This window comes from Haloarchaeobius amylolyticus, assembly GCF_026616195.1.
Lineage (GTDB): Archaea > Halobacteriota > Halobacteria > Halobacteriales > Natrialbaceae > Haloarchaeobius > Haloarchaeobius amylolyticus.
This window is the reverse complement of the sequence record NZ_JANHDH010000001.1, coordinates 1,988,299-2,042,759: the sequence shown is the minus strand read 5'-3', so window position 1 is coordinate 2,042,759 and position 54,461 is coordinate 1,988,299. Positions and strand designations below refer to the sequence as shown.

58 protein-coding genes and 1 tRNA gene (2 of these 59 only partly in view) are annotated in these 54,461 nt (G+C 69.0%); 26 read left to right on the top strand and 33 right to left on the bottom strand.

The window, feature by feature from the left end; translation table 11 throughout:
* Positions 1-35 carry the end of a hypothetical protein gene (locus tag NOV86_RS10535; protein ID WP_267641343.1) on the top strand. It extends 151 nt beyond the left edge of the window, so 35 of the gene's 186 nt are visible here — the last part of the coding sequence; its start codon lies off the left edge, out of view; its stop codon occupies positions 33-35.
* Between the two features lie 166 nt (positions 36-201).
* Positions 202-963: a beta clamp domain-containing protein gene (locus tag NOV86_RS10530; RefSeq protein ID WP_267641342.1), complete on the top strand. Its 762-nt coding sequence runs from the start codon at positions 202-204 to the stop codon at positions 961-963.
* A 4-nt stretch (positions 964-967) separates the two neighbouring features.
* On the opposite strand, the gene NOV86_RS10525 is transcribed toward NOV86_RS10530, so the two are convergent.
* From NOV86_RS10525 to NOV86_RS10510, 4 genes are all read right to left on the bottom strand, one after another.
* Positions 968-1,342 (bottom strand): hypothetical protein, encoded by a 375-nt coding sequence (locus tag NOV86_RS10525; RefSeq protein ID WP_267641341.1) that lies wholly within the window; start codon positions 1,340-1,342, stop codon positions 968-970.
* Positions 1,343-1,350: 8 nt separating this feature from the next.
* A complete protein-coding gene (locus NOV86_RS10520; protein WP_267641340.1) occupies positions 1,351-1,521 on the bottom strand; it encodes a hypothetical protein in 171 nt (56 codons plus the stop codon).
* 38 nt (positions 1,522-1,559) lie between these two features.
* Positions 1,560-1,748, bottom strand: coding sequence for a hypothetical protein (locus NOV86_RS10515; protein ID WP_267641339.1), 189 nt, complete (start codon positions 1,746-1,748; stop codon positions 1,560-1,562).
* Positions 1,749-1,886: 138 nt separating this feature from the next.
* Entirely contained in the window at positions 1,887-2,030 is a 144-nt protein-coding gene (locus NOV86_RS10510) for a hypothetical protein (RefSeq protein WP_267641338.1), read from the bottom strand.
* Between the two features lie 131 nt (positions 2,031-2,161).
* Between NOV86_RS10510 and NOV86_RS10505 the strand changes: the two genes are divergently transcribed.
* Complete coding sequence (locus NOV86_RS10505; protein ID WP_267641337.1) at positions 2,162-2,347, top strand: hypothetical protein; 186 nt, start codon at positions 2,162-2,164, stop codon at positions 2,345-2,347.
* A gap of 46 nt (positions 2,348-2,393) precedes the next feature.
* Here NOV86_RS10505 and NOV86_RS10500 read toward each other — a convergent pair whose 3' ends face one another.
* Entirely contained in the window at positions 2,394-2,606 is a 213-nt protein-coding gene (locus NOV86_RS10500) for a hypothetical protein (RefSeq protein ID WP_267641336.1), read from the bottom strand.
* A gap of 156 nt (positions 2,607-2,762) precedes the next feature.
* Between NOV86_RS10500 and NOV86_RS10495 the strand changes: the two genes are divergently transcribed.
* From NOV86_RS10495 to NOV86_RS10485, 3 genes are all read left to right on the top strand, one after another.
* On the top strand, positions 2,763-3,278 hold the full coding sequence (locus NOV86_RS10495) for a hypothetical protein (RefSeq protein WP_267641335.1): 516 nt from the start codon (positions 2,763-2,765) through the stop codon (positions 3,276-3,278).
* A complete protein-coding gene (locus NOV86_RS10490) occupies positions 3,275-3,610 on the top strand; it encodes a hypothetical protein (RefSeq protein ID WP_267641334.1) in 336 nt (111 codons plus the stop codon). The genes NOV86_RS10495 and NOV86_RS10490 overlap by 4 nt, the downstream gene beginning before the upstream one ends.
* 430 nt (positions 3,611-4,040) lie before the next feature.
* Positions 4,041-5,168 carry a methyltransferase gene (locus tag NOV86_RS10485; protein ID WP_267641333.1) on the top strand — a complete coding sequence of 376 codons (1,128 nt, stop codon included), beginning with the start codon at positions 4,041-4,043 and terminating at the stop codon, positions 5,166-5,168.
* A 28-nt stretch (positions 5,169-5,196) separates the two neighbouring features.
* Here NOV86_RS10485 and NOV86_RS10480 read toward each other — a convergent pair whose 3' ends face one another.
* Positions 5,197-5,862 (bottom strand): helix-turn-helix domain-containing protein, encoded by a 666-nt coding sequence (locus tag NOV86_RS10480; protein ID WP_267641332.1) that lies wholly within the window; start codon positions 5,860-5,862, stop codon positions 5,197-5,199.
* 88 nt (positions 5,863-5,950) lie between these two features.
* Between NOV86_RS10480 and NOV86_RS10475 the strand changes: the two genes are divergently transcribed.
* The 8 genes from NOV86_RS10475 to NOV86_RS10440 all read left to right on the top strand — a co-directional run bounded on the left by NOV86_RS10475 (position 5,951) and on the right by NOV86_RS10440 (position 12,180).
* The gene (locus NOV86_RS10475; RefSeq protein WP_267641331.1) at positions 5,951-6,919 is read left to right on the top strand and encodes an NAD-dependent epimerase/dehydratase family protein; all 969 of its coding nucleotides are present in this window, start codon (positions 5,951-5,953) and stop codon (positions 6,917-6,919) included.
* Positions 6,919-7,302, top strand: coding sequence for a hypothetical protein (locus NOV86_RS10470; protein ID WP_267641330.1), 384 nt, complete (start codon positions 6,919-6,921; stop codon positions 7,300-7,302). The genes NOV86_RS10475 and NOV86_RS10470 overlap by 1 nt, the downstream gene beginning before the upstream one ends.
* Positions 7,303-7,397: 95 nt before the next feature.
* Positions 7,398-8,570, top strand: a complete 1,173-nt coding sequence (locus NOV86_RS10465) for an outer membrane protein assembly factor BamB family protein (protein ID WP_267641329.1) — start codon at positions 7,398-7,400, stop codon at positions 8,568-8,570.
* Complete coding sequence (locus NOV86_RS10460) at positions 8,560-9,777, top strand: outer membrane protein assembly factor BamB family protein (protein ID WP_267641328.1); 1,218 nt, start codon at positions 8,560-8,562, stop codon at positions 9,775-9,777. Before NOV86_RS10465 ends, NOV86_RS10460 begins: the two co-directional genes overlap by 11 nt.
* Positions 9,778-9,860: 83 nt before the next feature.
* A complete protein-coding gene (locus NOV86_RS10455; RefSeq protein WP_267641327.1) occupies positions 9,861-10,397 on the top strand; it encodes a hypothetical protein in 537 nt (178 codons plus the stop codon).
* Between the two features lie 95 nt (positions 10,398-10,492).
* Positions 10,493-11,101 carry a PH domain-containing protein gene (locus NOV86_RS10450; RefSeq protein WP_267641326.1) on the top strand — a complete coding sequence of 203 codons (609 nt, stop codon included), beginning with the start codon at positions 10,493-10,495 and terminating at the stop codon, positions 11,099-11,101.
* A gap of 155 nt (positions 11,102-11,256) precedes the next feature.
* A tRNA-Gln gene (locus tag NOV86_RS10445) sits at positions 11,257-11,329 on the top strand.
* A 122-nt stretch (positions 11,330-11,451) separates the two neighbouring features.
* The gene (locus NOV86_RS10440) at positions 11,452-12,180 is read left to right on the top strand and encodes a rhodanese-like domain-containing protein (protein ID WP_267641325.1); all 729 of its coding nucleotides are present in this window, start codon (positions 11,452-11,454) and stop codon (positions 12,178-12,180) included.
* Between the two features lie 19 nt (positions 12,181-12,199).
* Here the strand turns inward: NOV86_RS10440 and NOV86_RS10435 are convergent, their stop codons facing one another.
* From NOV86_RS10435 to NOV86_RS10415, 5 genes are all read right to left on the bottom strand, one after another.
* Positions 12,200-13,558: a restriction endonuclease gene (locus tag NOV86_RS10435; RefSeq protein WP_267641324.1), complete on the bottom strand. Its 1,359-nt coding sequence runs from the start codon at positions 13,556-13,558 to the stop codon at positions 12,200-12,202.
* A gap of 125 nt (positions 13,559-13,683) precedes the next feature.
* Entirely contained in the window at positions 13,684-16,035 is a 2,352-nt protein-coding gene (locus NOV86_RS10430) for a PAS domain-containing protein (protein ID WP_267641322.1), read from the bottom strand.
* A gap of 137 nt (positions 16,036-16,172) precedes the next feature.
* A complete protein-coding gene (locus NOV86_RS10425) occupies positions 16,173-17,564 on the bottom strand; it encodes a cytochrome P450 (RefSeq protein WP_267641321.1) in 1,392 nt (463 codons plus the stop codon).
* Positions 17,565-17,666: 102 nt separating this feature from the next.
* Positions 17,667-17,945 carry a hypothetical protein gene (locus NOV86_RS10420; RefSeq protein WP_267641320.1) on the bottom strand — a complete coding sequence of 93 codons (279 nt, stop codon included), beginning with the start codon at positions 17,943-17,945 and terminating at the stop codon, positions 17,667-17,669.
* 83 nt (positions 17,946-18,028) lie between these two features.
* Complete coding sequence (locus NOV86_RS10415; protein ID WP_267641319.1) at positions 18,029-19,726, bottom strand: formate--tetrahydrofolate ligase; 1,698 nt, start codon at positions 19,724-19,726, stop codon at positions 18,029-18,031.
* 294 nt (positions 19,727-20,020) lie between these two features.
* On the opposite strand from NOV86_RS10415, the gene NOV86_RS10410 reads away from it, so the two are divergent.
* Both NOV86_RS10410 and NOV86_RS10405 read left to right on the top strand, forming a co-directional pair.
* Positions 20,021-21,025 (top strand): transcription initiation factor IIB, encoded by a 1,005-nt coding sequence (locus NOV86_RS10410; protein ID WP_267641318.1) that lies wholly within the window; start codon positions 20,021-20,023, stop codon positions 21,023-21,025.
* Entirely contained in the window at positions 21,015-21,362 is a 348-nt protein-coding gene (locus tag NOV86_RS10405) for a hypothetical protein (protein WP_267641317.1), read from the top strand. Before NOV86_RS10410 ends, NOV86_RS10405 begins: the two co-directional genes overlap by 11 nt.
* 33 nt (positions 21,363-21,395) lie before the next feature.
* Here NOV86_RS10405 and NOV86_RS10400 read toward each other — a convergent pair whose 3' ends face one another.
* Together NOV86_RS10400 and NOV86_RS10395 are read right to left on the bottom strand one after the other, a co-directional pair.
* Entirely contained in the window at positions 21,396-21,563 is a 168-nt protein-coding gene (locus tag NOV86_RS10400) for a hypothetical protein (RefSeq protein ID WP_267641316.1), read from the bottom strand.
* 63 nt (positions 21,564-21,626) lie between these two features.
* Positions 21,627-22,394 carry a helix-turn-helix domain-containing protein gene (locus NOV86_RS10395; protein WP_267641315.1) on the bottom strand — a complete coding sequence of 256 codons (768 nt, stop codon included), beginning with the start codon at positions 22,392-22,394 and terminating at the stop codon, positions 21,627-21,629.
* A gap of 450 nt (positions 22,395-22,844) precedes the next feature.
* Between NOV86_RS10395 and NOV86_RS10390 the strand changes: the two genes are divergently transcribed.
* The 3 genes from NOV86_RS10390 to NOV86_RS10380 all read left to right on the top strand — a co-directional run bounded on the left by NOV86_RS10390 (position 22,845) and on the right by NOV86_RS10380 (position 27,359).
* Positions 22,845-24,569 carry an L-lactate permease gene (locus NOV86_RS10390; RefSeq protein WP_267641314.1) on the top strand — a complete coding sequence of 575 codons (1,725 nt, stop codon included), beginning with the start codon at positions 22,845-22,847 and terminating at the stop codon, positions 24,567-24,569.
* Between the two features lie 73 nt (positions 24,570-24,642).
* A complete protein-coding gene (locus tag NOV86_RS10385; protein ID WP_267641313.1) occupies positions 24,643-25,152 on the top strand; it encodes a LutC/YkgG family protein in 510 nt (169 codons plus the stop codon).
* A complete protein-coding gene (locus NOV86_RS10380; protein WP_267641312.1) occupies positions 25,149-27,359 on the top strand; it encodes an LUD domain-containing protein in 2,211 nt (736 codons plus the stop codon). The genes NOV86_RS10385 and NOV86_RS10380 overlap by 4 nt, the downstream gene beginning before the upstream one ends.
* 24 nt (positions 27,360-27,383) lie before the next feature.
* Here NOV86_RS10380 and NOV86_RS10375 read toward each other — a convergent pair whose 3' ends face one another.
* From NOV86_RS10375 to NOV86_RS10325, 11 genes are all read right to left on the bottom strand, one after another.
* A complete protein-coding gene (locus NOV86_RS10375) occupies positions 27,384-27,809 on the bottom strand; it encodes a hypothetical protein (RefSeq protein ID WP_267641311.1) in 426 nt (141 codons plus the stop codon).
* A gap of 53 nt (positions 27,810-27,862) precedes the next feature.
* Entirely contained in the window at positions 27,863-30,037 is a 2,175-nt protein-coding gene (locus tag NOV86_RS10370; protein ID WP_267641310.1) for an alkaline phosphatase PhoX, read from the bottom strand.
* A 298-nt stretch (positions 30,038-30,335) separates the two neighbouring features.
* Positions 30,336-30,488 (bottom strand): hypothetical protein, encoded by a 153-nt coding sequence (locus NOV86_RS10365; protein WP_267641309.1) that lies wholly within the window; start codon positions 30,486-30,488, stop codon positions 30,336-30,338.
* 128 nt (positions 30,489-30,616) lie between these two features.
* Complete coding sequence (locus NOV86_RS10360) at positions 30,617-31,918, bottom strand: oxidoreductase (RefSeq protein WP_267641308.1); 1,302 nt, start codon at positions 31,916-31,918, stop codon at positions 30,617-30,619.
* 34 nt (positions 31,919-31,952) lie between these two features.
* Positions 31,953-32,537: a class I SAM-dependent methyltransferase gene (locus NOV86_RS10355; protein ID WP_267641307.1), complete on the bottom strand. Its 585-nt coding sequence runs from the start codon at positions 32,535-32,537 to the stop codon at positions 31,953-31,955.
* An 84-nt stretch (positions 32,538-32,621) separates the two neighbouring features.
* Positions 32,622-32,954, bottom strand: coding sequence for a 2Fe-2S iron-sulfur cluster-binding protein (locus NOV86_RS10350; RefSeq protein WP_303647497.1), 333 nt, complete (start codon positions 32,952-32,954; stop codon positions 32,622-32,624).
* Complete coding sequence (locus NOV86_RS10345) at positions 32,945-34,432, bottom strand: selenium-binding protein SBP56-related protein (RefSeq protein ID WP_267641304.1); 1,488 nt, start codon at positions 34,430-34,432, stop codon at positions 32,945-32,947. Before NOV86_RS10345 ends, NOV86_RS10350 begins: the two co-directional genes overlap by 10 nt.
* A 207-nt stretch (positions 34,433-34,639) precedes the next feature.
* Positions 34,640-35,161 (bottom strand): KEOPS complex subunit Cgi121, encoded by a 522-nt coding sequence (gene cgi121 / locus NOV86_RS10340; protein ID WP_267641303.1) that lies wholly within the window; start codon positions 35,159-35,161, stop codon positions 34,640-34,642.
* Positions 35,161-37,578, bottom strand: coding sequence for an ATP-dependent DNA helicase (locus tag NOV86_RS10335; protein ID WP_267641302.1), 2,418 nt, complete (start codon positions 37,576-37,578; stop codon positions 35,161-35,163). The genes cgi121 and NOV86_RS10335 overlap by 1 nt, the downstream gene beginning before the upstream one ends.
* A gap of 26 nt (positions 37,579-37,604) precedes the next feature.
* Complete coding sequence (locus tag NOV86_RS10330; RefSeq protein ID WP_267641301.1) at positions 37,605-38,060, bottom strand: DUF6653 family protein; 456 nt, start codon at positions 38,058-38,060, stop codon at positions 37,605-37,607.
* 76 nt (positions 38,061-38,136) lie between these two features.
* Complete coding sequence (locus NOV86_RS10325; protein ID WP_267641300.1) at positions 38,137-39,354, bottom strand: ABC transporter substrate-binding protein; 1,218 nt, start codon at positions 39,352-39,354, stop codon at positions 38,137-38,139.
* A 320-nt stretch (positions 39,355-39,674) separates the two neighbouring features.
* Here NOV86_RS10325 and NOV86_RS10320 point away from each other — a divergent pair, with 320 nt between their 5' ends.
* The 6 genes from NOV86_RS10320 (at position 39,675) to NOV86_RS10295 (ending at position 44,862) form a co-directional block, all read left to right on the top strand.
* Positions 39,675-39,923, top strand: a complete 249-nt coding sequence (locus NOV86_RS10320) for a ferredoxin (RefSeq protein WP_267641299.1) — start codon at positions 39,675-39,677, stop codon at positions 39,921-39,923.
* 85 nt (positions 39,924-40,008) lie between these two features.
* Positions 40,009-41,982 carry a bacterio-opsin activator domain-containing protein gene (locus tag NOV86_RS10315; RefSeq protein WP_267641298.1) on the top strand — a complete coding sequence of 658 codons (1,974 nt, stop codon included), beginning with the start codon at positions 40,009-40,011 and terminating at the stop codon, positions 41,980-41,982.
* Between the two features lie 91 nt (positions 41,983-42,073).
* Positions 42,074-42,793, top strand: a complete 720-nt coding sequence (locus NOV86_RS10310) for a bacteriorhodopsin (protein WP_267641297.1) — start codon at positions 42,074-42,076, stop codon at positions 42,791-42,793.
* Positions 42,794-42,925: 132 nt separating this feature from the next.
* On the top strand, positions 42,926-43,651 hold the full coding sequence (locus NOV86_RS10305; protein WP_267641296.1) for a lycopene cyclase domain-containing protein: 726 nt from the start codon (positions 42,926-42,928) through the stop codon (positions 43,649-43,651).
* Positions 43,642-44,658: a Brp/Blh family beta-carotene 15,15'-dioxygenase gene (locus tag NOV86_RS10300; RefSeq protein WP_267641295.1), complete on the top strand. Its 1,017-nt coding sequence runs from the start codon at positions 43,642-43,644 to the stop codon at positions 44,656-44,658. The genes NOV86_RS10305 and NOV86_RS10300 overlap by 10 nt, the downstream gene beginning before the upstream one ends.
* Positions 44,659-44,727: 69 nt before the next feature.
* Entirely contained in the window at positions 44,728-44,862 is a 135-nt protein-coding gene (locus tag NOV86_RS10295) for a hypothetical protein (RefSeq protein WP_267641294.1), read from the top strand.
* Between the two features lie 10 nt (positions 44,863-44,872).
* Here the strand turns inward: NOV86_RS10295 and mdh are convergent, their stop codons facing one another.
* Positions 44,873-45,787 (bottom strand): malate dehydrogenase, encoded by a 915-nt coding sequence (gene mdh, locus NOV86_RS10290; RefSeq protein WP_267641293.1) that lies wholly within the window; start codon positions 45,785-45,787, stop codon positions 44,873-44,875.
* Between the two features lie 257 nt (positions 45,788-46,044).
* Between mdh and NOV86_RS10285 the strand changes: the two genes are divergently transcribed.
* Positions 46,045-46,701 carry an Sjogren's syndrome/scleroderma autoantigen 1 family protein gene (locus tag NOV86_RS10285; protein WP_267641292.1) on the top strand — a complete coding sequence of 219 codons (657 nt, stop codon included), beginning with the start codon at positions 46,045-46,047 and terminating at the stop codon, positions 46,699-46,701.
* Position 46,702: 1 nt separating this feature from the next.
* Here the strand turns inward: NOV86_RS10285 and NOV86_RS10280 are convergent, their stop codons facing one another.
* From NOV86_RS10280 to NOV86_RS10245, 8 genes are all read right to left on the bottom strand, one after another.
* Positions 46,703-46,897, bottom strand: coding sequence for a hypothetical protein (locus NOV86_RS10280; protein WP_267641291.1), 195 nt, complete (start codon positions 46,895-46,897; stop codon positions 46,703-46,705).
* Positions 46,894-49,401 (bottom strand): DEAD/DEAH box helicase, encoded by a 2,508-nt coding sequence (locus tag NOV86_RS10275; RefSeq protein ID WP_267641290.1) that lies wholly within the window; start codon positions 49,399-49,401, stop codon positions 46,894-46,896. The genes NOV86_RS10280 and NOV86_RS10275 overlap by 4 nt, the downstream gene beginning before the upstream one ends.
* A gap of 559 nt (positions 49,402-49,960) precedes the next feature.
* Positions 49,961-50,557, bottom strand: a complete 597-nt coding sequence (locus tag NOV86_RS10270) for a diacylglycerol/polyprenol kinase family protein (protein ID WP_267641289.1) — start codon at positions 50,555-50,557, stop codon at positions 49,961-49,963.
* Between the two features lies 1 nt (position 50,558).
* Positions 50,559-52,289 carry a glycine--tRNA ligase gene (gene glyS, locus NOV86_RS10265; RefSeq protein WP_267641288.1) on the bottom strand — a complete coding sequence of 577 codons (1,731 nt, stop codon included), beginning with the start codon at positions 52,287-52,289 and terminating at the stop codon, positions 50,559-50,561.
* Entirely contained in the window at positions 52,282-53,133 is an 852-nt protein-coding gene (locus NOV86_RS10260; protein WP_267641287.1) for a CBS domain-containing protein, read from the bottom strand. The genes glyS and NOV86_RS10260 overlap by 8 nt, the downstream gene beginning before the upstream one ends.
* Before the next feature lie 149 nt (positions 53,134-53,282).
* On the bottom strand, positions 53,283-53,867 hold the full coding sequence (locus tag NOV86_RS10255) for a DUF7529 family protein (protein WP_267641286.1): 585 nt from the start codon (positions 53,865-53,867) through the stop codon (positions 53,283-53,285).
* A gap of 53 nt (positions 53,868-53,920) precedes the next feature.
* Positions 53,921-54,403 (bottom strand): DUF7555 family protein, encoded by a 483-nt coding sequence (locus NOV86_RS10250; RefSeq protein ID WP_267641285.1) that lies wholly within the window; start codon positions 54,401-54,403, stop codon positions 53,921-53,923.
* Positions 54,404-54,405: 2 nt separating this feature from the next.
* Positions 54,406-54,461, bottom strand: partial view of an ABC transporter ATP-binding protein gene (locus tag NOV86_RS10245; protein ID WP_267641284.1) — the end only. Its footprint extends 1,609 nt past the window's final position; the window shows 56 of its 1,665 coding nt (coding positions 1,610-1,665); the start codon falls outside the window, past its right edge; it ends in the stop codon at positions 54,406-54,408.

Genomic DNA, 54,461 nt, shown 5'->3' with positions numbered 1-54,461 from the left:
TGGCAGACACCTTGCCCACGCCCGAAGAGGACTGACGACAGGCCGCAGGGACGACCGTACAGCCGGCCACGACGGCCGGCACGAACCGGCGTGTCGGGGGGCACGCCGCCCAGAGATACCGGGGACACCGTCTCCGATCCACTTTCACTTCCACTCCGCCCATGGCTCGGGTTTACCCGGCGGGCGGGTGTCGATTCTGGTATGCAAGAGACCGCCCAGGTGGCCCGTTTCGAGGCCATCGTCGACGCGACCGTCCTCGACGCGAAGCTCCAGCTCGTCGACGCCGTCGCCGACGAGGCGCTGTTCCAGTTGCGCGAAGACGGCCTGTTCGTCCGGGTCATCGACCCCGCCGAGGTGGCGATGGTCGAGACCGACCTCCCCGCCAGCGCGTTCGAGCACTACGAGAGCGACGGGGGCGTCCTCGGTTTCGACGTCGCCACGCTCGCGGAGGCGGTCGGGCTGGCCGACACCGACGACCCGCTCCTCTCGCTGGAACTCGACGCGGAGGCGCGCAAGCTCACCGTCGAGGGGGCGGACTTCTCGTACGCCATCGCGCCACTGCACCCCGACAGCGTCCGGCAGGTCCCGGACGTGCCGACGGCCGACCTCCCGAACGAGCTCACCATCGCGGCCGCCGACCTGCAACGGGCCGTCGGCGCCTGTGACCGGCTGGCGAACACGGTCCACGTCACGGTCGACCCCGACGCCGAGACCGTCAGTTTCCGGGCCGAGGCCGACGTGGACGACCTGGCGTTCACCTACGACCAAGACCGTCTCTCCTCCCTCGACGCGACCGCAGCGACCGAGACCATCCTCTCGCTGGACTACACCAACCGCATCGTCTCGGAGATGGCCGGCGAGGTCACGCTCCACCTCGGCGAGGAGAAACCGGCCTTCTTCGAGTACGAGCGTGACGGCATCGCGGTGAAGAACGTGATCGCGCCCCGGTTCGTCCGGGGCTGAGCGCTCAGCCTGACTGCTGGCGCGCCCGCCGGACGTCGGGGACCGGTCCGAGGACCCCGAAGACGAGTCGGTGGAGACCGAGGCCGACGCCCATGCCGACCATCATGGGTGGTGCGGCGCTCATCGGCATCGTGTCGGTCGCCCACCCGACGAGGAGGGCGAGGATGCCGAACGTCCCGACGCCGACCAGCACCCACATCCCGGCCCGGCTCCGGTCGGAGGCGGCCACGAGGACGGTGGCGAGGACGGCGACCGCGACGCCGACCCAGGCGTACTCGGCGGCGGCCGGGAACGTGTCGGCGATCACGAGGCCGGTGCCGACGTTCGAGAGCGCGACGAAGAGGTCGACCGCGACGATCCGCTTCGCTGTCTCGTCCATCCGGACCCTCAGGCCTTCGCGCCGGCGACCCCGCTCCCGATGGCGGCGCCGCAGTGGTTGCAGGCCACGAGGTAGAACCGCTTGGAGGCCGCGAAGAAGCCGGTGGTGGCGTCCATCTCGACGAACTCGACGTCGTCCTTTGCGGAGAGGTCCGTGTCACATTCAGGGCAGTGTGCCATGTCTCACCGTTCTGACTGGTGCGACAAATGTCTTGTTCTCAGGTGGCGCCGCCGCCACCGGCCTTCGCGCCGGCGACGCCGCTGCCGAGCGTCTCGCCGCACTCGGCACAGCTCGCCACGTAGAACCGCTTGGAGGCGGCGATGATGCCGGTGGTGGCGTCGGCCTCGGTGAACGCGACGTCCGATGCGTCGGAGAGCGTGGTCTCGCAGGCGGGGCAGTGGACCATACCCGCCCGTTTCGTGTCCAGCGACAAACATCTGTGGGTCGGTTCCGGCTCTATACTGCTGCGGCTGACTGGCCGCGATGGGCTGCGGCTGGCTGGCTGGCTGTGGCTGGCCGCGACGAGGCGGCCCCGACGGGCCACCTACAGGCCGACCAGGTCGTCGAGTTCGACGTCGGTCACGCGGCCACCGCAGGCCGCGCACTCGTCGACGTGTTTCGGGGCTTTGCCGCCTTCCATGTGCAGGTTCCCGCACTCCGTACAGACCTCGAATTCTGCGTCGAGCATACGGGAACGGCTTCGTGGGCATCCGTGGAAGGTACCGGGCCAAGATAACGTGGGATACCGGGACGTTCCGTTCTCGATTAGTAAGAATACTGGTAATGGTATTGCCCGTGCCCGGCGTATCTCCACTCGCTATGATACCCTTACAGGTCCCGGGCGGCCCTGAGATACTGGTGATGCTGCTCGTCCTGGCCATCCCGCTCGCCATCGTCGCGGCCGTCGTCGTGCTCCTGCGCAACCGCAGCGGCCGGGTCGAGGAACTGGAGACGCGGGTGGCGGAACTCGAGGCGGAACTGCGCCGGAACGAGCAGTCGCGGTGACCGACACCGCGAGAATCGACCGGTTCTCCGGAGTGATATCCACTGCCTAGTCGCCAGTGTTCGACTCGTCCTCCTGTGCCGAAACCACCCCGACGAGCCCGGCGAGCCCCACCAGCACGACGCCGACGCTGACGCCCGCGACCATCGCGGTCCGGTCCTCGGCGAGGACCAGCACGGTGGTGAACAGCCCCATCGCGACAGGCAACAGCATCATGTACACCTCGGTCGGGTCGTGGTCGGCAAGCAGGGAGGGCGCCATCGTGTCAGATTGTTGCTCTCTCCCGACAAAACTGTACCGGGACCCTGAGACGACGAGGTAGGGTGCCGGCTACCGGTTCCGCCCTGACGTTCTGCCCGACTGGCAGAAAGTTCGTTCAGCATCGCGTTATCTCCGGCGGCGACCTGTCTCCTACCGATGAGACTCCACACCGACGCGCTCGCGGCGCTCGCCGTCGCGGCGCTCCTGCTCACCGCCGGGTGCCTCGGCACCGCGGCGGCCGACCGCCAGCCAGACGACGGGGCGAAAGGCCCCGGCCTCCCGTTCACGTACCCCGACCACGTCGTCGCGGACGTGCCGATGCAGACGACCACGCAGGTCGGCGTCTGCGCCCCGGTCACCGACCCGACCAGCATCGCGCTGTCGACGGCCGCCAGCGACCCGGGCGTCACCGTGACCGTCACCGGCCAGCTCGCCGTCACCGACGCCAGCAGCCGGGTCACCCCTGCGGTCCTCGCCGAACCCGAACCGGGTCGGTACGTCCTGTTCGTCGCCAGCGAACCCATCGCGGACGCGGCGCCCGCACCCTGTGCCGACGGCGGCCACGTGCCCTACGAGGTCGTCGTGACGCTCCCGCACGACTCGCCCGACGAGTTCGACCTGACGGTGATGCACATCGAGCCCGCGGGCAGCACCGGGACGGAATCGGCGTGAACACCGCCATGTGGCGCACCCGGCGACTCGGCGGCTGGCGGGACGCCCTCGCCGCCGGGCTGTTGCTCGTCGGCCTCGCGGTCTCGACCCGCGGCGCGCAGACGGCCCTGTTCATGGGCGAACGACCCGTGACGCTCCTGCCGGGCGCGGGGCTGCTCCTCGAGGTCGGCATCCCGGCGCTGGTCGTGGCGCGCCTGCTCGTCGTGCTCGTCCCGTGGCTCGTCGCCGCCCGGGTCGCCCCGCGATACCGGACCCGGATCCTCGCGCTGGGGGGCCTGTGCTGGCTCTGCTGGGGCGTCTGGCAGCACTGGGTGCTGCTGGCGCTGACCTGATGGCCTGTCCCGGGCCGCGGCGATAGCGTTTTGTCACTCCACGATGAACCTCGGCCCAGATTGAACACGAGCTCGAGGTCGGACGCGGCGTCTCTCCGGTAACCCGGGACGCGGTTCGGCCGGCTCGCCGACTGTGGGCTGCCCGGCGGCCCGACCGGAATCGCGCTCGGTCGGTTCCCGCTGCGCGGTCACGCTGTTCGGCACCCGGTTCACGCCTGCGCTGCGGTGCGTGTGAGCCGTTTCTCTCGCTCTCTGCACACCGCTAGCGAGGCGTGGGTCGTCCCGTTCTCAGACCGCCAGCAGCCGCCGAACCCACGTCAATGCCGCACACACCGTCGACTCGTTCGACGTCCGACCAGCAGCACCGCCTCCCGAATACGACTGGACAGTACCGTCTCCCGAACACCGGCCGAACCGGAGGGCTCCGGCCATGAGCCGGCCCGCCGAGACCCTCGCCCTCGAATCCCGGGTCGCGGCGGGCCCGGACCGCTACCGCTTCCGGACCGCCGACGGGGTCCACTCGCCCGCGTCCTTCCGCGACCCCGACCTGCTCCTCCTCGACCACCTGTGGGACGCCGACCTCGGGGCCCTCTGCTGTCTCGAGGCGAACTACGGCGTCGCGCCCGTCGTGCTCGCAAGCCGCGCCGGGTCGGTCCAGGTGACCGAATCGAGTGCCCGGGCCGCCCGCCTCTGTGAGCGCAACTGCCGGGAGCACGGGGTCGACGCGGGCGTCGACTGTCTGGCCGACCCGGCCGACCTCGACGCCCGGTTCGACACCGTCGCCTACGCCCCGAAACCGTACACCGCCATCGCGATGGGCAAGCGCCGAATCGCCGCCGGCCTCTCACTGCTCCGCCCCGGCGGGCGCCTCTACCTCGCCGCAGCCACGCGGACCGGCCTCTCGCGCTACGAGGACTGTCTGAATGCCCTCGCGGGCAGCGTCGAGACGGTCGGCAGCCGGGGCGAGTTCCGGCTCCTCCGGGTGACCCGCCCACCCAGTCTCGACCCGCCCGAGTACGCACAAGCCAGCCGCCTCGACGCGACCCTCGACGGCCACGACTGCACCTTCGTCACCCGGCCGGGGCTGTTCTCGGCCGCGTCGGTCGACCACGGCACCCGACTGCTCGTCGAGACCGCCCAGGTACAGGACGGCGACCGCGTCCTCGACCTCTGCTGTGGCTACGGCCCCGTCGGGACCTGCGCGGGGCTCGCCGCCGACTGCGAGGTCTGGCTCACCGACGACGACGCGGTGGCGACGGCCTGCGCCGACCGGAGCCTTGCCGCCTCCGGTGTCGACGGGACCGTCGTTACCGCGGACTGCACTTCGGGCGTCGCCGACCGGACCTTCGACCGGGTGCTCTGCAACCCGCCGACCCACGCCGGGGCGGGGGTCCTCCGCGACCTGTTCGACGGGGCGCACGACGTGCTCGCGCCGGACGGGAGTCTGCTGCTCGTCCACCACCGCGAACTGGACCTCCGCCCGCATCTGGCCCGATTCGACCGCGTCGAGCGCCGGGCCACCGGTTCGGAGCACGTCGTCCTCGCGGCCGAGCCCTAGCGCCGACGCATCTCGTCTGCCCGCCCCGTCACCCCTGCCGGTTCAGGTACGTCCGGACGATGGCGCCCTCGGCCTTCTGCAGGTGCTCGGAGGCCGTACTGGGCGCACAGCCCAGTCGCTCGGCGACCTCGTCCCGGGTCGCCCGGCGCGGGACGTCGTAGTAGCCGAGGTCGAGGGCCACGTCGAGCGCCGCCTGCTGTCGCGGTGGCAACGACGGCGGAATCGGGGGCCGGCCGAGGTCGTACTCGCCGACGCGTTCGATGGTCGCGTCCACCGCCTCCGGGAGCGCCGCCATCGCGTCCTGCAACCGGGCCGGGGGACCGACGAGCCGGGCCTCCAGCGACCCGTCGTGGTTGTACTCGATGGGGAAGACGGGGATGAGGCCCTCCATCGCCCCGGCGGCGAACAGCTCCCACTCGATGGGGTGGGGCTCCGAGTGGACGTAGGCGTAGCCGCGACCGTCGCCGAACCGGGTCACGTCGGACTCGAGGACGATGTCGGTCTCCTGCAGCACGGTCTCGAAGTGGTCGAGGTCGCCGTCGAGGTAGAGCAGGACGGTCGCCCGGGGCGGGTCGAACGAGGGCGCCCAGTCGACCATCTGGGCCGCCCGGAACACCTCGGGGTCGGTCAGCGTCGGGACCAGGGGGTGGAGGAGCGCCTCGTCGCTGGCGAGCCGGACGTGCAGGTAGCGCATCACCCGACCCGTGGCGCCGACCGAGTATAAGAATACCCCGACCATCGTCGGCACCAGCAGTTTGCGCCGACCGGCCGAACTAGCCGGTATGCGAGTGTTCATCGCTGGCGCGACCGGGGTGCTCGGTCGTCGCCTGGTCGAGTCGTGTACCGACCGCGGGCATGAGGTGGTCGGGCTGACCCGCGACGACCGGGGGGACGCCATCGTCAGGGAGCGCGGCGGCGAACCCCACCGCGGCGACGTGTTCGACCGCGACTCCCTTGTCGCGGGTGCGGCCGGAGCCGACGTGCTGGTCCACGCCGCGACGAAGATCCCCATCGACGACGCCGACGAGGCGGACTGGGCGCTGAACGACCGGGTCCGCCGCGAGGGTGCCGAGAACCTGGTCGCGGCGGCCCGCGATGTCGACGCCGACCGGCTGGTCCTGCAGAGCATCGTCTGGGTGGCCCGCCAGCCCGACGGGTCGGTCTTCGACGAGTCGGCGGCCCCGCACCCGGACCGGTCGACGCAATCCGCCCTCGACGCCGAACGAATCGTCGAGCAGGGAGCCGAGGACCACGGCTTCGACCCGGTCGTCCTCCGGGGCGGCTACTTCTACGCCCACGACACCGCCCACACCCGGCTGTTCGCCGAGCGACTGCGGAACCGCCGGCTCCCCATCATCGGGCGGGGGCTCCTGGGCAGAGAGGACGCGGAGCTCTCGTTCGTCCACGTCGACGACGCGGCCCGGGCCTTCGCCGCGGCGGTCGAGGGGGACGCGACCGGGACCTTCCACGTGGTCGACGACGAGCCGAGGACCTTCGCCGACTTCCTGCGCGCGTTCGCCCACCGGCTGGACGCGCCTGAGCCGAGACGGGTCCCCGCCTGGCTCGCCCGGCTGCTCATCGACGACAACTTCGTACGCCTGCTCACCCGGCCGATGCCGACGACGAACGACCGGCTCCGCCGGGCCTTCGACTGGGAACCGCGGTACCCGACCATCGAGGAGGGCCTCGACCAGGTCGTCGACCGCTGGCGGGCGGCCGACGACCCACCCATCGCCGAGGCGAGCCACTGATGCAGCGACAGACGGTCCTGCTGGCCGTCCTCGGCCTGCACCTGGCGGTCGCCCTCGGCCACGGCGCCACCCACGGGCTGGTGCCGGTCCCCCTCCCGCCGTGGCAGAACGCCCTCGTCCTCGCGACGGTCTTCGTCGGGCCGGTCGTCGGGGCCGCGCTGGCGGTGCGGAACCACCCGCTCGGCCTCCCGGTGTTCACGGCCTCGATGGCCTGTGCCCTCGTTCTGGGCGTCTCACTGCACTTCGTCGTCGAGGGGCCGGACCACGTCCACGCGATTCCCGCCGGGCAGTGGCGCCTGGCGTTCCAGGTGAGCGCGGTGGGCGTCGCCGTCACCCCACTGCTCGGCACCCTCGTCGGCGCGTGGGCGCTGTTCACGCGGTGACGACGATTCCGGAACAGGCGAGGTGACCACTGTCCATGCGAACCGGTCGGGAAGCGTGACAAAACTGATACGGCTCGACCGGGAAGCCCGAACCGATGCCCTCCCTCTCACGACGAGACGCCCTGAAGTCCCTCCCCGCCCTCGCGGTCGGCCTCGCCGGGTGTACCGCCCTGGCCGAGGAGGACCACGAGAGCCCCGTCCCGACCGCGTGGCAGACCAAGCGGTTCGACCCGACGCCGGGCGCCCACCCCGAGGGCGGCCCACTCATCGTCGGGTCCCGCAGCCCCTTCCGTGACGACGCGATGCTGGCCGCCGTCGACCCCGAGACCGGCGAGGAACGGTGGTCCATCGGCGGCGGCAAGGGCCGCGGGTCACCCGTGGCCGCCGACGACCGGCACGCCTACGTCTTCTCGAAGGCCGAGACCGCGTTCGCCGTCGACTATTCGACCGGCGAGATCACCTGGGAGACCAGCGTCGCCCCGGTCGACGAGGCCGACCCCGGCGTCGTCGAGTTCGCCCCGATTCCCGCCGGCGAGCAGGTGTACGTCCCCATCTCCGGCACCGAGGACGACGTGCCCGACCGGGTCGAAGCCCTCGCGACGGCGGACGGGAGCGTGCAGTTCGTGCTCGACCTGCCGGCCTCGCTCTCGGGCGCCCCGGCCCGCGACCGCGCCGGCCTCGTGGCCCCGCTTTTGGACGGGACGCTCCGCCGCGTCACCGCCGACGGGACCGAGGACTGGCGCCTTGAGGTCGGCGCCGCGATGTCCGACGTGGCGGTCGCCGACGGCACGGTCTACGTCGGCAGCGCGACCGAGGAACTGCTCGCGGTCGACGCCGACACCGGCGAGGTGCAGTGGCGCTCCCCACTGGAGAACACCGTCTTCACCCGCCCGCTGGTCGCCGACGGCCGCGTCTACGTCGCCGCCGCGGACTACTACCTCTACGGCATCGACGCCGCGACCGGCGAGCGACGCTGGCGGACCGAGACCCTCAGCGCGTTCACCTCCGGCCCAGAACTGGTCGACGGCCTGCTCGTGAGCATGGTCGGCGGGCAGATCACACAGCGCGGCCCGAGCGGGACGGTCCCGTTCACCCCCGAGGCGGTGTACGTCCACGATACCGACGGGACCGAGGTCGCCGAGTACCGCTTCGAGGGCTACCACGAGGGTGGCAGCCCGATGTGGGTCGCCGTCATGGGCGACGCGGTCTACGTCGGGCAGGAGTGGTCGCTCTCGAAGGCTGGCCCGGAGGTGACCGATGTCGCGTAACCCGATCTCCCGCCGCGAGGCGTTCGGCGCCATCGCGGGTGCCGGGTCGCTCGCGCTCGCGGGCTGTGTCTCCTCGGTCCTGCCCGGCAACAGCGTCGACCCGGTCTGGCGCCACGACCTCGACCAGGCGACCGGCGCCTCGCCCCCGGCGATGGGCGACGACCAGGTCCTCGTCGGCGGGCAGGACAAGGCCCTGTACGGACTCGGCGTCGCCGACGGCGAGACCCAGTTCCGCGTCGAGACCGGCGGCCCCATCGAGGCCCGCCCCGTCGCACCCGACGCCGGCGGCCCCTACCACGTCCACAGCACCGACGGCGACCTCTACACCGTCGACCCGTCGGGCGCCCGCCGCTGGCACACCGAGGGGCTGCACGAACGCGGCGTCCTCGGCCGGTACGGCTCGCTCGTCGTCGACATCGACCTCACCGACGACGTGCTCCGCGGCTACGACGCGGGCTCCGGCGAGCGCCGGTTCGAACGCGAGAGCGACCTGTACCTGCCACCGGAGGGTGTCGGTGACCACATCGCGCTCCAGCAACCCGCCGAGACCGACGAGCACCGTCTCGTCGTCCTCGCACAGGACGGCAGCGTCCAGTGGCAGACCGAGCCCTCGCGGCTCTATCCGAACGTCGGGGCCGACAGCCGCCTCCTCGTGGCGACCCGCGGCCCGGACGTGACGGGCTACGACCCGGCCGACGGGACCGTCCGGTGGACGGGCTCGGTCGCCGGCATGGAGGCGTTCCACGGCGTCGAGCTCGGCTCGCTGGTCTACCTGCGCCCGTCATACTCCGGCCCGGAGGACGAGGTGGTCGCACTCGAGCGAGACACCGGCCACGTCCGGTGGCGACGGACCGCCGGCTACCGCGTCGAGGCCATCGAACCGACCGACGACGCCGTCTTCGTCGGGAGTTCGGTCGACGACCCCGACGGCGGGACGCTCGCCCGCGTCGACTGCTTCGGTCCGGACGGAACCCAGCGCTGGACGACGGTCACGGAGCGGCCGACGATGGAGGACGTCGTCGTCTCCGGCGACTCGGTCGTGGCCGTGAGCAAGCGGTCGCTGGCCGCCCTCGACCGGGAGACCGGTGAGACGCGCTGGACCTACGACCCCGGCGAGGGCGGCCGACTCGCCGTCGTCCGGGCATCCGGTTCGGTGTTCGTCTCGAACCTCGACCGCGGGCGGGTCGCGAAGCTCCCGACGATGTGAGTGCGACGGCCCTCTCGGCCGCCCCCCACCCGTGCGCACTCGTATCACTATCCTGTTAATACCGGCGGGCGCGTATCTCCCGCATGAAACGACGTGCGATGCTCGCAGCGACCGGGACAGCCCTCCTGGCCGGCTGTCTCGGTGCGTTCACCGTCCGGTCTGACTCCGAAGAGGGCGGCTTCGTGGACGGGTACCAGGACGTGGCGCTGCTCGCGCTGGCCGACCTCACCGAGGACGGCTGGACCCAGGTCTCGGCGCCCGAGCCCGAATCGACCCGGTTCGAACGCGTCGACGGCGACTACGTCCACGTCCTCGACTCCGCCGTCGAACGCTACGAGTCCATCGCGACCGCCATCGGCCGCTTCGGCGAGGAGCTGGACCGGGCCCGCGAGGACGCTAACCCCGACCTCCTCGACCTCGCCGACGACGCCTTCGTCGCCACGCCGCGGACGAACGTGGCCGTCGTCTGGTTCCGCGACCGCGACACGCTCGGCCGGGTCTCCTACACCATCCTGAAGAGCACCGCCGCCGAGATGCGCGGTGTCGACACCGCCCTGGCCGTCGGCTACGCGAGCACGATGCACGCGAAGGTCGTCACGAACCGCCCGGACTCGGCGTAGCCCCACCTCGCGGGCTGCCAGCGGCGTCGCTGGTGGTTCTCTCCCGCCGAGAACCGTGTCACCTGTAGATGACGACGGCCCGCGTCTCTGCAGCCATGAGACCCCAGAACGAGTGGTTCGAACCTGAGCGGCTCACCGTCTACTACTACGCACTCGAGGCCATCGTCGTCGCCATCCTCCTGGCCGTCGCCGGCGGACTCGCACTGAGTGGCATCCTCTTCGAGGTCGAGCCCTGGGCCGTCGCCGTCGGCGCCGCCGCGGTGCTCCTCCCGGTCGCCTTCGTCACGTGGTGGATTCCCGCGTTCACCCGGAGCGCCGCCTACCGCCTCACCGAGGACGAACTCGAGTACCGCCGGGGCGTCTTCTTCCAGCAGCGGACCACCGTCCCCTACAACCGCATCACCAACGTCGACTCGGTCCAGGGACCCGTCCAGCGCCGCCTCGACGCGGGCACGGTCCAGATCCACACCGCCGGCTTCGGCGGCCAGACCGGCGCCGAACTCACCATCGACGGCGTCAGCGACTTCGAAGCCATCAAAGAGCAGGTCCTCGCGAAGGTCCGGGGCCGCGAGCCAGAGGCGACCGAGGCCGCGAGCGTGGCCGCGTCTCCCCCGGTACAGGCCGCGGAAGACGCCGACTCAGCCGACGTGCTCACCGAACTCCGGCGGATCCGGGAACTGCTGGAGCAGGGCCGGGTCGCCTGAGTGCTACCTGCCAGAGGTCGTCGCGGCGCGTCGGTGCGGGCGGTCACCCTGTACCACCCAGTTCGCGTCACAGCGTCGCACCCCTCTACGGTTTCGCAACACTCAAATATCCAAGCGCAGTACAGTCTGATGGAATCGGGGAGACCCGACGACGAAGTTCCATGGGGTAGTGGCCAATCCTGTTGCCTTCTGGGGGCAACGACCCAGGTTCGAATCCTGGTGGAACTACTTCCTCTCGACGTTTCATCTGGACGCGAGCAGTTGCGCTGTCGCGCGTTCTCCAGTCGAAACGAAGGGGGTTCACCCGTTACCAACACCCCTATTTTGGTTCACCCCATAGCACCTCGCACATGAAACGACGGGCGTTCCTCTCCGGTGTCGGCCTCTCGATGACGGCCCTGGCGGGCTGCATCGGCGGCCTCACCGGGTCCGGCGACACGCAGAGTGGTGGCACCTCCGACGAGGGCTACGAGACCCTCTCTGTCGAGGGTGAACAGGTCGCACTGGCCCCCATTGAGGACACCTACCAGTGGTTCAAGAACGACGAGGCGACGTTCGTGGACTCACGCGGGAGTTCGGCGTACGACCAGGGCCACATCGAGGGGGCAATCAGCAGCCCGGTCCAGAACCCCATCGAGGCCGAACCCGTCGAGGGTGTCTCGAAGGACGCCCTGGTCGTTGCGTACTGCGGCTGTCCGCACCACCTGTCGTCGCTCCGGGCGTCGGAGCTCCAGAAGGCGGGCTACACGAACGTCTACGTCATCGACGAGGGGTTCTACGAGTGGGTCGAGCGGGGCTACCCGGTGGTCGGGTCGAAGGCGAAGAAGGAGTTCGAGGTCCAGGGACGGACCGACCCGTCCCACGCCGGCGAGATGGTCAAGCTCTGGCTGCAGACCGACGAGGGGGTCGAACCGCTCGAGGCCGCACTGGTCGCGGACGACGGCTCCTACGCGATGACCGTCCACTTCAGCGGGGTCACCGCGGACTCGCCCGTCTCGCTGGAGGCGCCGGACTACGAGGTGGAGACGACGCTCGGTGCACTGACGGGGCAGGTCGTGACGGAGAACTTCGTCCGGTAAGCGGGCGGAACCACCGCGGTCAGATGAAGACGAAACCGGCAGCGAGGAGTGCGGTGAGGAGCGCGACGACGACGCCGGCGACGAGTGGCGGGTTCTCCATCGGCTTCCGGTAGACAGGCATCGCCTCGTACGCCGTCTCGAACGTCTCCAGGTTCTCCTCGTCGTAGAAGTACTTCGTCGACCACACGAACGATTCGGTGACGGCACACCCGGTGCAGATGGGGGTCCCTTCGAGCCGTTCGGTCTTCGTGTGGCTGGTGCAGTTGATCGACCCGCAGTTCGCGCAGTGGGTGTAGGTCTCGCCCCCGGCGTCCTCGCCGCAGTGGACACAGCGTGCCGGACTCGTGATGGTCTCCCGGGCGGCACCGGCGGCCGCGTACTCCACCGGGTGGTCGTATTCGCCGAGCGAGACGACCTGGGTGACCTGTGGCAGGTACACCGGTGTCACGGAGCGTATCTGGACGTCGCTCTGCTTCGGTCTGCACTCCTTCGAGTAGTCGACGTTGTTCCCGCCGGTGTAGTGGACCGTGGTCGTGTGCGCGTCCCGGACGCGGTCGACGAGCCAGTCGTTGTACTCCGTCTCGGTTCGCTCGAACCGGCCCACCTCGACCGTGTCGAAGTCGCGTTCGAACGTCGACTCGTCGAACTGGATGGCCTCGCCGACGTGTTCCGAGACGAGGCGCTGGAACGCCCGGGCCGGGACCGTCGGGCCGTGTCGGTCGGCCCTGACGACGAACTGGTCGGTCTCGTTCACCCGGTGGATGACGCCGACGGACGTCTCGAACGTCGCCTGTACCGACGCCACGATGCGGAGCATCGGCACGAACTCGGCAGTGCGGCTGCTCGCCTCGACCTGCGACCGCGGCAGGTTCTCGATGGGTTCGAACGCGCTCAGCAGGGGTCTGTCCAGCCCGGCCGTCGGCTCGTACGGCTGGAGCGTCTGGTCACAGAGGATCTCGATGCGGCCGTTGTACAGGTCGAGGCCGATCCGGTCCGCGATCTCCCGCAGTTTCTTCCCGTCGATGAGCTGGATGCCCGGCCCCGTCCCGTTCTGCTCGACCTTCCGTGCGTACTCCCGCGCCGGCTGTGTGAACCGGCCGGAGGTGACGACCATCCCCCGTTTCGGTCCGTCGTAGTCGTAGGTCGTCACCGCGCTGTGCAGTTTCTGGACGACCGGTCGGCTGACCGTCTCGCGGTGTTTACACTCGACGACGACCGCGCGTGTCTGGCCGTCGACCCGTTCTTCCATCACGATGTCGCGCCCCTCGTCGGCCCCCTGTTTGTGGACGCGCGGGTTCTCGTAGCCGAGCTTCCGGAAGACGTCGACCATCAGCTCCTCGAAATCGTACCCGGAGAACTCGTCGAGAAGTTTCGGCATACGCTCTGGAGTCGGCAGACCCACATCAATCATCTGGCTGAATATTCCACCGCGGAACCGACGCCAGCACCGGGCGGAACGGTGTTCCGCCGCAGGACAGAATCGCCCGGTCGCCCGGTGTCTCTCTACGACCCGTCGTCGGCGACCACGGGCAGTTCGACCCGGCAGACCGTCCCCTCGTCGCCGGAGTCGACGGTCAGCGAGCCACCGTGGGTGTCGACCATCCACCGGGCGATCCAGAGGCCGACCCCGCTGGTGTGCTGGAGGGGCATCTCGACGCCGGCGTCGAGGACCGCGAGCTCGCTCTCGGGGATGCCGGGGCCGTCGTCGCGGATGCGGATGACGACCCGGCCGTCGTCCTCGCCGGTTCCCGTGACGGCGACCTCGGGGCCGTCGGCGTAGCGCACCGCGTTCTCGAGGAGTTCGATGACCGCGAGCCGGAGGCCCTTCGTCGCCTCGATCCGGGACCCGGGAGCGTCCCCGGTCGGGAGTTCGACACTACTCTCCGGGAGCCGGCGCTGCAGGGTGTCCCGGCAGTGCTCGAGGAACCGCCCGACGGGCGTCGGTACGCGCTCGCCGGAGTCGAAGTGGTCGAGGACGAGGCGGGTCTTCTCGGCGGTCGAGAGCAGGTTCGAGACCGCGGCGTGGATGTTCTCGGTCGCCTCCGCCGTCGACGCGTCGCCCTGCTCCAGCAACTCGGTGTAGCCGAGCACCAGGCTGCTGTTGGTGCGGAGGTCGTGTCTGAGGACCCGACCGACCACCGAGAGCTGCTCGCGCTGGCGCTGTAGCTGGCGGTCGTTCAGTCGCTGCCTGGTGATGTCCTCGACAGTCGTGACGACGTACTCCACCGACCCATCGTCGTCGAGCAGCGGGGTGGCGTTCACGCGCACCCACGCCCGGTCGCCGTCACCCGTGACGACGCCGTGTTCGAAGCCGTAGACGGGCTCGCCGGTGGTCAACACCGTGCCGACGGGGAGCTCGGCCATCGAGATGGGGTTGCCGTCCATGTCCTCGATCTCCCACTCGTTCGCCCAGTAGGTCCGGTTGGTGATCTCCGCGGCGGGGATATCGAGGATCTCCTCAAGGCGCTCGTTGGTCCGGACGATGTCGCCCTGCGCGTCGGTGACCGCGATGCCGACCGGGCTCGTCCGGAAGATACGCTGCTGGAGGTCCTGTTCGTGCGAGAGCGAGTCCGCGGTCCGCTGGCGGACCAGCACCGTCCCCAGCTCCGCCGCGATGGTCGAGATGAGGTCGATGACCCGCGTGTCCCGCCCCGTCGGCCGGGACAGGAAGAACGTCAGGACGGCGACGACCTCACCGGCCGCGACGATGGGGACCCCGACGGCGGACCGCAGACCGGTCCGGGCGACGACGTCCTGCCGGACGAACGTCTCCCTGCCGGCCCGGGTCAGGTCGGCGAGCCACTCCGGTTCGGCTGTCGCCCAGACCCGACCCGGCAGCCCCTCCTCGTACCCGAAACGCATCTGCTCGGTCTTCGTGACGAACGCCGACGCGAGGTCACCCGTGAGCGCCGCGGTCGTGTGGGTGGTAGAGCAGCGCAACCCGTCGTCTCCGGGCACCCACGCCTCGGCGTAGTCGGGCTCGGCCCGCGAGCAGACGGCCGCGAGGACCCGCGACAGGGCGTCCTCGAAGGTGTCGGCGGTGACGGCGATACTGATCGTCTGCCGGAGGAGTTCGAGCTCCTCGACGGTCCGGGTCCGCTCGGCGATGTCGCGGCCGATACCGCAGACGTAGGACCGGGTGCTGCCCGGGTAGTCGAGACGCGTCGCCGTGAACTCGTACGGTCGGGTTCGGCCCTCCCCGAGGACGAACGCCGCCTCGACCTTCACGCGCTCGCCGTCGACCGCCCGGGCGAACGCGTCGGCCACCCGGTCGCGGTCGTCGCCCTCGAAGAAGGCGTCGGGGCGCATCCCCTGCAGCGCCGCCCCGTCGTAGGGCGCCTCGGCTTCGAGCCGTTCGTTCCACCAGCGGAGGCTCCCGTCGGTGTCGAACAGGTAGACCAGGTCGTCGACGCTGTCGAGGCCGGCGAGTCCGACCGACAGCGGGACGTCGCGGTGGTCGTCGGCGGGCCGGCGCTCTGCGAGCTTCAGGAGGCGCGTCGCGGCCAGCTGGAGCCGGCCGCCGTCGAGTCGGTCGAGGTAGTCGGCGGCGCCCGCGTCGGCAGCCGTCGCCGGCGAGAGGTCGCCGGCCGGGTCCACGAGGACGAAGGGGACGTCGAGGTCGCGGAGGCGGCCGGCCAGCGAGCGCCACGCACCGTCGACACTGCCGACGCCCAGGAGGACCATCTCCGGCGGGTTCGAGGTGACCTGTTCCCGGGCGCCTGCGACGGCTGTCGCGGTCCGGACCTTGACGGCTGGCTGCTCGGCCTGGAGGGCCGCGACGAGGTCGTCGGGAACCAGCGAGTCGCCCACGACAAGCACGTCTATCGGTGCGAGAGCAGGGAGGGGTTCGGGCATAGCTGCGGTTCGTATCCGTACTCTGTGAGACTCCTTGTAGGCAGTACCGCCTCAACGATTCGGTCCCGGGAACTCATGACCTAATATATTCGGGGCAGGACCCGTCGGCCCCGGCGAGGTCTGGTGTCGACACGCGGCTACTCCACCACGCTGACGGTCGCGTCGACCCCGTTCCCCGGGCGGAGCGTCGGCGTCGCCCGGAGGTCGTCGAGGCCGTCTTCGGGGACGTCGACGTCGAACTCCTGCGCGATGCGGGCCAGGACCAGCCGCGCCCCGGTGAGCGAGAACTGCCGGCCGATGCAGGCGTGGGGGCCGCTGGAGAACGGGAAGTACGCCGGGACCGTGTCGGGTTTCCGGTCGAGCCAGCGGTCCGGGTCGAACTCGTGTGGGTTCTCGAAGTACCGCCCGTCCCGGTGGACCGCGTACTGCGGCATGACGACGGCCGAACCGTCGGGGACGACGTAGTCGCCCAGTTGCACGTCGCCCTTCGCCTGCCGGAAGACGGCCCAGGCGGCGGGGTAGAGCCGCAGCGCCTCGGTGAACACCCGGCCCGTGTACGCGAGGTCGTCGACGTGGTCGTGCGTCGGCGTCTCGTCGCCGATGACGGCTTCGGCCTCCGCGCGGACGCGCTCGCGGACCTCGGGGTGCCAGGCGAGGAGGCTCTGGGCGTAGGTGAGGCTGAGCGCGGTCGTCTCGTGGCCGGCGATGAGGAAGGTGGCGACCTCGTCGCGGATCTGGTTCTCGGGGAAGTCGACCTCGGGGTTGGACTCGGCCCGGATGAGCATCGAGAGCATGTCCGGCGGCCCCTCGGTCTCGCCGGCCGCGAGGGCCTCGCGGCGGCGCTCGATGAGTTCCTCGGAGAGCTCGCGGATGCCCGAAGCCGCCTCGCGGAACCGGGGCGAGGTGCGCGTCGGGACCCACTCGGGCAGGACCGCCTCGATGCCGAACTCGAACTCGTCGCCGGCGACCTGCATCCACTCGGAGAACTGCTCGGCGCGGTCGAGCCCGATGTCCTCCCCGAGGAGTATCTCGGAGGCGACCCGGACCGTCAGCGCGGTCATGTCGAAGTGGAGGTTCGTCTCGAAGCTCGACGCGCCGTCGGCGGCGGTCGCCCGCCCCGCGCCGGTCGTGGTGCCCGCGAGCCGGTCGCGCCACTCGCCGCAGAGTGCCTCGACGCGCTCGCCGACCGTGTCGGCGTACGCCCGGACCTGGTCGCCCGCGAAGGCCGAGCCCATGACGTTGCGCTGCTGGCGCCAGAGCTGGCCCTCGCTTTGGACGAGGCCCTGTTCGGCGATGAGGGCGGCTGGCCCACTCACCGGGACGCGCGGGAAGTCCTCGGGGCGCGAGAGGGCGTCGTGGATGAGGTCGGGGTTCGTGACCTGCACGAGCGGGGCACGGCCCGGGATCGGGATGCCGACGATGTCCGGGAACCGCGACTGCATCGCCTCGATGAAACGGAACGTGTCGGTGCCGAACCGGACGGCGTTGATGACGCCGGCGTCCGGTGGTCGCGGGAGCGACTGTGACATGTAAGAATATACGCCCGGACGAGTATGTGCGTGTCGGAGGCGGTAGTCCGGTAAGCAGGTGTTGCGGGCTGGTGCCCCAACGGACTTGTCAACGACGACTTCTTACTCGTCCCGGAGGGCGGCCGCGATGGTCTGGAGTTCGCCCTTCCGGAACGCGCCCTGCGTGCTCGCGGGGTCGTCGTCGTCCAGTTCGCCGAGGCGCCAGAGGATGCCGGCCCGCATCTGTGGTTTCGAGGGCAGGCTGTCCGTGTCGACGTCGTAGCCGACGGCCTCGCAGATGGCGGCCAGCGACTCCTTGGTGAAGGCGGTCGACGTCTGGCGCTCGTATCGGTCGACGGAGACCCGGATCTCGTTGCGGAGCGCGTGGACGGTCGGTGACATGGCTGGAGCCACGGCGGGCGCCGCCGTGTAGGTTGGGGTCGGCGACGGGTCGGCCGCCCGAGGTGCGGAGGCCGCCCCACCGCTCAGAAGAGGCCGCTGATGGTCCCGTCGTCGTCGACCTCGATGTCACACGCGGCCGGCTCGGCGGGCAGCCCCGGCATCGTCAGCACGTCGCCGGTCAGCGCGACGACGAACCCGGCCCCGGCCGAGGGGTAGAGCTCCCGGACCGTGAGGTCCCAGCCGTGGGGGACCCCGGCGCGGGCGGGGTCGTCCGAGAGCGACGCGGGCGTCTTCGAGATGCACACCGGCAGGTCGTCGAGCCCCAGTTCCTCGATGCGCGCCAGGTCCTTCCGGGCGGAGGGGGTGAACTCGACGCCGTCGGCGCCGTACACCTGCGTCGCGACCGCCCGGATCTTCTCGTCTAGGGGCGCGTCGAGCGGGTAGGTCGGCTGGAGGTCGGCCTCCCCGGACTCGGCCGCCGCCTGGACCAGCCGGGCGAGTTCGACGCCACCCTCGCCGCCCTGCTGGTAGACCGTCGAGACCGCGGTCAGGACCCCGCGAGCCTCGCAGTGCTCGAGGACCGCGTCGATTTCGGCGTCGTCGTCCGACGGGAAGCGGTTGATGGCGACGACCACCGGCAGGCCCATCGCCCGCAGGTTGTCGACGTGGTGGTCGAGGTTCGGGAAGCCGGCCCGCAGCGCCTCGATGGAATCCTCGTCCCCGACCGAGGGTGCGCCGTGCTTCTTCAGCGCCTCGACCGTGGCGACGACGACCGTCGCGTCGGGTGCGACGCCCTCGCGCGAGACGATGTCGACGAACTTCTCGGCGCCGAGGTCCGCGCCGAAGCCGGCCTCGGTGACGAGGTAGTCGGCCAGCCGGAGGCCGACGTGGTCCGCCAGCACCGAGTTCGTCCCGGTCGCGATGTTGGCGAAGGGGCCGCCGTGGACGAACGCGGGCGTGCCCTCGATGGTCTGGACGAGGTTCGGGCGCAGCGCGTCCGTCAGCAGGGCGGTCACCGCCCCGACGATGTCGAGGTCCGCGACCGTGATTGGGTCGCCGTCGGTGTCGTAGGCGACGATGATGCGGCCGATCCTGTCCTTCAGGTCGGCGATGTCGGTGGCGAGACAGAGCACCGCCATCAGCTCGGAGGCGGCGGTGATGCTGAAGGAGTCCTCCCGCGGCGGGCCGTTGGTCGAGCCGCCGAGGCCAACGACGGTCTCCCGGAGCGCCCGGTCGTTCATGTCCAGTGCGCGGCCCCAGACCACCCGGTCGGGGTCGACGTCGAGTGGGTTGCCGTGGTGCCGGCTGGCGTCGACCGTCGCCGCGACGAGATTGTGTGCCGCGGTGACGGCGTGGATGTCCCCCGTGAAGTGCAGGTTGATGGCCTCCATCGGGAGCACCTGGCTGTAGCCCCCGCCGGCCGCGCCGCCCTTGATGCCGAAGACCGGCCCCTGCGAGGGCTCGCGGACCGCGACCGCGTTCGACACGCCGAGCTGGCCGAGCGCCTGCCCGAGCCCGACCGTGGTGACCGTCTTGCCCGCGCCGCGGCGCGTCGGCGTCATCGCGGTGACCAGCACCAGTTTCCCGTCGGCGGGTCGCTGCATGACCCGGTCGATGGCGTCCCACGTGAGCTTCGCCACCTCGTCGCCCCGCGGCTCCAGGGCCGCGGCGTCCAGCCCGAGGTCGCCGGCGACGGCCTCGATGGGCCGGCGCGACGCCTCGCGCGCGATGTCGATGTCGGGCGGTACCTCCCGCTGTGTGGCTGACTGGTGACTGCTCATGCTCGGTCGAAGATACGGCCACCGAGGGGGTAAACTCGGCAGTCGGTTCTCAGGTTCTGGTAGTGACGGGCTGGCTGACAGGTGGCTCGGGCCGAAAAGTGATTGGTGATAGACGAATCTAGGTGGGGGACCGACGAACCGGACTGAAGCAGGCGTATTCGGCTCTTGAGGTCGGAATAGGCCGGTTTGCGGGGTAAAACCCCACCGTCAACACCGATGGCGTTCACACAGTATTCGTCATATGCCAAGCGAGGTCCCAAGGGGGACGGACCGCAACGAGTGCATACTCGATCGATGTCGGAGACAACCCGAACCACCTGGCGCGCGGCTTCCACCGGCGTCGGGACCACCGAGGAGGAACAGCCCGAGACCACCGACGAGACGGGTGAGCGCAGCCGCGAGGACCTCGTCTACGACGAACGACACGGCGAGTGGGTCGACGAGGAGACCGGCGAGGTCGTCCACGAGGACGCCATCGACCGCGGGCCGGAGTGGCGCGCCTTCGACGCGAGCGAGCGCGACCAGAAGTCCCGCGTCGGCGCCCCGACGACCAAGTTGATGCACGACGAGGGGCTCTCGACCAGCATCGGCTGGCAGAACAAGGACGCCTACGGGAACTCGCTCTCGTCGAGCCAGCGGAAGAAGATGTCGCGCCTGCGGACCTGGAACGAACGCTTCCGGACCCGCGACTCGAGGGAGCGCAACCTGAAGCAGGCGCTCGGCGAGATCGAGCGCATGGGCAGCGCGCTGGGCCTGCCGAAGAACGTCCGCGAGACGGGCAGCGTCGTCTACCGCCGCGCCCTCGAGGAGGACCTGCTCCCGGGCCGGTCCATCGAGGGCGTCTCGACTGCCTCGCTCTACGCCGCGGCTCGACAGGCCGGCGTGCCCCGTAGTCTCGACGAGGTCGGGGAGGTCTCGCGCGTCGACAAGCAGGAGCTCAGCCGGACCTACCGCTACGTCGTCCGCGAACTCGGCCTCGCCGTCGAACCCGCCGACCCCGAGCAGTACCTCCCGCGGTTCCTCTCGGAACTCGACGCCGGCGCCACGGTCGAACGACCCGCCCGGCGGCTGCTCCAGGCGGCCAAGCAGCAGGGCGCCCACAGCGGGAAGAGCCCGGTCGGGCTCGCCGCGGCCGCCATCTACGCCGGTGGCCTGCTGGCGAACGCCGGGCTGACACAGGACGAGGTCAGCGAAGTGACGGACATCAGCGAGGTCACCATCCGTAACCGCTATCAGGAGCTGTTCGAGGTCGTCGGGCAGGAGCGCCTCTCGAACCTGCGCGTCGAGGATGGCGACTGAAGGCGGTCGGGTCGCGCCCGCGGACGCAACGTGGCGCGAGAGCGTCCGCGCCGGGCTCGCGCTCTGTCTGGTGGTCGCGGCGGCGTGGCTGGTCCTGCCACCGGGGCATCCCGGACAGGCCGCCGTGGCGGTCGGCGCCATCTACGGGGGCGCGCTGTTTCCCGCGTCGGCGTACCTCTATCTGCGGGAGGTCGGCGCTGGCGAACACGAGTCGGGTCGTCTCTCCGCATTCGCCGCACTCGTCGGGTGGTCGAAAGCACGGCTCGCGCGCCTGCCGGGCCGCGTGGTTCGGTCCCGGCGCACCCGGACGAACCGGACGTGTCCCTGCGAGTACTGAGTCGCTGTTCCTGCCGATGCGTCGAGACCCCGACTAGCGAGTGCCGGGTGCCGTCGACCGAGTGAAGTAGACGTCACCGTCGAGCCGGTCCGTGATCTCTTCGAGTCCTGCCGCGTCACAGCGCGGGCACCGCGATTCCGCCTCCGGGAGCGCGAAGACGGTCTCGCAACCGGCACAGGCGAAGTAGCGCAAGCCGAGCACGGGCGCCTCTGGGGACCGCAGAAAGATAAACTGGGAGCTGTGGGCAGGGCCGTTCTGGGGAGTTCAGACCTTCTTCGCGACCGGTTCGCGCGAGCACTGCTCGCCGAGGTCGGACACCGCGCGAGAGACGAAACAGCCGATGATCCACGACTCGGCCTGCTGGAGCCGGTACTGTAGCGTCGACCGCGGCACGTCCAGTTCCTCGGCGACCTCGGCCATCGAGGTGTCCCGGGGGGTCTGGTAGTAGCCCATCCGGACCGCCGTCTCGATGGCCTCGCGCTGCTCGTAGGGGAGCTCCGCGAGCGTGATGGCCTCCTCGGCCCAGTAGGAGGGACCGCCGATCTGCCGGAAGGAGAGCGAGAGGCCGTCGCGCAACTCCTCGCTCAGGGCCTCGTGCAGCCCCATCGCGTCGCCGTCGTCGCGCATGAGGATGCGCCACTCGTAGCGGTTCTCGCGGCGCTCGGCGGCACAGAGGTAGCCCTCGCCGAGGTACATGCAGGCCAGTTGCGGGATGGAGTAACAGTCGCCGGGCGAGGGCCGGAAGGTGTAGATGGTCCGGCGCGAGGGCGCGCGCTCGAGGAACTCGTGCTCCCAGTCGGTGTGGCAGTGCCGGGAGCCGATGCACTCGTTGCAGTGCTCGGGCGCCATGTAGATGTCGTCGATGCGTTCGAGAGCCTCCTTCGGGCCGGCGATGCGGTCGATGCGCCACATGCTGTTGGGCGAGACGTGGCAGTTGATGGTCCGGGCGTGGGCCTCCGGATGCTCGATGAAGACGTCCATGAGTGGGTCGGCCCCCCGCTCGTACTCGATGGTGAACGCGAACTCGCGCATGGCACAGGATTCGGCTATCGCCAAATAAGGCCGTTGGTCCGGGAGGTCCTCGCCCAGGAGTTGGCGAATGACGAACATCGACACTCGCGAGGGTGCCCACCCGACCGGCCGCCGTCGCCGACCCCTTCGCTTCCACTCGAACCCGTTCCTATGCAGTCGTATGAACACGATGTTACAGTTGTATGAAGAGGTGATTCAGTCGTATGAACTGGAGTGAGAACCGGTTCTCATCGCCGAACTCCCCCCTCGTGTAACCGGCCACACACGTCAATCGGTCGCAAGAAGGCGATACGGCCGGCCTCATCCTATATGAACTATTCGGGTATTCGTAAGAATTGCCAATCTACGGTGATTCTTTATCCCAGTAAACTCGTGTTCTTCTCATGCCAGAGTCAGGCACAGACGAACCTGCGATTGCACCGACGCACCGTTCGAGTGAGGTGAGCCACGATGGCTGACCCGCTGATGATACTGTTGGCGGTCCTGCCGCTGGTCGCCATCACCGTACTGATGGTCGGCCTCTACCAGCCCGCGACGACCACCATGCCCATCGCGTGGGTGACGGCCGCGGCGGTCGGCGTCGTCGGCTGGAGCATGTCGCCCGAGCTCCTCGCGGCGGCGACCATCGCGGGCGTGTTCACCGCCACCGAGATCCTGTGGATCGTCTTCGGGGCCATCTTGCTCCTGTACACGCTGAAGCAGTCCGGCGCGTTCGACGTCATCAACGCCGGGTTCTCCTCGATCAGCGACGACCGCCGCGTCCAGGTCGTCCTGCTCGTGTTCCTGATGGGCTCGTTCATCGAGGGCGCGGCCGGCTTCGGGACGCCCGCGGCCATCGTCGGCCCGCTCCTCGTCGGCCTCGGCTTCCCGCCGCTGGCGGCCGTCGTGGTTGCCCTGACGGGGAACATCATGGCCATCACGTTCGGGGCGGTCGGCACGCCGCTCATCATCGGGCTGGAGGAGGTCTTCAGCCAGAACACGGCGATACAGGAGAGCATCAACGCGGAGGGCATGACGGTCACCCAGTACGTCGCCGACGCGGCGGTCTGGGCGGCCTCCATCCACGCCATCGTCGGCATCGTCCTCCCGTTCATCGGGGTCGCGATGATGACCAAGTTCTTCGGCGAGGAGCGCTCCATCAAGCCGGCACTCGAGGTGCTCCCGCTGACCATCTTCGCGTGGGCGTCCTTCGCGGTCCCGTACTGGCTCACCGCGTACTTCCTCGGCCCGACGTTCCCCGCCCTGCTGGGCGCGATGGTCGGGCTGTTCATCACCGCGGGCACGCTCAAGGCGGGCTTCCTGCTCCCCGACGAGGAGTGGGACTTCGCGCCGCGCGAGCAGTGGCCGTCCCACTGGGTCGGCGACATCGAACCCGGCGAGAGCGTCACCGGCGGTGACCAGTCTGTCGCCGCGGATGGCGGTGTCGTCCAGCAGAGCCGCGACATGTCCCTGGGCATGGCGTGGGCGCCGTACATCCTGACGGCCGCGCTGCTGGTCGTCACCCGCGTCTGGAGCCCGCTCCAGAACTTCCTGAACGAGAACCTCGTCATCGCGTGGAGCAACATCCTCGGGACCGGCCTCGACGGGTCGTTCCGCACCCTGTACCTGCCCGGCGCCATCTTCGTGTTCGTCAGCGTCGTCACGTACCTGCTGCACGGGATGGACGGTCAGGAGATCAAGGACTCCTGGCAGGAGACCGGCCAGAAGATCCTGCCGGCGGTCATCGCGCTGTGGTTCGCGGTCGCGACCGTCCAGATCATGATCAACTCCGGGCAGTCGGCGGACACCGGGAGCATGCTCGTCATCCTCTCGGACTTCACCGCGAACCTCGCGGGCGGGGTCTACCCGTTCTTCTCGGCGCTGGTCGGCGCGTTCGGCGCGTTCATCGCCGGCTCGAACACGGTCAGCGACATCCTGTTCGGGACGTTCCAGTTCAACGCGGCACAGAACATCGGCGTCCCGACCCAGATCCTCGTCGGCGCACAGGCCGTCGGCGGGGCCATCGGGAACCTCGTCGCCATCCACAACGTCGTCGCGGCACTGGCCGTCGTCGGCCTCGTCGGCGAGGAGGGTCGCGTCATCCGCCTCGAACTGATTCCGCTGGCGTACTACGCCGCGATGACCGGGTTCCTGACGTTGCTGTTCGCCTACGTCGTCGCACCCGGCGCCTTCTGACCGAGGGCCGTTTTTTCGTACCTTCAACCATGAGATACCACATGCACGACCCGATTCACACGGGTGATGACCGATGAGCGGTGCCAGCACCGACGTGGCCGAACAGTGGGCCACGCGCGCCGGGGACTTCGGCGTCGAGGTGACCTGGACCGCGCCCGGGGAGGCGACCGACGCCATCGCCGCCCTCGTCGACGAGCCGGCGGTCGGCGCGCCGCTGCTCTGGGACGACGTGTCCCTCCCCGAGACCGTCCAGACCGACCCGACGCCCGCCGCCCTCGATGCCGCGACGACGGGTGTCACGGCGGCCGACCTCGCCGTCGCCGAGTACGGCAGTCTCCTGCTCAGGCAGACGCCCGACGGGCGCGAACCGGCCAGCCTCTTCCCCGACCTCCACGTCGCGGTCCTCCGCGAGGACGACGTCGTCCCGGACATGGCGGCGGCGTTCGACTGGCTCGGCGACGAGTTCCGCGAGACGCGCGACTCGGCCATCCTCGCGACCGGACCCTCCGCGACGGCCGACATGGGCGCGCTCGTGAAGGGGGCACACGGCCCGAAGGCGGTCCACGTGGTGGTGATTCGATGAGTTCGGGCTCGCGCGAGTCGAAGGCGGCCCACATCCGCCACCTCCTCCAGACCGAGGGCGACGCCGTCGGCGAGAACGCCCGCGGCTTCAACCAGGGCCGGTACGATTCAGTGGGGAAGCTCGACGACTACGAGCAGCTCAAGTCGGAGGCCCGCGCCATCAAGGAGGACGCCATCGAGCGCCTCCCCGAGCTCATCGACCAGCTCACCGAGACGGTCGAAGCGAACGGCGGCACGGTCTACATCGCCGACGACGCGGCGGACGCCAACGAGTACATCGCCGAGGTGTGCGCCGAACAGGACGCGGAGCGCGTCGTCAAGAGCAAGTCGATGACCAGCGAGGAGATCGAGGTCAACGAACACCTCGAATCGCGGGGCGTCGGCGTCACCGAGACCGACCTCGGCGAGTGGGTGCTGCAGGTCGCCGACGAGGCCCCGAGCCACATCGTCGCACCCGCCATCCACAAATCGAGGGCGGAGATCGCCGACCTGTTCAACGCGGTGTTCGAGCCCGAGGAGGACCTCGAGACCGCCGAGGAGCTGACGATGTTCGCCCGCGAGAAGCTCCTGGAGGACATCAAGGCGGCCGACGTGGGCATGACCGGCGCGAACTTCCTGGCGGCCGACTCGGGGACGATGGCGCTGGTCACCAGCGAGGGCAACGCCCGCAAGACGGTGACGGTGCCCGACACCCAGGTCGCCGTCGCCGGCGTCGAGAAGGTCATCCCCAGCGTCGAGGACCTCCAGCCCTTCGTCGAACTCATCGGCCGCTCCGGCACCGGACAGGACATCACGAGCTACATCTCCCTGCTCACGCCGCCGGTGGACTCCCCGCCGGTCGACTTCGACGACCCGGAGACCCCCATCACCGAGGGCGATTCGGAGCGAGAGTTCCACCTCGTCCTCATCGACAACGGCCGGATGGACATGCGCCAGGACGAGCACCTCCGCGAGACCCTGTACTGCATCCGGTGTTCGGCCTGCTCGAACACGTGTGCGAACTTCCAGGCCGTCGGCGGCCACGGCTTCGGCGGCGAGACCTACTCCGGCGGCATCGCCACCGGCTGGGAGGCCGGCATCGAGGGCCTCGACACGGCTGCCGAGTTCAACGACCTCTGTACCGGCTGCTCGCGGTGTAAACCCGCCTGCCCGGTCGAGATCGACATCCCGTGGATCAACACGGTCGTCCGGGACCGCATCAACCGCGAGGGCGAGGATGGCAACTTCGACTTCCTCGTCGACGGCCTGAGCCCGGACGCCGAGGGCGACGACGGCCCGGAACTCCAGAAGCGCCTGTTCGGCAACTTCGAGACGCTGGCGAAGACCGGCAGCACCTTCGCGCCGCTGTCGAACTGGGTCGCGAACTCCGCCCCCGCGAAGGCGCTGCTGGAACGCACCGCCGGCGTGGACCGCCGGCGCGAGTTCCCGAGCTTCGAGCGCGAGACGCTCGTCGAGTGGTTCGAGCGCCGCGACTCGCAGGCCCCGAACCACGCCGACCGCAAGGCCGTCCTCTACCCGGACGTCTACACGAACTTCATGCTGGTCGAGCGCGGGAAGGCCGCGGTCCACCTGCTCGAGGCCCTCGGCGTCGAGGTGGCGGTCCCCGACGTCCCGGGCGCCGGCCGCGCCCCGCTCTCGCAGGGGATGATCGACACCGCGGGCGAGAAGGCAGAACGCGTCGCGGCCACCCTCGCGCCGTACCTCGACGACGGCTGGGACGTGGTCGTCATCGAACCGAGCGACCTCGCGATGTTCCGCGAGGACTACGAGCACCTGCTGCCGAAACCCGCGTTCGAACCGCTGGCCGAGAACAGCTACGAGGTGCTGGAGTACGCCTTCGGCATGCTGGCGAACGGCGCCGACCCCGCGGTCCTCGCGACCGCCACCGGCGAGGAGTCGGTCGCCTACCACAGCCACTGCCAGCAGCGCAGCATGGGCCTCGAAGAGCACACCATCGCCGTGCTGGAGGAGTGTGGCTACGACGTGACCACCAGCGAGGTCGAGTGCTGTGGCATGGCCGGGAGCTTCGGCTACAAGGAGCAGTACTACGACCTCTCGGTCGACCTCGGCGAGGACCTCGCGGGCCAGCTCCGGGAGGCCGACGGCGACCACGTCGTCGCCTCGGGGACCTCCTGCACCGACCAGATAGACGATATCTTCGGCGAGCGACCCCTGCACCCGGTCGAACTGCTCGCGCCGGGGCAGTAGGGCGTTCGCCGCGTCGCGTCTTCGCTACTCCATCCCGCGCTCTCTCGCGCCCTCGCGTATCTCTTCTGCCCGGTGGCGCACCCGGGCGACGTAGCGCTCGATGACCTCGGTCTCCTTCCCGTAGAACGAGGAGACCCAGTGGCGGTCGGTGTAGGGCTGGGTGAGGAAGTACGCGGCGAGGGTGTCACGGCCGGCCTGGATGATCTCCGGCGGGACGCCGCGGTCGCCGGTGCCGGCCTCCTCGAAGCCGTTCACGTCGAAGTAGACGTCGGCGTAGAGTTCGGCCATGGCCGGGTTCTCGAAGGTGACGCCCCGGTGCTGGGGCGCCTCGAAGCGATAGCGAGGGCCGTCGTCGGCGGGGGACTCGCACTCGACGATGCGTACGTCGAGGATGTACTCGCGGTGGGTCGATTCGGTCGGAGTCGTGGTCGTGTCGTCGGCGCGTGACATGGGACGTGTGCTGGAAAGATGGTGGGTGGCTGCGAGGTGTCGCTGTCGTCGGTTCAGTCGTCGTCGGTGGCGTAGTGCGGCCGGTCGTTACCGCGGCCGAGGGTCTGGAAGCGGTCACCGACCGGGCCGAGGTCCTGCTGCGGGCCCTTGCCGTTGCCGGGGTTCTCGTCACTGCCAGAGTTTTTCGGGCCGTTACCGGGGCTTTCCGGACATTTTCCGGGCGACTCCTCCTCGGGCTCGAAGACGTACAGGCAGTCGTTGCTGTAGCTACGGCCGAACTGGTCGGCGTCCTCACAGCACAGGACTCGCCCGTCGTCCATCACGTAGACGTTGTCGACGTTGACGAGCGCGTCATCGGCGACCGAGGCGGGGTCGGAGCCGTCCGGGCCGGTGATGACGGGTTCGAGCGTGGAGACGTTGTAGTCGGGTTCGAGCGTCCCGCGGTAGACGAGGCCGCCGTCGACGCGTTGCATCTGGACGTCGCCCCCGGGGGTCTCGTTCGAGAGGTCGTCGTTGAACTCCGAGATGCCGAAGTAGACGTAGTCGCCGGGCGTGGCGTTCTCGACGCTGTCGACGCCCTCGGCCTTGTTGAACTCGATGGAGGCACCGATCTCCTTGGCGGCGGCGCGGGTCTCGAGGAAGGGGACCTTCCGGAGGTCCTCGTCGACCTCGTCGGGGCCGGCCCCCTCGTACTGTTCGGCCCACGCGAGGATCTCCTCGTCCGTGATGTAGGTCTGGTTGCCGTCCGCGACGACCGCCCTGTCGGCCTCCTCGAGGAGTTCCTCGGTGACCTCGTCGCCCTCCTCCCAGTCGGTATGGGCAGCGAGGTAGTCGGCCTGGGTCACGTCGTCGTACTGGGCGATCCAGGACTCGACCTCGTGGTTGGTCGCGTGCCCGAGTGCGACCCACTCGACCTCGAGGTTCGTGGTCGCCGGCGAGTTGCTGCCGTCCTCGGCCGCGTCGTTCGTGACCTTCGGGGCGTACAGCGTCCCGGCGATGTCCATCGGGTCGTCGTAGCTGTGGATGGGGCGGTCGGCGACGAACTTGTAGATGCCCTTGCTGTCGCCGTCCGAGCAGCCGTACACGGTCTTCCTGTCCTGCTGGAAGTCGGGGGCTTCCCAGGCGGCGCGACCCATGACGTAGTACTTCACGGGCTGGGGTTCGTCGGCCGTCGGTTCGCGGAAGTCCACGTGGTAGCCGTACCGGTACGGGTTCGGGTAGACGTCGCTGATGGGCTCGATGGTGTTCTCGTCGCCGTCCTGGTCGACGCGGTCGGCGCCGAGGTAGTACGCGAGGAACTCGACGCCCGTCATCGCCCAGTAGCCCTGCACGTACCACGAGTCGTCGCCGTAGTACTCGTCGACCGCGCCCTGTATCTCGCTCGGGTTCGGGCGGTTCCAGAACTGGCAGGCACCGAGGAGGCCCTTGCCCGAACCGGCTTCGACCACGTCGCCGACCGTCGCGGTGAGGGAGACGCGCGGGTGGGCATAGTTCTCCTCGGAGGAGACCATCGTGTCCCACGGACTCAGGTCGCCGTAGCAGTTGATGCGGGTGCCGCCGAGGCTACGGAGCGCCTCGGTGTTCGCGAGGTTCATCGCGTTCTCGAGGTCGGCCTCCCACTCGCCGTCGTCGTCCTGACTGAGGGGGATACGGGAGATGTTACCCGGGCTGTTCTCCCAGTTGGTGAAGAGGTAGCCCTCGGTCCCCTCCTCGTCGGTGGCGACGAACTGGTTGCAGTCGGGGTTGTAGCCCGCGTTCCCGTACTGCGTGCCCGCGAAGTTCTCCTGTGTGATGTCGACGCCGTCGGGCGTCTGCGAGACGCCGAGGCGTTCGGTGCCGCCGTTGATGCTGTCCTCCTCCCGGGCGAGCATCACGTACTCGCTATCGCTCCCGCGGACCTGTCCCTTCTCGGCCTCGGTCGTGGGGATGGACAGTTCGTCGAAGTCATCGTTGCTGCCGTCGAACTCGAACTGGAAGCCGCGGAAGTAGCCGACGCCCGCCCTGTCGAACGGTGCCTCGTTGTCCCGGCTCGGGTGCTGCAGGCTGTACAGCAGCGACCCGTCGGCGAACACGTACGGGCCCGTGACCTCGGCGCCCAGTGCCGTCGTCGAGAACCGCTTCAGCTCGCCCTTGACGCTCGGTGCCCCAGGAGTGTCGGGATCGTCCGGTGCCGCGCTGGCCACGCCCGTCACGCTCGCGCCCAGTGCTGCTGCCACTGACGTTTCCATCAACCGCCGTCGTGTAAATTCCATGACGCAGTTGGCAGTGCGACCCATCGGCCAAAAGACGTTTGTAATAGCGAACACGTCGGCGCTGTATCGGTCGGGAACGGCCACAAGAGATAATATTGATAACTACTGGCAATGGCCGATATTTACACCAATATAGTTACACAGTAACCGAAATGATGTTATATTACTAACCGTTGCTGGCACGCCATTTACCATTTCTGGCCGGCGCGACTGCGGGCGGACCGCGACTACCCGAGAAGTGCCCCTGCTGTGGTCGTCGTGTCGATGCTGGCTGCTAGTCGCGTGCCTGTTCCAGCAGGCACGATATCGTACAGTAGTAGTGTCGTATCTCCTGTTTCGCCCCCTTGAACTCCATCGGTTTGACCACCTCGATGTGGGTGTCCTCTTCCTCGTCGATGTCGTCCATGCAGACGTTACATTGCGGCATGTGTTGTGTCACCCTGGTGACCCCCGGACCGCATCGGGCGACCCATCGTCGCCATGCGGTGTGGTCACATGAATCTGGAACGTCATCGACTATTGAAGTGTCGGCCGTTCACGCCGGTTCGGGTCAGTTCAATCGGTGTCGTAGGCGCCTGCCTCCTCGAATTTCCCGCGTCGCCGCAGGACCGAGGGGGTGCGGCACTGGCCGACCGCGCCGGTGACCTGCGGGACGGTGCAGTTGTTGCAGTTCTCGCAGACGACGCGGGTCCCGTCGCTGGCGTCGGCGCCGAGCAGTCGGGCGGCGAGTCGCGGCTCGGCGTAGAAGGGCCGGGCCATCCCCGCCATGTCGCAGGCGTCCCCGAGCAGGCGGTCCATCTGGCCGCGCTCTCGTACCCCACCTTCGAGCAGGACCGGCACGTCGACCACCTCCCGGACCCGCCGGGCGAGGTCGGCGTTCCAGGCCGGCTCGAAGTCGAACTGGAAGGATTCGAGCCAGTTCATGAACCGGACCCCGCGGGTCCGCAGGCGCCCGCCGAAGGCCTCGGCGTACCCCTCCTGCAGCGACTCGTCGCGCCACGCCCGGGCGGGGTACTCCCCGCGGACGATGCTCATATCCCAGACGACCGAGGTCCGGACCGGGACGACCGCGTCGTAGCCGATGTCGGCGAGCTGGCGCGCGATGGCGACGGCGTCGTCGTCGCCGAGTCTCCGCCGGACCACGGGCGGGGCCGGCGCCTCGGAGGGGACCTTCGTGACGATGGGGGTGTCCCCGACGCGCTCGCGCAACTCGTCGTGGAGCAACTCCATGAACCGGATGCCGTCGCCGAACTCGTCCTCGCGACGGTTGTAGAAGGGCGACAGGAACTGCTGGATGATGCCCATGTTCGCGCCGGCGAGGTGGATGCCGTCGTAGCCCGCCTCGACGCAGTGTTCGCCTGCGGTGGCGAAAGACTCGACGAGGTCGTACACGTCGCCCGTGCTCATGACGTGCGGGTCGAAGTCGAGGAACCCCAGTCCGTCCAGCAGGCGGAGTTGCCAGGGTGGCTCGGACACCGCCAGCTGCTGCTCGTCGGGGTGTTGCTCGCGGTAGCCGGCGTGCCAGGTCTCCATGCTGCGCAGGCCGCCGTGTTCCAGCTGGACGAAGATCGTGCCGCCGTGGGCGTGGATGGCGTCGGTGAGTGCCGACAGCCGGGCGACGAACTCGGGGTCGTGGACGCGGGTCATCCCGGGGGCGGCACAGCCGCCCGACTCGGTGACGATGGTCGCGCCCTGGAAGACGAGGCCGACCCCGGAGGCGGCGGCCGGTTCGAGGTCTGCGACGAGGATGTCGACCGCGTCCTCGCCGTTCCCGGCGCATTCGAGCAGCGGCGCGCGATACAGCCGGTTCGGTACCTCGCAGGGGCCGATGGTCACGGGGTCGTCCAGCCGGGGCATGTCGGGGAGTTCGCAGGGGACGGCAAAGAAGGTGTCACCGGCAGACGAGGCCGTAGTGGTACGGCGGCAGGTCGACGACCTGCACGTCCTCGAAGCCGGCCGCGCGGACGATGTCGCGGCAGTCGCCCTCGCACAGCCGCAGGTCGGTCGGCGGCCCCCGGACCTCGTCCAGCACCGTCGTCTCCTCGCGGGGCAGGTCGTGCCAGTTCACGACGACCAGCCGGCCGCCGTCGCGCAACACCTCACGGGCACCTTCGAGGAAGGCGGCGGGCTCGGGGACGCCGTGGAGGGTGTTCGCGAACAGGACCACGTCGACCGGTTCCGGGAGGAGGGCGGGGAGGGCCCTCGCGTCGCCCTCGATGGTCGCGATGGTGTCGAGGCCGGCGGCGTCGGCCCGGGACGCGAGGTCGGCCAGTAGCTCCGAATCGATGTCGACAGCGTACACCGGTTCGCCCGTGATGCGGGCCGCCGGGAGGGTGAAGTAGCCGTTTCCGGAGGCCACGTCGGCGACGGTGTCGCCGGGTTCGAGGCCGAGGTCCCGGAGCGTCCCGGCCGGGTCGGGCCAGAGCGCTCCCCACCAGTCGCGGTCGGGCTGTCCCGTGTTCTGGAACTTCTCCATACGTGGGCCAGACGACTGGCCGGGAAAAACGCTCCGGGGGTGTGCGTGACGGACGACCACCGAGCAGTGGCGGCCGCCGGCCCGCTACTTCCAGGGGTTCGGGACGAGTTCGGCCTGCACGTCGCTCCCGACCCGCAAGGTACAGTCGCTCCGGGGCTGGGCGACGCAGGGCAACACGTACCCGGCGTCCAGATGCTTCTCCTTCAGCCCGCGAGGCGGTCGGACGTGCTCGACCTCGCCCGCCAGTAACTCGGCGGCACAGGTCGCACACGCCCCGGTCCGGCAGCCGAAGGGGATGCCGACGCCCAGTTCCTCGCTGGCCGTGACGAGGTCCGCGTCGGCCGGGAGCTCGCAGGTGGTCGCCCGCCCGTCGTCCCACTCGAAGGTGACGCGGTGCGTCTCGCTGCTCACGACCAAACGTCGCTGGTGCAGTCGCCGTCGGGCCAGCGGATCTCGTGGGCACGGGCCGGACCGTGGGGCATCTCGCCGAAGTCGACCATGAAGTCGGTGTCGAGCTCCATCGTGCCCTTGCGGGGGTTCACGTCGGCCTTGAGCATCACCGACCCGTGCTCGCCCTCGTCGGGGAAGAACTGGTTGTCCCACGAAGAGAACAGCGAGGTGGTCCAGTAGAGGCGCTCGCCGTCGAGGCTGAGCTGGAGCATCTGGGGGCCGCCGAAGACGGGACGGTCGTCGGCGCCGGTTGGCCGGCGCGGCCCGAAGTTACCGCCCGCCCAGACGCTGTCGACGTGGCGCGGGTTCGCCGGGTCCGAGATGTCGTACATCCGCACCTCGCCGTGGAGCCAGTTCGAGAAGAACAGGTAGCGGTCGTCCATCGACACCAGCAGGTCGGTGACGAGGCCGGGCATCGGGAAGTCCCAGTCCTCGTGCTCGCGGGCCTCCACGTCGATGACCTTGTCCGCGTGGTACTCCCCGTCTCGCGGCTCACCGCCGCTCGACCGTCCCGAGGAGCGTGGCCCCTCGCGGTAGAAGTGGAAGATGTTCGACGACAGCGCGGCACCGACGAACCCGTGGGTCGAGACGGGCGTGTGCAGGAACCGCACCTCGAGGGGTATCTGGCCCTCCTCGCCGAGGTCGATGGTCTGGACGACCTCGCGTTCGGTCCAGTCCCAGAAATGGAGCTTGCGGCCGTACTTCCCGGCCTCCACGTCCTCGAGGTCGAACCCCGGGTAGTACGTCTTCGGGGCGGCCCACTCGCTGGAGACCATGACGTTCTGGCGGGGCTGGTACCAGTAGTCGTAGTTCATCCCGATCTCGCCCGGCGGGTCCCACCGGCCCTCGATCTCGAAGTCGTGGTTCAACTCGAGGAACCCGCCCGGCAGCTCGCCGTCGGCGTCGCCGAGCATGCTCACGAGGATCTTCCCCTCGGGCACGCAGTGGACCGTGTGCGGGGCCGAGAGGTCGTGTTCGAACACCTCCTCGGGCTCGATGACCGTCTGTAACTCGGGGTTGAGGCGGTCCTTGGCGTCGATGACGTGCAGGCGCGAGGAGCGCTGGCCGGGCACCAGCAGGTGCCGGCGCTCCAGCCCCTCCATGTGGCACGACGAGGAGCAGGCGTTCCACCCGAAGTGGTGGAGTTCGTCGCCCTTGTTCGGCATCTCGACCCGGTTGACGACCTGCTGGTAGGTGTCGGAGTCGGGGTCGAGGTCGACCACGGCGAGGAAGTCCGGAGCGTCCACGTCGGTCCCGACGTACAGGCTCATGACGTACGCCAGCTTCTCGCGGTCGCCCTCCTCGATGGCGGCCTGCGGGGTGGCGTACCCGGGCCCGCGGTGCTCGTGGTGGTCGTGGCCGGCGTGGCTCTCGTGGTGGTCGTGACCCGTGTGTTCGGTGTGCTCGGTATGGGCGTCGTCGTCGGACTGATGGGCGTCGCTCATGTGCTAGGGTATCACTCGCATGGGGGTCAACTCGTCGGGTTCGGGCCGTGGAGTTCCGCTATCTGTGACACGATTCTCCGGGAACAGGACTGATAGAAACCCGGTAGAGACTGGCTGTACGAACTTTCCAGCGTCGGGCTTGCAGGCTAATGGCTGAAAAATATCACTATTACCGGCAAGAAAAGCCGATTCGTGGCGCCCAGTCCGTTACTTGTTCACGGTCAGCAACACGGCTCGTTCCCGGACCAGGTCCGAGAGCGTCGCGTCCGTCGCTGCACGCTCGGCCTCGCCGACCTCGAAGAACTCGTAGATGCGGTCCTCGTCGGCGGCCTCGCCGAGCGTCTCGGCGGAATCCAGCATCGCCGCGAGGTCCTCGGCCGCAGCCGCCTCCGGCTCGTCCGTCGCGAGGGGGTCGTCCGGGAATCCGGAGACGACGACCGCCACGACGGGCGTCTCGCCCTCGCCGACGCCCATCGTCAGCGCCTCGGAGATCTGGCGCCGGCCCGCCGCGTAGAGCAACACCTCGACCGCGGGGTCGCGGGCGACCGCCTCGTCGCGCTCCCACGCCCGGGCGGCCTGCCGGACCGCGGTCTCGAGGTGCGCCCGGTCCACGACGTACCGGGCATCGAACGCCTGCACCACGCAGTCGTGCTCGTCGCCGACGTCCCCGATGCGAGCCACGAAGTCGTCCACGTCCACGACCGTCGCCAGTCCCTCGACGACCCGCATCAGAAATCACCCAGGCTGGTCTGGCTCTGCTCGGTCTCGTCGGCCGGGTCGTCCGCCTCGTCGCCATCACTCGCTTGCTCGACCGCGGCCTCGACTTCGGGGTCGGCGGTGACGCCCTCCATCGAGGGGTCCTCCCGCCCGGCGTTCTCGAGGATGTTCTCGGCGGTCTTGCGCCGGCCCTCGAGCGCGGCCAGCACCACGCGCTTGTCGGCCTCGCGGATGTCCGCGGGCGTCTCGATACCGGCCTCGTACAGCTGTCTGGCGCGCTTGCGCCCCACGCCGCGCACCCCGACGAGTTCGAGGAGTTCCTCGTGGACGCCGTCCTCGACCCGCTTCTTCGCGTCCCGCACACCGCGGGTGACGGTGCCGGGGAGGTCGAGTTCGCCGGCGACGCGCTCGGCCGCGCCCAGCAGCCACTGGGCGGTCTCGACCTTCCCGCGGAGGTCGCCCGGCCCGACCTCGTAGTCGGCGGTGATGCGGTCCTCGTCGACCTCGCTCGCCCAGTCCTCCAGCAGGCGCGCGGTCTTCAGGGCCTGCAGCCAGTCCTCCCAGCGGTGCTCCTCGTACTCGGAGGGCGCACGCCCGAGCAGTTCGTCCTCGCGCTCGTAGTGCAGTTCGGAGTACTCGTCGCGGTCCCCGGACTTCAGGTAGAGTTCGTACATGTCCGGGGTGCGCGAGACGAGGTGGTACAGCCCGAGGGCGGTCGGTTTCTCGACCGTTCCGGATTCCTCGTCCGGCTCGCCAGCCTCGCCCTCTGTCTCCTCGGCATCGTCGTCGCCGATGCTGTACGTCTGGAACCCGGCACCGCTGTCGCTCGCCTCGAAGTCGCTCGCCGATGTTCCACTTCCCGGCCCCTGACCGGCCCACGCCCGCAGGCCGTCGATGATGGTCGCGGCGCTCATCGGGTCGAGGTAGAGCTGCGAGACGGTGTGGCCGATGGGGGTCGCCGAGAGTTCGTCGCCGTCGGCCTCGACGAACCCGTTGTGTTCGAGGTAGTCGAGCATCGAGTCCATCATCTGCGCCAGCCGGCCCTCCTCGGTCGACTGGGCGGCGTAGAGCGTCTCCTCGAGGAACGACTGGAGGCCACTGCGGGTGCGGGCGAACCCGGACGCGATGGTCGCCAGCACGTGGGTCCGCATCGCGGGCTCGGCGGCGAGCTTCGACCGCACGGGTTCGGGCTCGGCGTAGATGTAGCGGTCGAACAGCTCCTCGCGGTCGTCGTGGTTCGACGCCAGCAGCACCGCCTCGCCGTAGGGGTCCCGACCGGGGCGGCCCGCCCGGCCCATCATCTGGTGGACCTCCAGCACCGACAGGGGCGTCATCCCGGTGCCGTCGTAGCGCTGCCAGTCGCGGACGATGACCCGGCGACTCGGCGTGTTCACGCCGGCCGCGAGGGTCGGCGTCGCACAGATGACCCGGAGCTTGCGGTCGCGGAACGCGTCCTCGACCAGCGAGCGGTGCTCTCTCGCCAATCCGGCGTGGTGGAACGCGCCGCCCTTCGCGACCACGTCGGCGAGGTCGTCGCTGGTCTCGGAGTCGCTCACGCCGCGTATCTCCTCGGCGAGGTCCGCGAGGTCGTCCTCCTCGGCGGGCGTCAGGAACGGCTCGACCACGTCGGCCAGCCGCCTCGCGGCGGCCTCCGCGTTCCGCCGGGAGTTCACGAAGACGAGCGAGGCGCCGCCGTCTTCGAGCACGTCCCGGACCAGTGCGGCCTCCTGCTTCTCGCTACCTCTCACTGGCACCTCGGTCTGGCTCCCGTCGTCGAACGACAGCGCGTTCCCGTAGTGGACGCCCTTGCGCAACTCGATGGGGCGCCAGTCGTCGTCGACGAGGTCGGCGTCGAGCCAGTCCGCGATGTCGTCGGCGTTCCCGACCGTCGCCGAGAGAGCGACGACCTGGAGCTGGGGGTTGACCTGCCGGAGCTTCGCCAGCGTCACCTCGAGCGTGGGGCCACGGTTCCGGTCGTCGATGAGGTGGACCTCGTCGGCGACCACGCACGTCAGGTCGTCGATCCAGGGCGCGCCGTTCCTGACGAGGGAGTCGACCTTCTCCGAGGTGGCGACGACGATGTCCTTCTCGCCGAGCCAGCCGCCCTCGGACTCGTAGTTGCCCGTCGAGACGCCGACGCTCACGCCGAACTCCTCGAACTTCTCGAACTCCGCCTTCTTCTCGGAGGCCAGCGCCCGCAGGGGCACGATGTAGAGCGCCTTCCCGCCGCGCTCGACCGCCGAGAGCATCGCCATCGTCGCGATGAGCGTCTTCCCGCTCGCGGTGGGGATGGAGGCGACGACGCTCTGGCCCTCGGTGACGCCCGCCTCCACCGCCTGTGCCTGTGGCGGGTACAGCTCTGCGATGCCCTGGTCCTGCAACTGGTCGACGAAGGGGGCAGGGATGCCGGGCACGTCCGCCGTGTTCATTGACGGAGAGTGGTGCCTGCTCCGGTTTAAACTGTCGTCATCTCCCGCGCCCGGTCCTCGTACAGCTGGGCCATCCGCCCGAAGAAGACGAACATCAGGACCAGCGAGAGGGCGGTCCCGACGGCGGTCCGGACCGGCCGGCGCTTCACCGCGGCCCGGAGGGTGTAGAGCTGGACCGGCGCGCAACAGGCGACGAACAGCAGGTCCGCCACCGACGAGAGCAGGCCCTCATCGAGCCAGACTCGTTCGCCGAGGACGACCCGCGTCGCCCACGCCGAGTCGTCGTCCGGTTCGGGCGACAGCACCGGGTTCACCGCGACGAACACGAGGATGGCGGCAAGCAACCGTCGCTCCCGCCGGTAGATGGCCAGCACCAGCAGGGGGTAGGTCGCGACGAACGTCCAGACGCTCCAGGGGTTGGCGTGGCCCGACCAGAAGAGGCGTTCCGCGAGCCTCGGGGTCGGGTCGGCGTCGGCTGTCATCGTCTCCGGATACGGCCAGAACCCCGATAAATCATCACGGCGCGTGCTGGCTCTGCATCGCGCCGCGGTTCCGACGTCAGATATCGCCGTTGATGATGTCCGCGATGCGCTGACGGTCGAAGAGTTCCCTGTCGCTGGTCACGTCCCCGAAGACGTCCGGATAGAGCTGCTTCGCCGCTCGCTCTGTCAGGAAGAAGTTGTGAATCGGCCCCTGGCGGAGGTAGCCACCGCGATAGACGCGGCTGTTCTGCACGGCGGTCAGTTCGCTGCCGACCGGATGGTCCTTCATGTAGGCGAGGACGGTGTCGCGGAACTCTGACGGCGACTTCTGTTCGTGGCCGCGAATCAGGAGCACGTCGGGGTCGACTTCGAGGAGGTTCTCGTAGTCGAGTTCGCTCCGGTTACCGGTGCTGAGGTTCTCGATGCCGGTCCCGGCGAGGGCATCCGCCACGCCGAGATCGTTCCACTGCTTCTTGCTCGTGCCCTTGTCGGTGAGCCGGTACGGCGAGAATGTCTCGGGCTCGTCGGTTCCTTCGTACGTGAGCAGCACGTTCGGACGCTCGCCGGACGGTGGCATTCGAGACTGGATCTCGGCGATGAACTCGTCGTGGTACGCTTTGAATGCCTCGTACCGTTCCCGTTCCTGGAACAACTCGGCGACCTTCTCGAAGGCCTCGTAGAGCGTGTAGAAGCGGTAGTCGTGCCAGCTGTCGGAGCGGCGGAATATCATGTTACCGAGGAACGGCGCTACCTTCTCGCTGATCTCCGCGATGTCGTCGTCACTCCAGTCGAACCAGTTCCGCAGCATCCCGGTGTCGATGATGTGGACATCGTTGTCCATCTGGTAGAAGAGTTCCTTCGACATCCCGGCTTCGACCAGATCGTTCTCTGCGAGTCGACCTTTGTCGACACTCACGCCCGGTAGCTCGTCGTAAACGTACGTGTAGTATTCGCCGGCCTGTCCGATGCCGGTCATGCTGTCCGCGTGACCCAGTGCGACACCCATATCAGCGTAGTCACCGCCGTAGGGCACCCACTGCTCCGGGATGGAGTCGAACGTGACCTCTCCCATCGGGGCCATCGTCACCGAGTAGCTGTCCTCCCCGGCCGCCGTCTCCGATTCAGTGTCGGTCGCCGTCGACGGAGCCGTCGACGTGTCGGTCGACCCAGAGTCGTCGTCGGACGCGAAGATACCGGTACAGCCAGCGAGAGCGCCGCTACCGATGACTGCACTGCCGTACTTCATGTAGTCACGCCGCGTCGGTGCTTCGCGTCCACAGTCGTCTCGGGACATGTGTTTTAGGCCAGCCTAAATAATCATAACTTCTTCGGTCTCCAGACAGGTCTACTCACCCGACATCACGACCGGCGCGCACTCTCGGTCTGCCGGTGAGTTCGAGGACCCGAGGAAGATACCGAAGGCCAGATACTGGCTGCAGTCTCTGTCTCTCACACGAAACGACGATCATCCACGGAGGGGTTCAACAGAGTAAGGTCATCCGTCGAAACACCACCGATGGCGGGCCTGAACGACCCGAGACGACCGAGCTCGCGTCACGACCGACCACACCCCCGTCCGTCAACGATATACACCCCACGAGCGAACCCCGCAGTATGAAGATCGAGTACGACCGCGACACCTGCATCGGGATGTTCCAGTGCGTCGCCGAGTGGGAGGAGGGATTCGAGGCCGACCGCGACGCCGGCAAGGCCGTCCTCGTCGACGGGGAGGAGACCGAGGAGGACGTCTTCGTCCGGGAGGTGCCCGAGGACGCCGAGTTCGACGCGAAGTTCGCCGCCCGGGTCTGTCCCGTCGACGCCATCCGCGTCTACGACGACGACGGCGAGCAACTCGTCCCCTGAATTATACGACCAGCCTGATTCTCCGGGGCGAACGACCCTCGCGCACGTGGGAACCTTATTACCCTGTCAGTCTATATCAGTAGCCATGGATTCCACAACGCGGGTCCTCCTGGTCGACGGGGACGACGGCCGTGCCGGCGAGACGGCCGACGCGCTCTCGACCGATGGATTCGCCGTCGACGTCGTCGCAGACGGCGACGAGGCGCTCTCGGCCATCGGCCGGGACGTGCCCCACTGTGTCGTCTGCGAGTTCGACGTCGGCGACGTGACGGGTGTCGAACTCCTCCGGACGGTCCGGGCGGTCCACGGTGACGTACCGTTCGTGCTGTGTACGGCTGACGGGAGCGAAGCGGTCGCGGAGCGGGCCGTCGCGGCCGGCGTCGACGGCTACGTCCGCCGCGAGGGCGAGGACTGGCAGGAACGACTGCTGGAACGGGTCCGGGAGTCCCATTCCGCCCGGCCGACCGACCAGCAACTGAAAGAGCGCGCCCTCGACGAGGCCCCGGTCGGCATCACCATCGCCGACGCGAACGCGCCGGACATGCCCCTCATCTACACGAACGACTCCTTCGAGGAGCTGACCGGCTACGACCGCGAGGACGTCATCGGGCGTAACTGCCGGTTCCTGCAGGGCGAGGACTCCGACCCCGACGCGGTCCGGCAGATGCGCGAGGCCATCGAGGCCGAGGAGCCGGTGTCGGTCGAACTGGTGAACTACACCAAGTCGGGCGAGCGCTTCTGGAACAAGGTCGACATCGCGCCTATCCGCGACGAGACGGGCGAGGTGTCACACTACGTGGGCTTCCAGACCGACGTGACCGACCGGGTGCAGGCCGAGCGGACCGCCGAGCAGCGTGCGGCCCAGCTCGCGGCCGAGCGCGAGGGCCTCGAGCACCTGCTCGAACGCATCGACGGGCTCATCCAGCAGACGATGGGGGCGCTGGTCGAGGCGACCAGCCGGTCCGAGATCGAGTCCAACATGTGCGACCTGCTCGCCGAGACAGAGCCCTTCACGTGCGCGTGGACGGGCGAACCGGACCTCGCGGACCACAGCATCCGCCCGAACGCCATCGTCGGCGGCGCCGCAGACGGCGAGGCGATGGTGCTCGACGGGAGCGGCGGCGTGGTCGAGCGCGCGGTCGAGACCGGCGAGGTGCAGGTCGTCGCCGCCGCGGACCTCGAGGACCGCGAGTGGCACGAGGCCCGGACCGACGAGCCCTTCTCGACGGTCGCGGTCATCCCGCTGGTGTACCGGGACGCCCGGTACGGCGTGCTGACGGTCTACACCGACGACCCGGCGGCCCTGGACGAGCGCGAGGCGACCATCCTCGCCGCGCTTGGGCGCATGGTCGCGACGGCCATCTCGGCCGCCGAGACCCGGCGCACGCTCACCGCCGACAACATCGTCCAGCTCTCCTTCACCGTCGCGGACCGGTCGGTGTTCTTCGTGGACGTGGCCGAGCGCGCGGACGCGACGCTCACCTACGCCGGGTCGGTGTACCGCGACGACGACTCGCTGGGGATGTTCTTCACCGTCGAGGCCGACGACCCCGACGAGGTGACCGCCATCGCGAGCGAGTCCGACACGGTCCTCGACACGAAGATCATCACCCGGAACGAGGGCGTCAGCCTCATCGAGTTCACGGTCGCCAACGAGGGGCTGCTCTCGACGCTCGCGGCCTACGGCGCCGACGTGAAGGCCATCACGGCCAGACCCGGCACCGCCAGCGTCGAGGTGGAGTTGCCCCGGGACGCCAACGCCCGGACCGTCGTCGAGAACGTCGAGGCGGAGTTCGACGGCATCGACCTCACCTCCTACCGCGAGCGCGAGCGCCCCGCGACGACCAAACAGGAGTTCATCGCGGCGCTGGAGGACCAGCTCACCGAGCGACAGCTGACGGCGCTCCAGCGCGCGTACTTCGGCGACTTCTTCGAGTGGCCCCGCCCGACCAGCGGCGACGACCTCGCGGACTCGATGGGTATCGCGCGGTCGACCTACCACCAGCACCTGCGCGCCGCGGAGCGCAAACTGGTCGGCGAGTTCTTTGACAGACCGTAACAGGATACCTTTATATAATGGGTCTGGCTGGGGTGCCCAACTAGTTCGGCACCGCGGTCATTGATGAACAATCCTGAACGTATCATGCGTCATGGCAGTACCAGAAAGCGAGTCGCTCTGGCTGTGGCTCGGCACAGCCGGTATGACTCTTGGCACCCTCGCGTTCGTCGCGATGGGATGGAACGAACAGGACGAACAGAAACAGACCTACTACATCGTGACGATATTCATCGCGGCCATCGCCGCGACGTCGTACTTCTCGATGGCATCCGGGTTCGGGGTCATCAATATCCCCAATCACGAGGAACCCATCTACTGGGCACGGTACGCTGACTGGCTGTTCACCACACCGTTGCTGTTGCTCGACCTCGCGCTGCTCGCTGGCGCGAGCCGGAACACGATCTTCACGCTCGTCGGCCTCGACGCGGCGATGATCGTCACCGGACTGGGCGGCGCACTGGCGACCGAAGGGATGGCCTACCGGCTCGCCTGGTGGGGCATCAGCTGTGGGTTCTTCCTCGTCCTCCTGTACTTCCTCGTCGGGAAGCTCTCGGCCGCCGCGGCCGAACAGTCGGGAGACGTGGCCCAGCTCTTCGGGACATTACGGAACCTGACCCTGGTGCTCTGGACGGCGTATCCGATCGTCTGGCTCATCGGGACCGAGGGCCTCGGGCTCGTCGGTATCTATCCGGAGACGGCCATCTTCATGGTGCTCGACCTGAGCGCCAAGGTCGGCTTCGGCTTCCTGCTGCTGCGCAGCCACACCGTCCTCGACCAGGTCACGACCGGTGCAGTCGCGGCAGGCGACTGATACTGTCGGACGGACGCCCATGACGGATTTCGACACCGAAGGGGATCGAGTCTCGTCACGAGGTACGTCCGACAGTACGGCAACCGGCTCGCACCGTCTACGCCAACTACCAACGTCACCTATATCCAGACGATGACGACCACCCTGACCTACGCGGCCTTCCTGCTGCTGTTCGTAGTGGCACCTATCTTCGGCCTCTCGGTCGCGTCGTGGCGGCGGGGACTGCCCCTCCCCCGCGAGGGGCTGGTCCCCACCGTCCTCATGGTGGTCGTCGCACTCGCATACACGACACCGTGGGACAACTACCTCATCGGGCAGGGCGTCTGGTGGTACGGCCAGGGCGCGGTCGTGCTCACCATCGGCCTCGCCCCGCTCGAGGAGTACCTGTTCATGGCCTTCCAGCCGGTCCTCGCCGCCCTGTGGTTCTACACCCTCCGCTGGCCGCCGGTCCACCCCGAGGAACCGCTGCCGCGACGGGCACGCCTCGTGGGGACCGTCGGCTGGCTGGTCCTCGCCGCACTCGGCGCGGCCGCCCTGACCGTCCCGTCGACGTACTACCTCGGCGCCATCCTCGCGTGGGCCGCCCCCGTCCTGGCCCTGCAGTGGGCCGTCGGCGGGCACTACCTCTGGGCGGCGCGGCGCGACCTCGCGCCGGTCGTCGCCTTCCCCGTGGCGTACCTCTGGGCGGTCGACTGGTACGCCATCCGGCTCGGCATCTGGACCATCTCGCCCGACCACACGACCGGGCTCGGCCTCTTCGGCCTGCCTGTCGAGGAGATGCTGTTCTTCCTCGTCACGACCCTGCTCGTCGTCCAGGGCATCGTCCTCTATCACTGGGTGGTCGACCGATGGCTGTAGCGGTCCCCCAGCCGGTCAGACGGACGGTCGACCGGCTCCTGCGCCCGGAGTGGCTCCTGCTCGGGCTCGCGGCCGTCCCGTTCGCGCTCGGGCTCTCGGTCCCGCCGTGGGCCGAGTACCTCCCGCTGCTGGTGAGCGTCCTCGTCCTCGGCCTCCCACACGGTGCGGTCGACCACCTCGTGCTGGCGCGGCTGGGTACCGGAATCTCGGTCCGCCGGTCCGTCGTCGCCGTCTCCGCCCTCTACGCCGTCCTCGGCGGTCTCTACCTGCTCGCCTGGTTCGTCGCGCCGGTCGCCGCGTTCACGTTCTTCATCCTCCTGACGTGGGCCCACTGGGGGCAGGGCGACCTCTACTGCCTGCACGTTCTCTCGGAGGGCGCGTACCCGACCACGCCGCTCCACCGCCTCCTGACGGTCGCGGTCCGCGGGGCGCTCCCGATGCTCGTCCCGCTGGTCGCCTTCCCGGACGCCTACCAGCGCGTCGTCGCCATCACGGTCGAACTGTTCGGGACCGACGCCAGTAGCGTCGCGTGGGCGTTCTCGGCCGACGCCAGGCTCGGGGTCGCCGTCGGCTTCGCCGCCATCGTCGTCGCCTCGCTCGTACTCGGCGCGCGCTCGCCCGACACCACCACCTGGAAGCGAGACGGCGTCGAGATCGCGCTCCTCACCGGCTTCTTCGCGCTCGTGCCACCCATCCTCGCCATCGGGCTGTACTTCTGTCTCTGGCACTCGCTGCGCCACGTCGTCCGGGTCGTCGGCCTCGACGAGACCGCGGTCGCCTCGCTCGCCCGGGACGACCTCGTCGGCGCGTTCCGTCGCTTCGCCCGCGACGCGCTCCCGACGACCGCGGCCGCCATCGCCATCATGGCCGGTATCGCCATCGCGGTCCCGCGGACCCCCGCCGGCCTCGACGGGGCCCTCGCGGTCTACCTCGTCCTCCTGGCCGTGCTCACGCTGCCCCACGTCGTCGTCGTCTCGGTGCTCGACCGGCAGCAGGGCGTCTGGTGACCCGGCGAACGTGTCGCGGCAGCGAGAAAAAAGTTATGCACATCCATGTTGACGTATCTCGTAGATACCATGTCGGGAGACAACCGCACGGCCCGCATCCGAGAGTGGGCGGAACTGGTCGGTGAACAGGTTCCGGACGCTATCGAGACGCGTGCGAACGGCAGTATCGCCGAGCGGCGGTCGCCCGGCGAACGCGAGAACTGAGACCGCGTCGTTACGAGATCTTCTCGTACTGGTCGGAGAGCTTCTCGGCGGCCTCACCGAGCTGGTCACGCTCCAGCTGGGAGAGGTCCCACTCGACGATCTCCTCGACACCGTCGCTGCCGAGCTTGACCGGGACGCCCAGGCCGACGTCGTCGTGCCCGAACTCGCCCTGTAGCTTGACCGACGCCGGCAGGACCTCGCCGGTGTCGCGCAGGATGGCCTCGACCATGTGGGCGACGCCCGTCGCCGGGCCCCACTCGGTCGCGCCCTTGCGCTCGATGACGTTCATCGCGGACTCCTTCAGGTCGCCGAGGATCTCCTCCTTCTCGTCGTCGGAGAACTCGGGGTCGCGGCCGTCGACGCGGACCTTCGAGAAGACCGGGACCTGCGCGTCGCCGTGCTCGCCCAGGATGGTCGCCTCGACGTTCTGGACCTGCGTGTCGAAGCGCTCGGAGAGCACGTAGCGGAAGCGCGCGGAGTCGAGTCGGCCACCGAAGCCGATGACCTTGTTCCGGTCGCGGTCGCCGGCCTCGTAGAGGTGGCGGTTGAGCAGGTCGACCGGGTTCGAGGTCGTCACCGTGATGAAGTCGTCGTTGTGCTCGGCGAGCGAGGAGCCGATGTCCTCCATGATGGGCGCGTTGTCGCCCGCGAGGTCGATGCGGGTCTGGCCGGGCTGGCGCGGGATGCCGGCCGTGATGACGACGACGTCCGAGCCCGCCGTGTCCGCGTAGGTGCCCTGGCGGACGGTCGTGTTGGAGTCGTACGCGATGCCGTGGTTGGCGTCCGCGGCCTGGCCCACCGTCTCGTCCTCCTTGTCCGGGATGTCCACGAAGACGAGTTCGTCGACCACGTCACGAAGCGCGAGGTTGTAGCCTGCGGCGGCCCCGACGGTGCCGGCCGCGCCGACTACGCTAACTTTCGCCATAACACTCGAAACTGCTCTCGATTCCCGGTTAAACGTGTCGAAGTCGGCAGTGCTACGCCCGCGCCGATACCGGTTCCACGCCGCGCTGTCCGGGACGTTCGGGCAGTCCAGCCGACCGAGACGAGACGAAACCGGACATCCGGTCACCGGGTTGGACTCCGATGCTCCCGGGGCGCGAGCCGGGGACGTCCTGCACGCGATAGTACCCGTCTGAACGGTCCGCAGGACTTTCCTCTCTCACGGTCCTCCCTCCCGACATGAGCGAGTTCGACAAGGAGGCAGAGCGAGAGAAGTTGCGCGAGAAGTTCGCCAAGGACGAGGAGGACCGCAAGTCGACACAGCGGATGAGCGAACTCCTCCTGCAGGGTGCGACGATGACGAACCAGCACTGCGACACCTGCGGCGACCCCATCTTCCGCTACCAGGGCCAGGAGTTCTGCCCGAGCTGCCAGAACGCGGCCCAGGAGGCCCAGCGCCAGCAGGCCCAGCAACAGCAGGCACAGCAGCAAGCACAGCAACAGCAGGCCGCAGACCAGCAGGCCCAGCGTGCAGGGCAGGCACAGGACGCACAGCAAGCAAACGTCTCCGAGGCCGACGGTGAGACGGTAGCCGACCCTGCGACCGCCGACCAGTCGAGCGCGCAGCAGCCGGTCGCGACCGGCGCCACCCCCGGCCGGCAGGCCGGTTCGGTCGGTGCCGGTGCCGGGGCGACAGGCGCCGAGCCCCGGCAGGTCGACCGCTCCGCCGCGGGTGCCTCCCTCGCCGGCGAGTTCGGCGAGGCCGAGGCCAGCATCGCCGAGACCATCCGCTACTTCAGCGACGCCGCCGCGAACACGGACGACCCCGCCCGCGCCCGCGAGTGCCTCGCCGCGGTGAAGGAGGCCGCCGAGGCGCTCAGTACCCTCCGCCGGTAATCTACGTCTCGCCTTCCTCCCACCAGCGCACGAACGTCACGACGAACCAGAGCATCCAGAGGGTGAACGCCACCAGTGCCGCGCCGTAGCCCACGCTCCAGTGCAGGTCGAACACCTGCCCGACCACGAGGACGAGGAGCGTGACGACCAGCCCCGGGAAGGTCTTCCCGACGGCGGCGCGAACGGCCTCGCTCACGGCTCGTACTGGCTCCCGATGACCTCCCGGATGCGCTCGGCGGTCACCTGGCCGACGCCGTCGACCTCCAGGAGGTCGTCCTCGTTCGCGCACATCACTTCCTCGACGGTGCCGAAGTGAGCCAGCAGCGACCGTGCGGTCACCGGCCCGATGTCCGCGATGGCGGAGACGACGTACTCCTGCTGTTCGCTCAGGGTCTTCTTCGACTTCTCGCCGTGGACCGACACCTCGCGGCCGCTCTTCTCTTGCTCTCTGGTCGCGATGACCGCGAGCAGGTCCCGGGTGTCTGCCTCGCCCTCGGTCCGCAGGACGCTCACGCCGAAGTCGACCGCCAGCGAGGCGAGCGCGCCCCGGATGGCGTTGGGGTGGATGTCCCGCGAGCCGAGCAGGCTCTCGTCGCCCTCGATGACGAGGATGGGCCGGGCGTAGTGCCCGGCCATGTCCCGGACCTGCTCGAAGACGGAGCGGTCGCTGCCGGTGAGGGTGTCGAGGAAGTCCGAGACGGACTTGCGCTCGACGGCGACGCGGTCCGAGAGGACGTAGTCGCCCACCGCGAGCGTTTCGAGGCGAGTGGTCACGTCCTCGCGGGTCGAGAGGTCCCGTGGAATCGAGGAGTCCATCTCGCGCTGGTCGATGACGACCTCGACCGTGTCCTCCTCCTGCGGTTCCGCGGCCGCGACGACGCCGTCGTCTGGCTCGTCGGGTTCGGCCGCGGCGAGTTCGGCATCGGTGGTCTGGGCCGCGGTCTCGGCCGCGTCGTCGGCTTTCTCGCCGCCGTCTTCGCCGTCTCCCTCCGCCTCGTTGTCGCTCGCGCCGAACTCCTGCAGCCCCGGCTGGGTGTCCGCGCTGGTCCCGCCGTCGGCGCTCGCGGCGCTTTCGGCCGCCGCCTCGTCGCTTCCGTCGCCCCCGTCACCGCCCGCGAACGCGTCGAGGCTCTGCTGGGAGTCGTCGAGCTGTTCCTCCATGTCCGCGGCGACGCCCTTGAGCTTGCGGAGCTCGTTCTCCATCTGCTTCTCCTTGCGCCGCGAGATCCAGAAGTACGCCTCGTCGCGCGTGTCCTCGGCCATCAGCACGACCACGCGCCCCTCGTCCTGGCGGCCGGTCCGGCCCTTGCGCTGGATGGACCGGATGGCCGTCGGGACCGGCTCGTAGAACAGCACGAGGTCGACCTCGGGCACGTCCAGGCCCTCCTCGGCGACCGAGGTCGAGACCAGCACCTCGAACTCGCCGGCCTTGAACTGCTCTAAGACCTCCTGTTGCTGTTTCTGGGTCATCCCGTCCGAGCCCTCCTTGTCGCCCTGCCCGACGAACCGCCGCGTCTCGAAGTGGTTCGAGAGGAACTCGGTGAGGGCCTCGGCTGTGTCTCTCGATTCGGTGAAGACGATGACGCGCTCGCCGTCCTCGATGCCCAGCGTCTGGGCGAGCAGGATGCGCGCCTCGCGGTACTTCGGGTGGATGTCGTCGAAGGACTCGGCCTTCCGGATGGCCTCGCGGACCTTCGGCTCCGAGACCATGCGCTGGCTCGCCTTCGACGCCCCGGAGGCGCGGGCGGCGTTCTTCTGGCGCTCGAAGTACCGGCGGGTCGCCTCGACGCTCTGGGTCTCGACGTAGGTGACCGCGGTCCGGAGCTTGCGAATCTCCGCGAGCAGGCTCATACCCTTGAAGCCCGCCGACTGGTCGTTGTCCATCATCTGGCGCAACTGCGCCGATATCTTGTTTATCTGGGTCTCCGAGAGGTCGGGCGAGGTGGCCTTCGTCACGCCGATCTCCTTGAGCTTCGAGAGGCGGTCGGCGATGACCTCGTTCAGCCCGTCGCGTATCTCGAGGACCTCGTCCGGAAGTTGGATCTTCTTCCACTCGACCTCGGTGTCGTGGGTGTACTCCGCCACGTCGGCGTCGTCCTCGGTCATCACCTCGACCTCGCGCAACCCGAGGTTCTCACACACCTCCAGTATCTCCTCCTCGTCGCCACCGGGCGAGGCGCTCATGCCGGTCACCAGGGGGTCCGCGGCGTCCTGGTGGTAGCGTTCCGCGATGTAGTTGTAGGCGTAGTCGCCGGTCGCGCGGTGGCACTCGTCGAAGGTGATGTGTGTCACGTCCCGCAGCGAGATTCTGCCACCGACGAGGTCGTTCTCGATGACCTGCGGCGTCGCCATGACGACGGTCGCGTCCTCCCAGAGCGCGGCGCGGTCGTCCGGGCGCACGTCGCCGGTGAACACGACGACCTCGTCGTCCGGGATCTGCAGCGCCTCGCGGTAGAACTCCGCGTGCTGTTGCACGAGGGGCTTCGTCGGCGCGAGCATCAGCGACTTCCCGCCGACCTCGTCGAGTCGCCGCGCGGTCACGAGCAGGCTCACGGTCGTCTTGCCCAGCCCGGTCGGCAGGCAGACGAGGGTGTGGTCCTCGGTCGCCGTGCCCGCGAGTTGCAACTGGTAGAGCCGGCGCTGGAGGAAGTTCGGCGCGAGCAGCGGGTGCTCGACGGACGCCTCGTCGGTGGCAGCCATCGCCCGAGAATTCGGCTTCCCGTCGTTTAAGACTTCGCCGACCACGGTGAAAGTGAAGCTCCCCGGTGTCGGCCTCGTCGCGGAACCGGCCAGCCGGGTCGATACCCGTCGCTGCAGGCGACGAGGAGGCCGACCGCGATGAAAGTGAAGACGGCGCGGTCGGCCACGACGAGACGACAGACGGCGGGGGGTTGGGGGGAGAGTTGGGGGGAGTCCGCCGCGCGGTGTCGTCCGTATCACCACGACACTGCCGGCGACCGAAGTCGCCGGAACGCCGTCAAGCGGCGTATCGTCGTGGCTGACAGGTTGAAGTATGCGCGCCCTAATAAATCCACCGAGTCAGACAGCGTACGGATGGTTCCGTCGACCGGTCTGGCCGTCTCAGTCGATGAGCTCCAGCGCGAGTTCCATCACCAGTTCGCCCTCGCCGACGACCGCCGCGATGATTGCGAGCACCACCAGGACCACGAGCGCGATCACGAGCAGTTCGAGCAGTGTCATACACGAGTGACGCTGCGGAAACCGGGAATATCTCGGGCCTACACAGCTAGCCGTCGGCTCAGACCGGCACCGTCCCCGTCAGTGCCAGCATCACCCAGGCGGTGACCGTGGCCGCGATGGGGATGGTGAGGTTGTCGTCGATGACGTAGCCCGCGACGACCGGTTTCACCCCGTCGGCCAGCGTCGCCGCGACGGCGGCCGCGATGGCCGCGACCGCCGGCAGGAACGCGAGCGCGAACGCGAGGCTGACGAGGAACATCGCCACCAGCACCCGCGGGCGCTTGACCGCCCGCAACTCGCCCGAGGAGAGCAGGCCGCTGATGGGGTCGCCGATGGTCAGCATGTACATCGCGGGGATGGCCACCTCGGGCGGGAACAGCAACCCGGCGAACGCTCCGCCGAGCATGTACAGGGCGTAGCCCGCCAGGTTGTCCTGCTCGTACTCACGGGTGAGCTTGTCGAAGATGGCCCAGTCGAGTCCGACGAACAGCCGTACGGCTTCGAGGACGAGTGCGACCACCACCGCGAGGACCAGGAACCCCTGGACCGCGCGCCAGCCGATGGTCGGCACGCCGTCGAGCTGGCTCACGAGGTACGCGGTCGGCAGGACCGCACCGCTCGCGTGCACCAGTCGCCGGGCCACCTCGTCACGCATCTCAGAGGTCGTCGAAGGTCCGGGCGCCGGTTCGGAGGTCGGTCAGCACGTCGCCGAGGTCGTCGAGGTCGACGCGGACCTGCTCGGTCGAGTCGCGCTCGCGGATGGTCGCCGTACCGGTCGGGTCGCCGTCCAGCGTCACGCAGAACGGGGTGCCGACCTCGTCCTGCCGCCGGTAGCGCCGACCGATGGAGCCGGAGTCGTCGTAGGCGACCGAGAGGCCGCGCTCGCGCAGGTCGGTCGCGACCGACTGCGCTTTCTCGGGCAGGCCGTCCTTGCTCGTCAGCGGGAAGACGCCGACGAACGTCGGGGCGACCTCGGGGGCGAGCGCGAGGTAGCTGCGCTCCTCGCCCTCGACCTCGTCCTCACGGTAGGCGTGGTGGACGACCGTGTACAGTGCCCGGTCGACGCCGAACGACGGCTCGATGACGTGCGGGACGATGTGCTCGCCGGCCTCGGTCTCCTCGCTCACGTCGAAGTTGACGTGCTCGGTCGGCACCTCGTAGGCCTCGCCGTCGACCTCGACCTCGACGCTGTCGCCGTCGAAGGCGCTCCGGTCGCGCTCGGCGAGCGTCTGCAGTGCCTCGGCGATGTCGCCGGCCGCGCCGCCGAACTCGGGGCCGAGGTAGCTCATGTCGGGGTCGACCGTCGCGCGCTCGACGTGTCTGGGCTCGTCGTACTGCTTGAACAGCGTGAAGTCGTCGTCGCTGTAGCTGCCGTGCTTCGAGAGGTCGTAGTCGCCGCGGTTCGCGAAGCCGGCGAGTTCGATCCAGTCGTCGTCGACCAGCGCCTCGGCGTCCCAGCAGTCCGCCGCGTAGTGGGCGAGTTCGCCCGGCAGGTGCTGGCGGAAGCGGAACTTCGCCATGTCGATGCCGATGCGGTCGTACCACTGCTTGGCGAGGCCGAGGTAGTACGCGACCCACGCGTCCGCGATGATGCCCTCGTCGACCGCGTCGCCGATGGTCATCGTGACGGGTTCGGCGCCGTCTTCCTCCTGCATCTCGGCGGAGTACAGCGGTGCCTCGACGTCGCGCACCGCGTCGAGCGTCGGCTCGTCCTCCTCGGGGTCGATGAACAGCTCGAGTTCGGCCTGCGTGAACTCGCGCAGCCGGAGCAGTGACTTGCGCGGGGATATCTCGTTGCGGTAGGCCGGACCGATCTGTGTCACGCCGAAGGGGAGCTGGTTGCGGGCGTACTCCTTGAGCTGTGGGAACTCCACGAAGATGCCCTGTGCCGTCTCCGGGCGCAGGTAGCCGGGCTGGGAGGAGCCGGGGCCGATGCTCGTCTCGAACATCAGGTTGAACTCCTCGATGGCCTGGCCCGCGAGGTCCGCACCGCAGTTCGGACAGGTCAGCTCGTGTTCGGCGAGCAGGTTCTCGACCTCCGGAATCGGCAGGCTCTCGGCCTCCTCGATGTCCGTGTTGTCCTCGATGATGTGGTCGGCACGGTGGCTCGCGTGGCACTCCGGGCACTCGACGAGCATGTCGTCGAAGCCATCGAGGTGGCCGGACGCCTCGAACACCGGCTCGGGCATCACGATGGGCGCGTCGACCTCGAAGTTACCCTCCTTGAGCGTGAAGCGCTCGCGCCAGGTGTCCTCGATGTTCTCCTTGAGGGCCGCGCCCTTCGGACCGTACGTGTAGAAGCCGGAGACGCCACCGTAGGCGCGGCTCGACTGGAAGAAGTAGCCGCGGCGCTTGGCGAGCTCGACGACGGTCGCCGTCTCAGTCATACAGCGCCTCCAGCAGGTTCAGGTCGCGCACGATGCCCACCAGCTGGTCGCCGGAGACCATCGGAATCTGCTCGATGTCGTGACGGATGAGCAACTGGGCGGTCTCCTCGGCGGTCTTCTTCGTCGAGACCGTCACCAGGTCCGCGGTCATGAACTCCTCGACCGGCTCGGCGGGGATCTCGACGTTCCGGGTCGGGAGGTAGCGGCCGCCGACCGCCTTGATGCCCTCCCACATCCACTCGTCGTCCTCGTTGGCGATGGACTCGCCGGTGTCGTCCTCGCCCTCGACGATGCGGGCGACCTCGATGATGTCGACCTCGGTGAGCATGCCGGCCATGTCGCACTCGTCGTCGAGGACGACCGCGTAGGGGACGTTCGCGTAGTAGAGCTCGCGCTCGGCGACGGGGAGCGGCGTGCCGGTGTAGGTGGTGTTCACGTCCTTCGTGGCGAGGTCGCCGACGACGGCGTCGGTCTCGGCGTCGCCGCGGGCGATGGCGTGGACCACGTCGGTGACCGTGACGATGCCTTCCAGTTCGCCGTCGACGACCGGGACGCGACGGGCGCGTTCCTCGACCATCAGGCGGGCGACGTCCGCGAGGCTCGTGTCGTCGGTCGTCGTCGGCACGTCCTCCATCAGGAGCGCCAACTGGTCCTCGTCGGGTCGCTCAATGAGGCTGTCACGTGAGACGAGACCGCGGTACTCCTCGCCGTCTTCGGTCTGTTTCACGACCGGGACCGAAGAGAACCCGTGCTCCTGCAGGTACGACAACACGTCGTCGCGGGTACCGGGCAACTCGACCGTGACCAGCTCGGAGCGGGGGGTCATCGCGTCGGCTACGTTCATATCGGCTGTATAGGTTCATTCTCCGCATAAAGCCCCTGTTTCGAATGCGGGGGGCGTGCCACTCCCCTCGCGGTCACGAACGTGATGGAGAACAGGATATATCAGGTGCTACGGGGGCGGCTGGGCGGCTGCTGGCGCCACCACCCGTCTCAGTTCTGCTCGACGTCGCCCGGACCGGGGGCGGGCGGGCTCCAGTCGTCGATGCGCTCGGCGTGCGGGACGAACTTCTCGTGGGAGTCGTGCTTGAACACGCCCAGGATGTCGCCCGGGAGCGTCTGGACGTAGGTGTAGAACTCGCCCTCCTCCTCGGCGTCGTGGACCATCCCGGCCGCATGACGCAGCTCGTACTGGCTGCCGATGTAGATGGCCGTCTCCGTCTCGGGGTCCATGTACTCGACGACGAGGAAGACGTTCCCGTTCATCTCGCGGCGGTACACCTCGTACTGCGGGAACTCCTTGCCCTCGAAGGCCTCGCTGAAGTCCTCGCCCATGTTCGAGGGGACGACGAACACCAGCCCGAAGCGGTTGTCGTCGTCGTCACCTGCCCGGCGGTTCCGCGGAGCCGTGTTCGCCGCCATGACCGTGACGGCCTCCCACCCCTCCTCGCGGCGCTGCTCGGCCAGCAACTCCATCTCCTCGAGTGCCTGTTCCCACGCGTTGGAGAGGACGTCCGCGTTGCTCGCGATTCGCTCGGCGTAATCCACGTCCTCACCGGACTCGGGCACGTCTGGCATATGTCCACACACAGGGTATGGAGTCTGATAAGGGTGTCTTTATTTGCCGCGGCTCAGGCCGCGCCGGGCTGTGCGATGCCGAAGACGAACTCCATCGCCATCGACAGCAGCAGCATGAACACCGACGCGAGCAGCAGTTTCGCGTTGACCGAGAAGCGGTCGTCCGGCGGGAGCGCGACCCACCGGACCGGCGGGAGCCACGAGACCAGCCGTTCGAGGCGCGTCTCGCGTCGCCCACCGACGGTCGTGTCGGCCTTCCGCTGGCGGTCGTCGCCCGCGGTGAGCAGGTCGCTGTACGGCTGGTCCGACCCCCTGGGTGAGGGTGGCCGGAGCTGGAACGAGGCGTACGCGAGCAGGGCGAACCCGAGCCAGAACAGGACGTGTTTGGTGGTGTAGAGCGTCCCCCGCCCGGAGAGCTCGAGGAAGGCCGACGACCCGGCGACCAGCAGGGTCACCACGAGGCCGTACACGACGGCTTCGACGGTCTTCCGTGCCAGCCGTTTCACGGCCAGTATCTCGGGCGGCGTCTCGCTCATCCTCAGTCGTGGAGCTGGTCGAACGCGACGGCAGGTTCGTCGTAGCGGTCCTGGTGAC

Bases quoted from the DNA above. Each gene is read 5' to 3' on its own strand.
- NOV86_RS10300 (WP_267641295.1), top strand. From the start codon at position 43,642: ATGGCTGTAGCGGTCCCCCAGCCGGTCAGACGGACGGTCGACCGGCTC.
- NOV86_RS10450 (WP_267641326.1), top strand. From the start codon at position 10,493: ATGAGACCCCAGAACGAGTGGTTCGAACCTGAGCGGCTCACCGTCTAC.
- NOV86_RS10305 (WP_267641296.1), top strand. From the start codon at position 42,926: ATGACGACCACCCTGACCTACGCGGCCTTCCTGCTGCTGTTCGTAGTG.
- NOV86_RS10455 (WP_267641327.1), top strand. From the start codon at position 9,861: ATGAAACGACGTGCGATGCTCGCAGCGACCGGGACAGCCCTCCTGGCC.
- NOV86_RS10330 (WP_267641301.1), bottom strand. From the start codon at position 38,060: ATGACAGCCGACGCCGACCCGACCCCGAGGCTCGCGGAACGCCTCTTC.
- NOV86_RS10285 (WP_267641292.1), top strand. From the start codon at position 46,045: ATGAGCGAGTTCGACAAGGAGGCAGAGCGAGAGAAGTTGCGCGAGAAG.
- NOV86_RS10360 (WP_267641308.1), bottom strand. From the start codon at position 31,918: ATGCCCCGGCTGGACGACCCCGTGACCATCGGCCCCTGCGAGGTACCG.
- NOV86_RS10320 (WP_267641299.1), top strand. From the start codon at position 39,675: ATGAAGATCGAGTACGACCGCGACACCTGCATCGGGATGTTCCAGTGC.
- NOV86_RS10380 (WP_267641312.1), top strand. From the start codon at position 25,149: ATGAGTTCGGGCTCGCGCGAGTCGAAGGCGGCCCACATCCGCCACCTC.
- NOV86_RS10425 (WP_267641321.1), bottom strand. From the start codon at position 17,564: ATGTCACAGTCGCTCCCGCGACCACCGGACGCCGGCGTCATCAACGCC.
- NOV86_RS10480 (WP_267641332.1), bottom strand. From the start codon at position 5,862: ATGCGCTACCTGCACGTCCGGCTCGCCAGCGACGAGGCGCTCCTCCAC.
- NOV86_RS10270 (WP_267641289.1), bottom strand. From the start codon at position 50,557: ATGCGTGACGAGGTGGCCCGGCGACTGGTGCACGCGAGCGGTGCGGTC.
- NOV86_RS10420 (WP_267641320.1), bottom strand. From the start codon at position 17,945: ATGTCACCGACCGTCCACGCGCTCCGCAACGAGATCCGGGTCTCCGTC.
- NOV86_RS10520 (WP_267641340.1), bottom strand. From the start codon at position 1,521: ATGGCACACTGCCCTGAATGTGACACGGACCTCTCCGCAAAGGACGAC.
- NOV86_RS10485 (WP_267641333.1), top strand. From the start codon at position 4,041: ATGAGCCGGCCCGCCGAGACCCTCGCCCTCGAATCCCGGGTCGCGGCG.
- NOV86_RS10250 (WP_267641285.1), bottom strand. From the start codon at position 54,403: ATGAGCGAGACGCCGCCCGAGATACTGGCCGTGAAACGGCTGGCACGG.
- NOV86_RS10295 (WP_267641294.1), top strand. From the start codon at position 44,728: ATGTCGGGAGACAACCGCACGGCCCGCATCCGAGAGTGGGCGGAACTG.
- NOV86_RS10415 (WP_267641319.1), bottom strand. From the start codon at position 19,726: ATGAGCAGTCACCAGTCAGCCACACAGCGGGAGGTACCGCCCGACATC.
- NOV86_RS10335 (WP_267641302.1), bottom strand. From the start codon at position 37,578: ATGAACACGGCGGACGTGCCCGGCATCCCTGCCCCCTTCGTCGACCAG.
- NOV86_RS10385 (WP_267641313.1), top strand. From the start codon at position 24,643: ATGAGCGGTGCCAGCACCGACGTGGCCGAACAGTGGGCCACGCGCGCC.
- NOV86_RS10410 (WP_267641318.1), top strand. From the start codon at position 20,021: ATGTCGGAGACAACCCGAACCACCTGGCGCGCGGCTTCCACCGGCGTC.
- NOV86_RS10430 (WP_267641322.1), bottom strand. From the start codon at position 16,035: ATGCCCGAACCCCTCCCTGCTCTCGCACCGATAGACGTGCTTGTCGTG.
- NOV86_RS10355 (WP_267641307.1), bottom strand. From the start codon at position 32,537: ATGGAGAAGTTCCAGAACACGGGACAGCCCGACCGCGACTGGTGGGGA.
- NOV86_RS10315 (WP_267641298.1), top strand. From the start codon at position 40,009: ATGGATTCCACAACGCGGGTCCTCCTGGTCGACGGGGACGACGGCCGT.
- NOV86_RS10375 (WP_267641311.1), bottom strand. From the start codon at position 27,809: ATGTCACGCGCCGACGACACGACCACGACTCCGACCGAATCGACCCAC.
- NOV86_RS10310 (WP_267641297.1), top strand. From the start codon at position 42,074: ATGGCAGTACCAGAAAGCGAGTCGCTCTGGCTGTGGCTCGGCACAGCC.
- NOV86_RS10260 (WP_267641287.1), bottom strand. From the start codon at position 53,133: ATGAACGTAGCCGACGCGATGACCCCCCGCTCCGAGCTGGTCACGGTC.
- NOV86_RS10345 (WP_267641304.1), bottom strand. From the start codon at position 34,432: ATGAGCGACGCCCATCAGTCCGACGACGACGCCCATACCGAGCACACC.
- NOV86_RS10530 (WP_267641342.1), top strand. From the start codon at position 202: ATGCAAGAGACCGCCCAGGTGGCCCGTTTCGAGGCCATCGTCGACGCG.
- NOV86_RS10500 (WP_267641336.1), bottom strand. From the start codon at position 2,606: ATGGCGCCCTCCCTGCTTGCCGACCACGACCCGACCGAGGTGTACATG.
- NOV86_RS10475 (WP_267641331.1), top strand. From the start codon at position 5,951: ATGCGAGTGTTCATCGCTGGCGCGACCGGGGTGCTCGGTCGTCGCCTG.
- cgi121 (WP_267641303.1), bottom strand. From the start codon at position 35,161: ATGCGGGTCGTCGAGGGACTGGCGACGGTCGTGGACGTGGACGACTTC.
- NOV86_RS10515 (WP_267641339.1), bottom strand. From the start codon at position 1,748: ATGGTCCACTGCCCCGCCTGCGAGACCACGCTCTCCGACGCATCGGAC.
- NOV86_RS10495 (WP_267641335.1), top strand. From the start codon at position 2,763: ATGAGACTCCACACCGACGCGCTCGCGGCGCTCGCCGTCGCGGCGCTC.
- NOV86_RS10390 (WP_267641314.1), top strand. From the start codon at position 22,845: ATGGCTGACCCGCTGATGATACTGTTGGCGGTCCTGCCGCTGGTCGCC.
- NOV86_RS10395 (WP_267641315.1), bottom strand. From the start codon at position 22,394: ATGCGCGAGTTCGCGTTCACCATCGAGTACGAGCGGGGGGCCGACCCA.
- NOV86_RS10470 (WP_267641330.1), top strand. From the start codon at position 6,919: ATGCAGCGACAGACGGTCCTGCTGGCCGTCCTCGGCCTGCACCTGGCG.
- glyS (WP_267641288.1), bottom strand. From the start codon at position 52,289: ATGACTGAGACGGCGACCGTCGTCGAGCTCGCCAAGCGCCGCGGCTAC.
- NOV86_RS10365 (WP_267641309.1), bottom strand. From the start codon at position 30,488: ATGCCGCAATGTAACGTCTGCATGGACGACATCGACGAGGAAGAGGAC.
- NOV86_RS10460 (WP_267641328.1), top strand. From the start codon at position 8,560: ATGTCGCGTAACCCGATCTCCCGCCGCGAGGCGTTCGGCGCCATCGCG.
- NOV86_RS10325 (WP_267641300.1), bottom strand. From the start codon at position 39,354: ATGTCCCGAGACGACTGTGGACGCGAAGCACCGACGCGGCGTGACTAC.
- NOV86_RS10275 (WP_267641290.1), bottom strand. From the start codon at position 49,401: ATGGCTGCCACCGACGAGGCGTCCGTCGAGCACCCGCTGCTCGCGCCG.
- NOV86_RS10510 (WP_267641338.1), bottom strand. From the start codon at position 2,030: ATGCTCGACGCAGAATTCGAGGTCTGTACGGAGTGCGGGAACCTGCAC.
- NOV86_RS10370 (WP_267641310.1), bottom strand. From the start codon at position 30,037: ATGGAAACGTCAGTGGCAGCAGCACTGGGCGCGAGCGTGACGGGCGTG.
- NOV86_RS10435 (WP_267641324.1), bottom strand. From the start codon at position 13,558: ATGCCGAAACTTCTCGACGAGTTCTCCGGGTACGATTTCGAGGAGCTG.
- mdh (WP_267641293.1), bottom strand. From the start codon at position 45,787: ATGGCGAAAGTTAGCGTAGTCGGCGCGGCCGGCACCGTCGGGGCCGCC.
- NOV86_RS10465 (WP_267641329.1), top strand. From the start codon at position 7,398: ATGCCCTCCCTCTCACGACGAGACGCCCTGAAGTCCCTCCCCGCCCTC.
- NOV86_RS10405 (WP_267641317.1), top strand. From the start codon at position 21,015: ATGGCGACTGAAGGCGGTCGGGTCGCGCCCGCGGACGCAACGTGGCGC.
- NOV86_RS10505 (WP_267641337.1), top strand. From the start codon at position 2,162: ATGATACCCTTACAGGTCCCGGGCGGCCCTGAGATACTGGTGATGCTG.
- NOV86_RS10525 (WP_267641341.1), bottom strand. From the start codon at position 1,342: ATGGACGAGACAGCGAAGCGGATCGTCGCGGTCGACCTCTTCGTCGCG.
- NOV86_RS10255 (WP_267641286.1), bottom strand. From the start codon at position 53,867: ATGCCAGACGTGCCCGAGTCCGGTGAGGACGTGGATTACGCCGAGCGA.
- NOV86_RS10440 (WP_267641325.1), top strand. From the start codon at position 11,452: ATGAAACGACGGGCGTTCCTCTCCGGTGTCGGCCTCTCGATGACGGCC.